At 69.3% G+C, this 52,047-nt stretch carries 53 protein-coding genes (1 of these 53 cut by a window edge); 20 read left to right on the top strand and 33 right to left on the bottom strand.

The window, feature by feature from the left end; genetic code table 11:
- Together NS3_RS29565 and NS3_RS21720 are read left to right on the top strand one after the other, a co-directional pair.
- The coding region (locus NS3_RS29565; RefSeq protein ID WP_067862658.1) for a DUF8176 domain-containing protein at positions 1 to 1,034 on the top strand (1,034 nt) is incomplete at its 5' end.
- 144 nt (positions 1,035 to 1,178) lie between these two features.
- Positions 1,179 to 1,454 (top strand): GlsB/YeaQ/YmgE family stress response membrane protein, encoded by a 276-nt coding sequence (locus tag NS3_RS21720; RefSeq protein ID WP_067862656.1) that lies wholly within the window; start codon positions 1,179 to 1,181, stop codon positions 1,452 to 1,454.
- A gap of 67 nt (positions 1,455 to 1,521) precedes the next feature.
- On the opposite strand, the gene NS3_RS21715 is transcribed toward NS3_RS21720, so the two are convergent.
- A complete protein-coding gene (locus NS3_RS21715; RefSeq protein WP_067862654.1) occupies positions 1,522 to 2,124 on the bottom strand; it encodes a TetR/AcrR family transcriptional regulator in 603 nt (200 codons plus the stop codon).
- A gap of 147 nt (positions 2,125 to 2,271) precedes the next feature.
- Between NS3_RS21715 and NS3_RS21710 the strand changes: the two genes are divergently transcribed.
- The 3 genes from NS3_RS21710 (at position 2,272) to fadD1 (ending at position 5,471) form a co-directional block, all read left to right on the top strand.
- Complete coding sequence (locus NS3_RS21710; protein ID WP_067862652.1) at positions 2,272 to 3,267, top strand: NAD-dependent epimerase/dehydratase family protein; 996 nt, start codon at positions 2,272 to 2,274, stop codon at positions 3,265 to 3,267.
- A 128-nt stretch (positions 3,268 to 3,395) separates the two neighbouring features.
- Complete coding sequence (locus NS3_RS21705) at positions 3,396 to 3,740, top strand: histone-like nucleoid-structuring protein Lsr2 (protein ID WP_067862650.1); 345 nt, start codon at positions 3,396 to 3,398, stop codon at positions 3,738 to 3,740.
- A gap of 123 nt (positions 3,741 to 3,863) precedes the next feature.
- Positions 3,864 to 5,471, top strand: coding sequence for a fatty-acid--CoA ligase FadD1 (fadD1, locus tag NS3_RS21700; protein ID WP_067862649.1), 1,608 nt, complete (start codon positions 3,864 to 3,866; stop codon positions 5,469 to 5,471).
- A gap of 59 nt (positions 5,472 to 5,530) precedes the next feature.
- Here the strand turns inward: fadD1 and NS3_RS21695 are convergent, their stop codons facing one another.
- The 5 genes from NS3_RS21695 to NS3_RS21675 form a co-directional block, all read right to left on the bottom strand.
- Entirely contained in the window at positions 5,531 to 6,376 is an 846-nt protein-coding gene (locus tag NS3_RS21695) for an SDR family NAD(P)-dependent oxidoreductase (protein WP_084495819.1), read from the bottom strand.
- 55 nt (positions 6,377 to 6,431) lie between these two features.
- The gene (locus NS3_RS21690) at positions 6,432 to 7,436 is read right to left on the bottom strand and encodes an alpha/beta hydrolase (RefSeq protein WP_067862647.1); all 1,005 of its coding nucleotides are present in this window, start codon (positions 7,434 to 7,436) and stop codon (positions 6,432 to 6,434) included.
- On the bottom strand, positions 7,433 to 8,803 hold the full coding sequence (locus NS3_RS21685) for a flavin-containing monooxygenase (RefSeq protein WP_067862645.1): 1,371 nt from the start codon (positions 8,801 to 8,803) through the stop codon (positions 7,433 to 7,435). Before NS3_RS21685 ends, NS3_RS21690 begins: the two co-directional genes overlap by 4 nt.
- A gap of 96 nt (positions 8,804 to 8,899) precedes the next feature.
- Positions 8,900 to 9,427: an SRPBCC family protein gene (locus NS3_RS21680; RefSeq protein ID WP_245649740.1), complete on the bottom strand. Its 528-nt coding sequence runs from the start codon at positions 9,425 to 9,427 to the stop codon at positions 8,900 to 8,902.
- 147 nt (positions 9,428 to 9,574) lie between these two features.
- A complete protein-coding gene (locus tag NS3_RS21675) occupies positions 9,575 to 9,850 on the bottom strand; it encodes a hypothetical protein (RefSeq protein WP_067862643.1) in 276 nt (91 codons plus the stop codon).
- Between the two features lie 304 nt (positions 9,851 to 10,154).
- Between NS3_RS21675 and NS3_RS29250 the strand changes: the two genes are divergently transcribed.
- Positions 10,155 to 10,313: a hypothetical protein gene (locus NS3_RS29250; RefSeq protein ID WP_157101459.1), complete on the top strand. Its 159-nt coding sequence runs from the start codon at positions 10,155 to 10,157 to the stop codon at positions 10,311 to 10,313.
- A 92-nt stretch (positions 10,314 to 10,405) separates the two neighbouring features.
- On the opposite strand, the gene NS3_RS21670 is transcribed toward NS3_RS29250, so the two are convergent.
- From NS3_RS21670 to NS3_RS30145, 3 genes are all read right to left on the bottom strand, one after another.
- A complete protein-coding gene (locus NS3_RS21670) occupies positions 10,406 to 11,167 on the bottom strand; it encodes a 3-hydroxyacyl-CoA dehydrogenase (RefSeq protein WP_067862641.1) in 762 nt (253 codons plus the stop codon).
- 159 nt (positions 11,168 to 11,326) lie between these two features.
- Positions 11,327 to 13,159, bottom strand: coding sequence for a serine/threonine-protein kinase (locus NS3_RS21665; RefSeq protein WP_067862639.1), 1,833 nt, complete (start codon positions 13,157 to 13,159; stop codon positions 11,327 to 11,329).
- A 31-nt stretch (positions 13,160 to 13,190) separates the two neighbouring features.
- Complete coding sequence (locus tag NS3_RS30145; RefSeq protein ID WP_245649739.1) at positions 13,191 to 15,035, bottom strand: serine/threonine-protein kinase; 1,845 nt, start codon at positions 15,033 to 15,035, stop codon at positions 13,191 to 13,193.
- 166 nt (positions 15,036 to 15,201) lie between these two features.
- On the opposite strand from NS3_RS30145, the gene NS3_RS21655 reads away from it, so the two are divergent.
- A complete protein-coding gene (locus tag NS3_RS21655; RefSeq protein WP_157101458.1) occupies positions 15,202 to 15,543 on the top strand; it encodes a hypothetical protein in 342 nt (113 codons plus the stop codon).
- A 7-nt stretch (positions 15,544 to 15,550) separates the two neighbouring features.
- On the opposite strand, the gene NS3_RS21650 is transcribed toward NS3_RS21655, so the two are convergent.
- A complete protein-coding gene (locus NS3_RS21650; RefSeq protein ID WP_067862637.1) occupies positions 15,551 to 16,288 on the bottom strand; it encodes a TetR/AcrR family transcriptional regulator in 738 nt (245 codons plus the stop codon).
- A gap of 6 nt (positions 16,289 to 16,294) precedes the next feature.
- Entirely contained in the window at positions 16,295 to 17,530 is a 1,236-nt protein-coding gene (locus NS3_RS21645) for a cytochrome P450 (RefSeq protein WP_067862635.1), read from the bottom strand.
- A 192-nt stretch (positions 17,531 to 17,722) separates the two neighbouring features.
- Here NS3_RS21645 and NS3_RS21640 point away from each other — a divergent pair, with 192 nt between their 5' ends.
- The 3 genes from NS3_RS21640 to NS3_RS21630 are packed head-to-tail and all read left to right on the top strand — an operon-like array spanning position 17,723 to position 20,288.
- Positions 17,723 to 18,667 carry a metal ABC transporter substrate-binding protein gene (locus tag NS3_RS21640; protein WP_067862633.1) on the top strand — a complete coding sequence of 315 codons (945 nt, stop codon included), beginning with the start codon at positions 17,723 to 17,725 and terminating at the stop codon, positions 18,665 to 18,667.
- Entirely contained in the window at positions 18,664 to 19,407 is a 744-nt protein-coding gene (locus NS3_RS21635; RefSeq protein WP_067862631.1) for a metal ABC transporter ATP-binding protein, read from the top strand. Before NS3_RS21640 ends, NS3_RS21635 begins: the two co-directional genes overlap by 4 nt.
- Entirely contained in the window at positions 19,404 to 20,288 is an 885-nt protein-coding gene (locus NS3_RS21630; protein WP_067862629.1) for a metal ABC transporter permease, read from the top strand. The genes NS3_RS21635 and NS3_RS21630 overlap by 4 nt, the downstream gene beginning before the upstream one ends.
- A gap of 278 nt (positions 20,289 to 20,566) precedes the next feature.
- Here NS3_RS21630 and NS3_RS21625 read toward each other — a convergent pair whose 3' ends face one another.
- The 5 genes from NS3_RS21625 to NS3_RS21610 all read right to left on the bottom strand — a co-directional run bounded on the left by NS3_RS21625 (position 20,567) and on the right by NS3_RS21610 (position 26,091).
- Entirely contained in the window at positions 20,567 to 21,307 is a 741-nt protein-coding gene (locus NS3_RS21625) for an LGFP repeat-containing protein (protein ID WP_067862627.1), read from the bottom strand.
- A gap of 151 nt (positions 21,308 to 21,458) precedes the next feature.
- Positions 21,459 to 21,875 carry a hypothetical protein gene (locus NS3_RS21620; RefSeq protein WP_067862686.1) on the bottom strand — a complete coding sequence of 139 codons (417 nt, stop codon included), beginning with the start codon at positions 21,873 to 21,875 and terminating at the stop codon, positions 21,459 to 21,461.
- A 61-nt stretch (positions 21,876 to 21,936) separates the two neighbouring features.
- Entirely contained in the window at positions 21,937 to 22,074 is a 138-nt protein-coding gene (locus tag NS3_RS29235; protein WP_157101457.1) for a hypothetical protein, read from the bottom strand.
- 203 nt (positions 22,075 to 22,277) lie between these two features.
- Complete coding sequence (locus NS3_RS21615) at positions 22,278 to 22,730, bottom strand: nitroreductase/quinone reductase family protein (RefSeq protein ID WP_245649738.1); 453 nt, start codon at positions 22,728 to 22,730, stop codon at positions 22,278 to 22,280.
- A 73-nt stretch (positions 22,731 to 22,803) separates the two neighbouring features.
- A complete protein-coding gene (locus NS3_RS21610; protein ID WP_067862624.1) occupies positions 22,804 to 26,091 on the bottom strand; it encodes an ATP-binding protein in 3,288 nt (1,095 codons plus the stop codon).
- Positions 26,092 to 26,193: 102 nt separating this feature from the next.
- Between NS3_RS21610 and NS3_RS21605 the strand changes: the two genes are divergently transcribed.
- Both NS3_RS21605 and NS3_RS21600 read left to right on the top strand, forming a co-directional pair.
- Positions 26,194 to 26,865: a hemerythrin domain-containing protein gene (locus NS3_RS21605; RefSeq protein WP_245649737.1), complete on the top strand. Its 672-nt coding sequence runs from the start codon at positions 26,194 to 26,196 to the stop codon at positions 26,863 to 26,865.
- Positions 26,866 to 26,988: 123 nt separating this feature from the next.
- Positions 26,989 to 27,603 (top strand): metallophosphoesterase, encoded by a 615-nt coding sequence (locus tag NS3_RS21600; protein WP_067862622.1) that lies wholly within the window; start codon positions 26,989 to 26,991, stop codon positions 27,601 to 27,603.
- A gap of 28 nt (positions 27,604 to 27,631) precedes the next feature.
- On the opposite strand, the gene NS3_RS21595 is transcribed toward NS3_RS21600, so the two are convergent.
- From NS3_RS21595 to NS3_RS21585, 3 genes are all read right to left on the bottom strand, one after another.
- Positions 27,632 to 28,042 carry a hypothetical protein gene (locus tag NS3_RS21595; RefSeq protein ID WP_067862621.1) on the bottom strand — a complete coding sequence of 137 codons (411 nt, stop codon included), beginning with the start codon at positions 28,040 to 28,042 and terminating at the stop codon, positions 27,632 to 27,634.
- A 289-nt stretch (positions 28,043 to 28,331) separates the two neighbouring features.
- Positions 28,332 to 28,811, bottom strand: a complete 480-nt coding sequence (locus NS3_RS21590; RefSeq protein WP_067862619.1) for a GNAT family N-acetyltransferase — start codon at positions 28,809 to 28,811, stop codon at positions 28,332 to 28,334.
- Positions 28,812 to 28,910: 99 nt separating this feature from the next.
- Complete coding sequence (locus NS3_RS21585; protein WP_067862617.1) at positions 28,911 to 30,707, bottom strand: acyl-CoA dehydrogenase; 1,797 nt, start codon at positions 30,705 to 30,707, stop codon at positions 28,911 to 28,913.
- Positions 30,708 to 30,992: 285 nt separating this feature from the next.
- Here NS3_RS21585 and NS3_RS21580 point away from each other — a divergent pair, with 285 nt between their 5' ends.
- On the top strand, positions 30,993 to 32,246 hold the full coding sequence (locus tag NS3_RS21580; RefSeq protein ID WP_067862614.1) for a TerD family protein: 1,254 nt from the start codon (positions 30,993 to 30,995) through the stop codon (positions 32,244 to 32,246).
- Positions 32,247 to 32,315: 69 nt separating this feature from the next.
- Here the strand turns inward: NS3_RS21580 and NS3_RS21575 are convergent, their stop codons facing one another.
- Positions 32,316 to 32,768: a winged helix-turn-helix transcriptional regulator gene (locus NS3_RS21575; protein WP_067862611.1), complete on the bottom strand. Its 453-nt coding sequence runs from the start codon at positions 32,766 to 32,768 to the stop codon at positions 32,316 to 32,318.
- Positions 32,769 to 32,884: 116 nt separating this feature from the next.
- Between NS3_RS21575 and NS3_RS21570 the strand changes: the two genes are divergently transcribed.
- Positions 32,885 to 33,790, top strand: coding sequence for an NADP-dependent oxidoreductase (locus NS3_RS21570; RefSeq protein WP_067862610.1), 906 nt, complete (start codon positions 32,885 to 32,887; stop codon positions 33,788 to 33,790).
- Positions 33,791 to 33,893: 103 nt separating this feature from the next.
- Here the strand turns inward: NS3_RS21570 and cysC are convergent, their stop codons facing one another.
- Genes cysC through NS3_RS21555 form a run of 3 tightly spaced genes read right to left on the bottom strand, consistent with a single transcriptional unit; the run spans position 33,894 to position 37,582 of the window.
- Complete coding sequence (gene cysC, locus NS3_RS21565) at positions 33,894 to 35,732, bottom strand: adenylyl-sulfate kinase (protein ID WP_067862608.1); 1,839 nt, start codon at positions 35,730 to 35,732, stop codon at positions 33,894 to 33,896.
- Positions 35,732 to 36,664 carry a sulfate adenylyltransferase subunit CysD gene (gene cysD / locus NS3_RS21560; RefSeq protein ID WP_067862605.1) on the bottom strand — a complete coding sequence of 311 codons (933 nt, stop codon included), beginning with the start codon at positions 36,662 to 36,664 and terminating at the stop codon, positions 35,732 to 35,734. The genes cysC and cysD overlap by 1 nt, the downstream gene beginning before the upstream one ends.
- A 9-nt stretch (positions 36,665 to 36,673) precedes the next feature.
- Positions 36,674 to 37,582: a helix-turn-helix domain-containing protein gene (locus NS3_RS21555; protein WP_067862680.1), complete on the bottom strand. Its 909-nt coding sequence runs from the start codon at positions 37,580 to 37,582 to the stop codon at positions 36,674 to 36,676.
- A 151-nt stretch (positions 37,583 to 37,733) separates the two neighbouring features.
- Between NS3_RS21555 and NS3_RS21550 the strand changes: the two genes are divergently transcribed.
- From NS3_RS21550 to NS3_RS21540, 3 genes are read left to right on the top strand one after another with little or no spacing between them, the layout of a single operon-like run.
- Positions 37,734 to 38,897: a hypothetical protein gene (locus NS3_RS21550; RefSeq protein ID WP_067862678.1), complete on the top strand. Its 1,164-nt coding sequence runs from the start codon at positions 37,734 to 37,736 to the stop codon at positions 38,895 to 38,897.
- A complete protein-coding gene (locus NS3_RS21545) occupies positions 38,897 to 39,673 on the top strand; it encodes an SDR family oxidoreductase (RefSeq protein WP_067862603.1) in 777 nt (258 codons plus the stop codon). Before NS3_RS21550 ends, NS3_RS21545 begins: the two co-directional genes overlap by 1 nt.
- A gap of 34 nt (positions 39,674 to 39,707) precedes the next feature.
- The gene (locus NS3_RS21540) at positions 39,708 to 40,871 is read left to right on the top strand and encodes a sulfotransferase family protein (RefSeq protein ID WP_067862602.1); all 1,164 of its coding nucleotides are present in this window, start codon (positions 39,708 to 39,710) and stop codon (positions 40,869 to 40,871) included.
- 57 nt (positions 40,872 to 40,928) lie between these two features.
- On the opposite strand, the gene NS3_RS21535 is transcribed toward NS3_RS21540, so the two are convergent.
- Complete coding sequence (locus tag NS3_RS21535) at positions 40,929 to 41,591, bottom strand: PaaI family thioesterase (RefSeq protein WP_067862600.1); 663 nt, start codon at positions 41,589 to 41,591, stop codon at positions 40,929 to 40,931.
- Between the two features lie 180 nt (positions 41,592 to 41,771).
- Between NS3_RS21535 and NS3_RS21530 the strand changes: the two genes are divergently transcribed.
- Positions 41,772 to 42,209: a hypothetical protein gene (locus tag NS3_RS21530; protein WP_067862598.1), complete on the top strand. Its 438-nt coding sequence runs from the start codon at positions 41,772 to 41,774 to the stop codon at positions 42,207 to 42,209.
- Positions 42,210 to 42,237: 28 nt separating this feature from the next.
- Here the strand turns inward: NS3_RS21530 and NS3_RS21525 are convergent, their stop codons facing one another.
- The 3 genes from NS3_RS21525 to NS3_RS21515 all read right to left on the bottom strand — a co-directional run bounded on the left by NS3_RS21525 (position 42,238) and on the right by NS3_RS21515 (position 44,944).
- Positions 42,238 to 43,059 carry a class II glutamine amidotransferase gene (locus NS3_RS21525; RefSeq protein WP_067862596.1) on the bottom strand — a complete coding sequence of 274 codons (822 nt, stop codon included), beginning with the start codon at positions 43,057 to 43,059 and terminating at the stop codon, positions 42,238 to 42,240.
- 124 nt (positions 43,060 to 43,183) lie between these two features.
- Positions 43,184 to 44,278, bottom strand: coding sequence for a YncE family protein (locus tag NS3_RS21520; RefSeq protein ID WP_067862594.1), 1,095 nt, complete (start codon positions 44,276 to 44,278; stop codon positions 43,184 to 43,186).
- Between the two features lie 183 nt (positions 44,279 to 44,461).
- Complete coding sequence (locus NS3_RS21515) at positions 44,462 to 44,944, bottom strand: nuclear transport factor 2 family protein (RefSeq protein ID WP_067862592.1); 483 nt, start codon at positions 44,942 to 44,944, stop codon at positions 44,462 to 44,464.
- A 119-nt stretch (positions 44,945 to 45,063) separates the two neighbouring features.
- Here NS3_RS21515 and NS3_RS21510 point away from each other — a divergent pair, with 119 nt between their 5' ends.
- Positions 45,064 to 45,900 (top strand): IclR family transcriptional regulator, encoded by an 837-nt coding sequence (locus tag NS3_RS21510; RefSeq protein WP_067862591.1) that lies wholly within the window; start codon positions 45,064 to 45,066, stop codon positions 45,898 to 45,900.
- A gap of 17 nt (positions 45,901 to 45,917) precedes the next feature.
- Here NS3_RS21510 and NS3_RS21505 read toward each other — a convergent pair whose 3' ends face one another.
- The 4 genes from NS3_RS21505 to NS3_RS21490 all read right to left on the bottom strand — a co-directional run bounded on the left by NS3_RS21505 (position 45,918) and on the right by NS3_RS21490 (position 49,283).
- Positions 45,918 to 46,583: a biliverdin-producing heme oxygenase gene (locus tag NS3_RS21505; RefSeq protein ID WP_067862589.1), complete on the bottom strand. Its 666-nt coding sequence runs from the start codon at positions 46,581 to 46,583 to the stop codon at positions 45,918 to 45,920.
- A 123-nt stretch (positions 46,584 to 46,706) separates the two neighbouring features.
- Positions 46,707 to 46,976, bottom strand: a complete 270-nt coding sequence (locus tag NS3_RS21500) for a GlsB/YeaQ/YmgE family stress response membrane protein (RefSeq protein ID WP_084495816.1) — start codon at positions 46,974 to 46,976, stop codon at positions 46,707 to 46,709.
- An 80-nt stretch (positions 46,977 to 47,056) separates the two neighbouring features.
- Positions 47,057 to 48,697, bottom strand: coding sequence for a threonine/serine exporter family protein (locus NS3_RS21495; protein WP_084495815.1), 1,641 nt, complete (start codon positions 48,695 to 48,697; stop codon positions 47,057 to 47,059).
- 37 nt (positions 48,698 to 48,734) lie between these two features.
- Positions 48,735 to 49,283 (bottom strand): TetR/AcrR family transcriptional regulator, encoded by a 549-nt coding sequence (locus tag NS3_RS21490; RefSeq protein WP_067862587.1) that lies wholly within the window; start codon positions 49,281 to 49,283, stop codon positions 48,735 to 48,737.
- 117 nt (positions 49,284 to 49,400) lie between these two features.
- On the opposite strand from NS3_RS21490, the gene NS3_RS21485 reads away from it, so the two are divergent.
- Positions 49,401 to 51,329 (top strand): acyl-CoA dehydrogenase family protein, encoded by a 1,929-nt coding sequence (locus NS3_RS21485; protein WP_067862585.1) that lies wholly within the window; start codon positions 49,401 to 49,403, stop codon positions 51,327 to 51,329.
- Here the strand turns inward: NS3_RS21485 and NS3_RS21480 are convergent.
- Together NS3_RS21480 and NS3_RS21475 are read right to left on the bottom strand one after the other, a co-directional pair.
- Complete coding sequence (locus tag NS3_RS21480; RefSeq protein WP_084495814.1) at positions 51,317 to 51,982, bottom strand: phosphatase PAP2 family protein; 666 nt, start codon at positions 51,980 to 51,982, stop codon at positions 51,317 to 51,319. The two genes, NS3_RS21485 and NS3_RS21480, sit on opposite strands and share 13 nt — an antisense overlap.
- A gap of 22 nt (positions 51,983 to 52,004) precedes the next feature.
- Positions 52,005 to 52,047 carry the 3' end of a nuclease-related domain-containing protein gene (locus NS3_RS21475; RefSeq protein ID WP_067862583.1) on the bottom strand. The gene runs 845 nt beyond the window's last position, so only the last 43 of its 888 coding nucleotides appear in the window; the start codon falls outside the window, past its right edge; its stop codon occupies positions 52,005 to 52,007.

Raw genomic sequence — 52,047 nt, 5'->3', positions numbered from 1 at the left:
GGGCGGGTGAGCGCGCGCCGACTTCGACGGGCGCGTCCGCCGCGGATGCGCCACGCGACCGTGACCGTGAGGATCAGGACTCCGTCGAGCACTACTCGGGCGAGAACTACTCCGGCGGCAGCGACCCCGGTGGCAGCGACCCAGGGGACGACTACTACGGCGGCAACTACGACGGCGGCAACTACGACGGCGAGAACTATTCCGGCGACGACGCTGTCGACGATCAGGATCTCAGCGACCGTGCCGCCGGTGATCACGCCGCCGGTGATCACGACACCGCCGAGATGAACGCGCCCGATCCCGGCCCGGGCGATCACCGATTCGACCGGAAGTACTCCACCGCGAACATTTTCGACGAGAACGTACCGGACGAGCCGAAGCCGCTGCCCTCGCTGATCGACCGCACCGGCGGCAGCCCCGGCCCGTCGTTGCGCAGGCCGCGCCCGCAAGGCGGCGACAGCGATTCCGGGAACGACCGCATGCTGGCGGTCCTGGTTGTCGTCGGCGTGCTGATCGCGGTCGGCTCGATCGTCTGGGCGGTCCTGCCGAGTGCGCCGCCCGAGCAGCGTGCCGAACTGCCGCCGGTCGAGCAGGCCACCCGCACGCCCGCGCCGACCACCCTCGCCCCGGAAGCCGCCGCGGTCGCGACTCCCGGCTGCGAACAGCGCAATTCCGCCGAAGTCGTCTCCGGCACCCAGCCCGGCGGCACCACCGACGGTCCCTCGGCGATCCTGGCGTTCGAGCACGCCTATTACGTTCTGCGCTCCGGCGCGGCCGCGCGCGCGGTGGTCACGCCCGATTCCGCCGTGCCCGCCGCCGACCAGATCCAGCGTGGCATCGACCAGGTCCCTGTGGGCACCCGGTACTGCGTACACATCACCAAGGCGCACGCCCCGTCGGCGGACGGCCTGACCCGCTGGGAGGTACGGCTGACCCAGCAGTACCCGGACGAACAGCCGAAGACCTTCCTGCAGTCCATCGCCACCCGCAGCCACACCGGCAAGACGCTGATCGAGTCGATATCGATGGCGTAGCGGTTGTTCGGATGGTGCGCCGATTGTGGCTCGCGCGCCGATTGTGGTTCACGTCCGAATGTGCCGGTTTGTTCCGCGCGGCGAGGGTATTACCTCGGCACCGTACGCCGTCGGGCGTGCATTAGCTCGAGGATAGGAGAAGTGATGCTTGGTCTCGGAATCATCGGCTGGATCATCATCGGAGGCCTCGCCGGTTGGATTGCCAGCAAGCTCATGAAAACCGACGCTCAGCAGGGCATCGTGCTCAACATCGTGGTGGGTATCCTCGGAGGCCTGATCGGTGGATTCCTGCTGAGCCTGTTCGGCGTGGACGTGGAGGGCGCCGGCCTGTGGTTCAGCTTCTTCACCTGCCTCGCCGGCGCGGTGATCCTGCTGTTCCTGGTCCGCGCGTTCACCAGCCGTCGCGGCGCCGTGCGCTGATGCACTGAGTTCTGACGAGCGAGACCACCGCTCCCCTTGTCGACCGGGGTGCGGTGGTCTCGTCGTGTCATGACGCCGGCTCACCCTCGTCGACGGTGGCGGCGAGGATCAATCGACTGATGTGGGCGTGAATCGCCCCGTTGTCGTCGTCGGCGACCAGTTCGAGGAACAGCGCCGAGCCGGCGGCCATGGCGATGAGGGCCTGGGCGTGCAGATCGGCGTCTTCGCCGGCGATGTCGGGAGGAGCGAGCAGCGCGGCCGCGGGACCGCTGAATCCGGACCAGAGCCGGTGGCGCAGGTCGGGGTCGCGGTCGAGGGCGGTGAGCAGGCCGGGGACGGCGGCCCTGACCTCGGGCCGGGCGAAGAGCTCGCGGCTGCCGCGCAGCACCCATTCGATCCAGCCGCGGCGGTCGGCGCCCGCGAAGGGGGACAGGTCGGGAACCTCGCCGAGGACGGCGTGCAGGACCAGCTCGGGTTTGCTCGCCCAGCGACGCTGGATGCTGGCCCGCCCGACGCCGGCGCGGCCTGCCACGGCCCGGACGCTGAGGTCGTCGTAGCCGGTCTCGATCAGCAGCGCGCGCACGGCGGGCAGGACCCGCTGCTCGATCGTCTGATCGCGCGGCCTGCCCGCCGCGCGTGGAGGTGGTTCCGTGTCGGCCGATGTCGTCATCCAGCTCCCCAGTCGGTATTACGATGCCAGTGGTATCGATTATGGTGTCGAAATCGTGAGGGTCGATTGTCCCGCTTTGCGGTGCGCGGGCGACGCCGAACCGGAGAGGAAGAGGTCGACGATGTGCCTGTCGAGGGAGAGCCTGCCGTGCTGATCGCGGTCACCGGGGGCACCGGCTATCTGGGATCGCACACCGTGGCCGCCCTGCTCGCCGAGGGACACGCCGTTCGGCTGCTCGTGCATCCCCGTGAGGACGTGGCCGCGGCGCTCGCGCTGTTCGGCGCGGACGTCGATCGCATCGAGACCGTCACCGGCGACATCCGTGACCCGAAGGTGGTCTCGACGCTGCTCGACGGCTGCGACGCGCTGCTGCACGCGGCGGGCATCGTCGGCACCGACGACCGGCGCGAGGCGCTCATGTGGGAGGTCAATGTCGAAGCGACGGGCCGCATCCTGGCCGAGGCCACCAAACTCGGTCTCGACCCCATCGTGCACGTCGCCAGCTACAGCGCGTTGTTCCCGTGCCCGGACCCGGTGATCACCCCCGACAGCCCGACCGCGCCCGGCCGCAGCGCCTACGGGCGCACGAAGTCGACCGCCGACCGGATCGCCCGTGCTCTGCAGGCGGCGGGCTCACCCGTGGTCATCACCTATCCGGCCTCGGTGGTCGGGCCGGCTCTCGGCCCGCAGGCGGGGATCACCGCCGACGGCTGGGCGGTCATGCTGCGCAGCGGGTTCGCCCCGAGTGTGCGCGGCGGGATGCAGATGGTGGACGTGCGCGATGTGGCGGCTGTGCACGCGGCCCTCATGAAGCCGGGGCAGGGGCCGCGCCGCTACCTGGCGGGCGGCCATCTGCTGACCTTCGATCAGATCGTCGACCTGCTCGAAGAGGCCGGCGGCCGACGCATTCGCCGAATCCCGATCTCGCCCGGTGTGTTTCGCGGGATCGGCCGGACCAGCGATCTGGTCGCGCGGCTCACCCCCCTCAGCGCCGGCCTCAGCTACGAGGCGGCCTGGCTGCTGACCGCGGCCACCCCGACCGACGATTCCCGCACTCTCGCCGATCTCGGCGTGCGCTGGCGACCGATCCGCGAATCGATTTTCGACGCGATGGGCCGTGCTTTGACCCCCGTGGAGGCCTGAGCGCGACGCGCCCGGAACGCACTCTCGGATACCCTCGCGAGTCGCTGCCCGCTTCCGAGTGGAGGTAGGCCGGTGACACTGGCTACGCTTGTGTCCTTTGCTCATTCGTGTCCAGGTAAGGGGAATTGATGGCCCGCAAGGTGACTGTGCTGCTCGTCGACGATATCGACGGCACCTCCGTCGCGGACGAGACCGTGGCGTTCGCACTCGACGGTGTGCACTACGAACTCGACCTCGCCGCGTCGAATGCCGAACAGTTGCGCGCGATGTTCGCGCAGTGGACCCCGTACGCCCGCCGGGTCGGCAAGGCGCCGGGGGCCAAGACCACGAGCAAGGCGCGCCGCGACGGCGAGCAGGACCAGACGCTGGCCATTCGCAAATGGGCGCAGAGCGAAGGGATGCAGGTGTCCAGCCGCGGCCGGGTCTCGGCCAAGGTGGTGGAGGCCTACCACCGGGCAAACCCCCAGGGCTGAGCCATCTCCCGTGGGCCGACAGGTCGTCGAGCGAGCGACAGCCGGAAATGTCCGAGTCGCTGTCGACGGCCTATTTCGGCGAATCCGCATCCGTGGGATGAGAACGCGTTCTAGATTCTCGGCATGGCCGATACAGTCACCGCACTTCTCCACGCTCGCGCGGAAGACGACAATCTCGCCGTCGCCTACGAGGATCGCCGCTGGACCTGGCGTGAATACGTCGAGGGCGGCAAGCACAGGGCCGCCGCCGTGCTGGCGATGCTCGATCGCGATCGGCCGCCGCATGTGGCCACACTGCTGGGCAACACCCCGGAGATGCTGTTCGCGCTGGCCGCGAGCGCACTCGGCGGGTATGTCACCGTCGGCCTGAACGACACCCGCCGTGGCGCGGCGCTGGCCGACGACATCGCCCGCGCCGACGTCCAGATCGTCCTGACCGACGCCGCCCATCGCGCGCTGCTCGCCGACCTCGAACTCCCGGGCGTGCTGGTGGTGGACACTTCGGCGCCGGAATGGGCGGACCTGGTCGCCGGCGCCGGCGACCTCGACCCGCTCGCCACACCGAGTGCGATGGACACCTTCATGCTCATCTTCACCTCGGGCACCAGCGGCAATCCGAAAGCCGTGCGACTCGCGCACATGATGGTGCCGTTCGCCGGTCCGCCGCTCGTCGGCCGCTTCGGCATCGGGCCCGAGGACGTCTGCTATCTGTCGATGCCGCTGTTCCATTCCGCGGCCATCCTCGGCGGCCTCTGCGTCGCCCTGACCAGTGGCGCGGCCATGGTGCCCGCCCGGTTCTCGGCCTCGACGTTCCTGTCCGACATCCGCCGCTACGGCGTCACCTACATGAACTACGTCGGCAAGCCGCTGGCCTACATCCTGGCCACCGAGGCGCGCCCGGACGACGCCGACAACCCGCTGCGGGTGGCGTTCGGCAACGAGGCCACCGACCGCGACATCGCGGAGTTCTCCAGCCGATTCGGCTGCGAGGTGTGGGACGGATTCGGCTCGACCGAGCTGGCGATCATCATCACCAGGGAAGGCGAGACCCCCGCGGGGTCCATCGGCAAGGGCTTCCCGGGCGTGGCGGTATACGACCCGGAGACCGTGACCGAATGTCCGCCCGCGGAATTCGACGCCAACGGCGCCCTGATCAATTCCGACGCTGCCATCGGCGAGCTGGTGAACACCCAGGGGGCCGGCCTGTTCGTCGGCTACTACAACGACGAGGAGTCGACCTCCGATCGCCTGCGCGACGGCATGTACTGGTCCGGCGACCTGGCCTACAAGGACGCCGAGGGCTTCATCTACCTGGCCGGGCGCACCGCGGACTGGATGCGGGTGGACGGGGAGAATCTGGCGGCGGGCACCATCGAGCGCGTGCTGCAACGACTGCCCGTCGTGAACCGCGTCGCCGTCTACGGCGTCCCCGACGAACAGGTCGGCGACGCGGTGATGGCCGCGATCGTGTTGGGCGACAACGAAACCCTCACCCCGCCGGAGTTCGCCGATTTCCTGCGCGCGCAGGTCGACCTGTCCCCGAAGGCGTGGCCGAGATACGTTCGGGTGAACACCGATCTGCCCTCGACCGCGACCAACAAGATCCTCAAACGCGAACTCAAGTCCGAAGGGGTGACGGCGGGCGGTGGCACCCTGTGGGTGCGCCCGGCTCGTTCCTTCGAATACCGGGTCGCCGAGGCGGAGAAGCTGGAAGATTCTGCGGCACGATAAACCCTGCTCGACCGTCGTCGGGGATCCGGCAGACCGGCCGCCCCTGTGAACGAGCGTTCTCAGGTGCCGTCGGCCATCGCCCGCACCCGGCCGAGTACGTCCGGGTAGCGGCGCAGGTGGGCGCCGCCGTTGAGGTCGATGGCCGATCCGGTCATCCAGCGCGCCTTGTCGGAGGCGAGGAACACCGCCATGTCGGCGATCTCCTCGGGGGAGCCGCTGCGGCCGAGCGGGGTGTTCTCGAGGTACTCCTCGCGCAGCCCGGGAACCAGTGCGACCCCGGCGACGAGGGGCGTGTCGACCAGGCCCGGGTTGATCGCATTGACCCGGATGCCGCGCTGGGCCAGTTCCAGCGCCGCCACTTCGACGAGCATGACCACGCCCGCCTTGGCGGAACAGTAGCTCGCCATGCCGGTGCCGGGCTGGTGGGCGTTCAGCGAGGCGATGCAGGTGACGCTGCCGCCGTCGACCACATGCCTGCCCGCGTATTTGACGACGAGGAAGCTACCGGTGAGGCATACGTCGATGGTGGTCCGCCAGGCCGAGAGTTCGAGGTCGGTGACCGGGCCCGGCATCGAGAGCCCGGCGCAGTTCACCACGGCGCGCAGGTCCGCCACGGCCGCGAACCCGGCGGCCACGGAGTCCTCGTCCGTGACGTCCATTCTGAGGACGGTGACACCGAGTTCGGCCGCGAGGCGTTCGGCTGCTTCGGTGTTCACGTCCGCGAGGACTACGCGGTAGCCCTCGGCGGCGAAGGCTCGCACGGTTGCCAGGCCGATGCCGGACGCGCCGCCGACGACAAGCGCGGTCGGAGAACCGGTCGCGTCGCCGTGTGCCGGCGCGTCCTGATCGCGGTCGGCTGGAGCCGACGGCTGTCGGGCGTGATTTCCGTTGTTCTGGTCACTCATTCTTCGACCCGGCAGTTGGGTGCGTTCCGCCGCTCGCTGTCGTTGTGGGCACTTCTCACACACCTCCGGTCGCCGTGCGCTCGGTAGGAGTGCCCGCTGTGGACAGGTGCGCCGCCTGCTGTGTGCTCGGCGCGACATCCGCGTGCGTCGTGCCGAGCAGTTTCCTTGTCAGGAACCGGATCTGATCGTCGACGGTGGGCTCGAACCAGTCGTTGCCCGCGAAGACGTCGAAGTGGTCGCAGGGGTAGTGCCTGACTTCGGCACGGGCGGCGAACGCCGCCTTCGCCGCGGCCTGCGGGGGTGCGGCCCGGTCGACATCGGCGATCTGCACCAGCACCGGCGCGGTGATGCGGTCGGCGTGCCGGTCCGCGCGATAGCCGCCGATCTCCAGCCCCACCGAGGCGTCCACCTCGTTACGCCAGGTCGGCCCGGCCAGCGCCAGATAGCTCTCGTAGTACCCCTCGGCGGTCAGGGCGGCGCGCTCGCCGGGCTTGCCCACCAGCGGCAGCATCGTCGGCGCCGCGCCGAGCCGGGTGGCCAGCGCGTTGCGGACCCCCGCGACGGTGGAGGAGGCCATCGCGACCGGCCCGTGCTGGGCCAGCGCGTGCCGACCGGCGGAGAGCCCGCTCACCATCGGCGCCACCGAGATCGCCGCGCAGACGTCGGCGCGTTCGGCGGCCAGGACGAGCACGTGCCCGCCGGACTGCGAGATGCCCCAGAGCACCACCCGCGACCGGTCCACGCCGGCCTGCTTGCCCGCCGCGGCGATCGCCGATCGATAGTCCTCGAGCTGTCCGGCGAGGTGGATCCGCTGCCGGGGCGTGCCATCCGAAGCGCCGAAACCGCGGTAGTCGAAGGCGAAGACGGCCAGACCGGCGGCGGCGAGCCGCCGGGCGAACGGCTCCAGGCCGGAATCCTTGGTGCCGCCGAACCCGTGCGCCATCACGACCACGGGCCTGCCGGCCTGCCTGTCGAACGGACTCGCCGCGTCGGAGGTGAAGAACCAGGCGTCGCACTCGGTGCCGTACGAGTCGAACCGGATCGTGCTGCGCGCGCTCATCGGACCCCGCCCGCCTCGACCTCGGCGACCCGCGCCCACGACGGTGGGCCGTGCACCTGTGCCCTGGTCGCGCCCGCCGGGATCTCCTTGGCGCGCATATCGTGCTCGTAGAGGAAGTAGTCGACCTGCTGGGTGTGGCGGGGCGTGTCGAGCATGTGCCCGGTGTAGCGCCGCTGGTCCTCGGCGATCACCTGCCGCATCCGCTCCGGCGACGGCAGCCGGTAGCGGCCGACGGCGTAGGCGCCGATCAGCCGAGCCTGTGCCTCCACGAACGGGAACAGTGTGGGTGTGGCCTGGGCGAAGCCGGCGAACACCAGGTCGTCGATGCCCGGGGCGAACATCCGTTTGTACAGATCGATCCGGTTGTCCGGAGCGCTGAGGAATTCCGGATCGAAGAACGGGAACGTGATGTTGTAGCCGGTGGCGTAGATGATGATGTCGAAATCGTCGTGACTGCCGTCGGTGAAATGCACGGTGTGCCCGTCGAATCGGGCGATATCGGGTTTGGCGATCACATCGCCGGAGCCCAGCCGCAGCGGCAGTTCCACCGATTGCGTCGGATGCGCTTCGAAGAACTTGTGATTGGGCGTCGGCAGCCCGTAGGACTCCGGGCGCCCGCTCAGCAACGGCTGACCCCACTGCGCGATTCTGCGCTGCCACGAGACGGGCAGATACGGGGACGTGCGGTAGTACTTGTCGGCCGGTTTGCCCGCGATGTACTTCGGCACGATCCACGCCCCCGACCGGGTCGACAGCGTCAGCGCATTGCCCAGCGCCTTCGACGACAGTTCCACCGCGATGTCGGCGGCGCTGTTGCCCAGCCCGACGACGAGAATCCGCGCACCCGTGAAATCGTGCGGCGTCCACGGATCGATGTAGTGGTGGGCGTGCAGGGTCGTGCCGCTGAACTCGCCGGGGAAGTGCGGATACCGCGGATCCCAGTGATGGCCGTTGGCGACCACGAGCAGGTCGAAGACACGGCGTTCACCGCGCCCGGTGGTCAGTTCCCAGCCGCCGCCTGCCAGCCTGCGCGCGTGCTCGACGGTGGTGCCGAACTCGATGGACTCGGTCAGCCCGAACGCCTCGGCGTAATCGTCGAGGTACTGCTTGATCTGGCTGTGATGCGGGAAATCCGGGTAGTGCTCGGGCATCGGGAAGTCGCGGAAGGACAACTGATGCTTGGAGGTGTCGATGTGCAGGGAGCGATAGGCGCTGCTGTGGCCGTTGGGGTTGCCGAATGCCCAGTTGCCGCCCACCCGGTCCGAGGACTCGAAGCAGACGTAGGGCACGCGGTAGTCGGTGAGCATCTTGCCCGCGGTCAGGCCGCTGATGCCCGCCCCGATGACAGCTGTGCGCGGCAGGTACATCCCGATCCTTCCAGCAGACAGAATTCGCTCGGTGTCTGCACGTAGTCACATTCGCAGATCCGGGCACTGCTGTCGGGGTTTTCGCCAAACGGAAGTTCAGGCGGATGTCGCCTCCGCTTCCAGTTCGGATTTGAGCCGATCCAGGGTGCGCCGGATATTGCCGCGCTGGAATTCGGCGAAGCCGCGCTTGCCCGTCACCAGTCGGTCGTAGATACTCACCACCGCGTCCGGCCACTTCGCGCGGTCGTCGTGCCAGATCTCGGTGACCTTGGTACCGCCGTCCACGGGCTCGAACCGGTACTCCCAGGTCGCGATCGCCACGGGAAGCAGTGGCTTGCCGATGCCGAACTTGCGCACCGCGAACGCGAACCGGCTGCCGGGCTCGGCGGCAGTCACCACGCACTCGGTCTGCCAGCGGAAACCGCGTCGCACATTCGATCCGACGAATCGCGCCCCGGCGCTCACCGGGGCGCCGGGGTCGGCGAGAACCGCCCCGGTGTTCTCCGGGCTCCACCGTCCCATCTGGGTGACATCGCCGACCCGCTCGTAGGCGGTCTGTGGATCCACGGCGACGACGACGCTGTCGGAGACCTCGGTGGTGCGGGATTGTCTTGTATTCAGCACGAGGCCGACCCTATCGGCCGCCGCCACGCCACGACAGGTGTCGGCAGCCATTCGTGCGTCGCCGGCCGCAGCCCTCACCCCGGATCCGCGACCTGGGCCGCGAAGCGACCCCGTAATCCGGGGCTGGTGGGCCAGAGTTGTCACCGGTCATGACAGGACCCGCCGGCAGAGCGCCCGCAATTGCTCGGGCGTCACACCAGGAAGCATATTGCCCGAACCGAGCACCAGCAGATACAGGATCTGCGCGATCTGTTCGGTGTCGGCCTCGTCATATCCGCACTCCGCGAGCAGTTTTCGCAAAAAGGCGAGCCGGGAACGGTCGACGCGCTCCTTGGCCGCGGCCGCGATCGGATCGTCGAGTGCCCAGGCCCTGATCGCGACCTCGACGTTCGCGGGTTCGTCATCGGCGAGCACCAGTTCCATCAGCAGATCGAGCCGTCCCCGCGCATCGATATCGGCAGCCTCGACCTCACGGATGTAGCGGGTGGTGTGCAGTTCCTCGAGCCGGTGGTGGTGTTGTCCGGCATCGCCACGCTGTGTTTCGTCGCGGTGCTGGTGGCCGGACCGGACGCAACCGGGCCACGGTGAAGCGTTCCGCGATCCGCGAACTGTCCCCTGCACCGAGCCGACCGTGAGGTTTGATGTGGGGAAACGGTGGTATCCAGATCGAGCATCGCCTCGTCGGCGCGGCCGAGGCGAGGATCTTCACCGAAGGATTGGGCAGACGATGATGGACAACACCACCGCGCGTAGCCGGGAACCGAAGGACAACGACCGGGTGATCTGGCCCGACCCCAGCCCGCTGGCGGACTGGTGGGCCGACGTCATGGGCACCACGCACTCCGCGCGGGATCCGAAGACCTCGAACTCCGCTTCGCAACGCTGACCGGCCGTCCGGCGTTCGGCCGGACAGAACGACGGCCCCACACCCGCCGGGGAGACGGTTGTGGGGCCGGACGTGCGTATGCGGCGGTCGGATTACCGGGGCGCCATGCGGATCGCGCCGTCGAGGCGGATCGTCTCACCGTTGAGCATCGGGTTCTCCACGATGTGGCGAGCCAGGGCGCCGTACTCGGCCGGGTCGCCCAGGCGCGAGGGGTGCGGGACCTGCGCGCCGAGCGAGGCGATGGCCTCGTCGGGCAGGGTGGCGAACAGCGGGGTGTGGAACAGGCCCGGCGCGATGGTCAGCACGCGGATCTTCTGGTCGGCCAGGTCGCGGGCGATCGGCAGCGTCATGCCGACGATGCCGCCCTTGGACGCGGAGTAGGCGGCCTGACCCACCTGACCGTCGAACGCGGCGACCGAGGCGGTGTTGATGATGACGCCGCGCTCCTCGCCCACCGGATCGATGGCGACCATGCGCTCGGCCGCCAGCCGGATCACGTTGAACGTGCCGATGAGGTTGACGTTGATGATCTTGGTGAAGTCGGGCAGCGGGAACGCGCCCTTCTTGGAGACGGTCTTGATCGCGTTGCCGATGCCGGCGCAGTTCACGGCGATTCGCAGGTCGCCCAGCTCCTGTGCGGCGTCGAGCGCCTCGCCGACCTGCTCTTCGTTCGTCACGTCGGCCGCGACGAACACGACGCCGTCGCCCAGTTCCTTGGCAACGGCCTCACCGTTGGAGGAGGGCAGGTCGATGATGACCGCCTTGCCGCCGTGGGCGTGCAGCTCCTTCACCGTGGCCAGGCCGAGGCCGGAGGCGCCGCCGGTGACCACCGCGACGGTGTTTTCGATCCGCATCTCGAATTCCCTTCTGCGTGACCGGTCGTGGCGACCGGATCCGTGCGCTGCCGCGCGCGCACCTCGCGGTGCGTGCGGCGTCCGTAATATAGCGAGAGCGTCACCTAGAAGTAAACCGTCGTTCTCACAATTTCCGCGGTTTTCAGTGCTGCGCAATGGTCACAGCGGCGCCGAACTCCACCACTGATCGTAGAGGTCCTGGCCGGTGTGGCCGTCCCAGCTCACATCGATCACGATCCATCGCCGGTCCGGATCATCGAAGACGACGGTGAGCAAACCGGTGCCGACCTCGGTGTAATGGGTCCAGCGCACCCGGCCGGTGCCGGACGCGCGCTGCCAGCTTTCCTCACGGGTGGTCGCGTTGTCGATGTTCGTCTCGAAGGTCGAGTCCCGGCGCGGGTCTCCCGGCCGGAACGACCATGCGTACCAGTGGATTCCGTTGCTCTGCTCGCACTCCAGCGCAGGCGCGCCGCCGTTGTTGAGCACGTCGATGTCGGCGCAGCGGGCGCCCTGGTACCCCGAGGCGGAGGGGGTGTCGGGCACCAGGCCCGGCAGGAGTCCGGCCAGCGCGCCGTCGCGTCCCCAGGCGATGTTCACCGGGGCCTGGCCGGTCGCGGGCGTGGCCGTCGCCGGGCCTGTGGTCGTCGACGGCGGGGCTGTGCTCGTCGGTGGGATCGGCGGTGCCGCGGTGGCGGTGACGACGCCGGTGCCGGTCGAGTTCGCGCCGGAGCGGGCGATCACGACCACTACCGCGATCACCACGACCAGGCAGACAGCGATGGCCGCGACTGCCGTCACGCGCCCGGCCGACCGCCCATTCGCGGTGGGCGTGGGGCCGGTGGGTGGTCGGGAAGGGGCCGCGTAGCCGGGCGGCGGAATCGCCCGGCCGGGCGACGCGGGGCCCGGCGGTCCCCACGGTGTGCTGTGCGGGCCCGACACCGTGGCGCGCGATCCCGGCACTACCGCCTGGGCTGCCGAGGCGGCGGCCGGTGGGCTCGACGTGGTGCCGGGCCCACCCGGAACTACGGCGTGGGGGCCTGAGCCCGACTGTGGCGCGGGGCCGTTCGTCGCCGGGGCCGTGCTCTTCGTCGTGGGCGCGGTGCGGCTCGCGGTGCGGTGTGGTGGGGGTGGCGGGTGGCCGGCCGGACCCCGATGCGGAGTGGACGGGCGCAGGGCGGCCTCGGCGGCAGCCGCCATGGCGCGGCAGTCGGGGTAGCGGTCGTCGGGGTTCTTGGCGAGTGCGGTGAGGACGACGAGGTCGAGGCCCGGTGGCAGGCCGGGGACTTTCTCCGAGGGGCGGGGCGGCGGGGTGAGCAGGTGGGCCTGCAGGACCGCCGCCGGGGTGAGGCCGGGGAACGGCAGTGTGCCGGTGAGCATCTGGTAGAACGTGACGCCCAGAGCGTAGATGTCGCAGCGGTGGTCGGGCTCGCGGCCCTCGATCTGTTCGGGCGCCACGTAGGCCAGGGTGGCGGTCAGCTCGCCCGCGGCGGTGAGGTGAGTGTCGTCGCGGCTGCGCGCGATGCCGAAATCGGCGACGAACACGTGGTCGCCGCCGTCGTCGTCCTCGGTGACCAGCAGATTGGCCGGTTTGACGTCGCGGTGCAGCAGCCCCCGCCGGTGGGCGGCGTCCAGACCGGCGGCCGCCTGGGCGAGGATGCCGACGGCGCGTCGCGGTGGCATCCCGCCCTGGATCAGGTGCGCCACATCCGCTCCCGCGACGAAGCGCATGGCGATCCACAGCAGTTCGTCCTCGGCGCCACGGTCGTAGATCTCCACGACGTTCGGGTGGTCGAGGCGCACGGTGATCTCGGCTTCGCGCTCGAAGCGCGCGCGATACTCCGGATCCTCGCCCGCCTCGGCGTCGAGAACCTTCAGCGCGACCGAGCGCGGCAGCCGAGGGTGGCGGGCGAGATAGACCGTGCCCATGCCGCCCGCGCCGAGCGCGCGCTCGATGCGGTACCCGGCGAACACCGTGCCCGGCGCCAACCCCATGTCGTGCTCCTCGTTCTCGGATCGAGCGTGCTCAGATCGGCGCCGAACGCCACCAACGGTCGTAGACGTCCTGCCCGCCCGACCCGCCGCTGGCCGAGACGACGCAGAACGAGCGGTCCGGGTCGTCGAAGGAGACGTCCAACAGCCCGAAGCCGGCCAGGCTGTCGCTCGCCCAGCGCACCTTGCCGCTGCCCGACGGCCTGGTCCAGGTCTCCTCCCGCAGCCCGGCCAGTCCGGTGGTGTCCGAGCGGTAGATCAGGGGTCCGCGGTCGGCATCGCATCGGATGTTGACGTTGATGCCGTCGTCGGTACCCGCTGGGCAGTGCAACCATTCGCCTGCATCGTCGTTGAGTGCGCACCGCATGCCCTGGTACCCGGCGCCGGTCGGCTCGGGGGGTAGCAGGCCGGGGAACGCTTCGACGATGTAGGCGGCCGGACCCCAGGCCGGGGAGACCGGCGCGGAGCCGGACGAGGGCCCGGTGGTACTCACCTTCGTCGGGGCCGGGCCGGTGCTCTCGGCGCTCGAGGCGGACGGGCTCGAGGTGGACGGCGATCCGATGCCGGTGACCGGACCCGCGACGCTCGTCTCGCCCGCGCCGCGGACCAGCACGGTCGCGACCACCGCCGACACGATCAGGATCAATACGCAGCCGCCGAGCATCAGCGCCCGGGTCGTCCGGCGGGTGGATGCGGTCGGTGACGGGCCGCCGGGCATTGCGCTCCGGGGAAGCGCGGGTCCGGGAGCCGGGACGAACTGTGGGCCCGCTCGGTGCCACGGGACCGCGTTCCCGGGCTCCGCGTAGTGGGACAGGGGGGCGGGTGCCGGCCCGAACATCGGTGCCTCGTGGGACCCGGCCCACGCCGGTTCGGACGAGGCGTCATACGGTGGCCGATACCGGCCTCCTGTCGGCGCATCGACCGTTCCTGGCGGGACGGGCCGGGAACCTGTCGGCGGCGCGGCGACCGGAGCGCCCGGGAAGTCCGATGCCGCAGTGTGATTCGGCGACCACTCGACCGGACGGGCCGCCTCGCCGTGCCGCGACCGCGCGAGCGCCGCGAACGCGGCCTGCGCGAGCTCTGTACAGGAGCCGTAGCGTTGCCCGGGAACCTTGGCCAGGGCGCGGGCGATCACCGGATCGAAAGCGGCCAACTCCGGGTCGGTACGGGAAGGCGGCGCGGGTCGCTCGTAGAGGTGCGCCTGCATGGCGGCGGCGGGGGAGGGTTTGACGAAAGGCACCGAGCCGGTGAGCATTTCGTAGAGGGTGCAGCCCAGTGCGTAGATGTCGGCGTGGTGGTCGAGCGGAGCGCCGGTGAACTGTTCGGGGGCCGCGTAGGCGAAGCTGGCCAGCACCGAGTTCGAGGTGGTGGTCGAGGCGCCGATCGGGCGGGCGATGCCGAAGTCGGCGATGCGCACCGAGTCCGAGCCGTCGTCGGCGCGCGAGACCATGATGTTGGCCGGCTTGACGTCGCGGTGCAACAGCCCGCGCCGATGCGCGGCGTCGAGTCCGCGCGCGGCGGCGGCGACGATCCGCACCGCACGTTCGGGCGGGAGTTCGGCGCGGCCGCGCCGGACCAGCTCGCCGGCGTCGACGCCGTCGACGAAGCGCATGGCGATCCAGAGCAGATCGGCTTCCTCGCCGCGGTCGTAGACGGCCACCACGTTCGGGTGTTCCAGGCGCGCGGCGAGTTCGGCTTCGCGTTCGAACCGGGCGCGGAACTCGGGGTCGCCGCCGAGTCCGGGATCGAGCACCTTGATCGCGTCCCGGCGCGGCAGCCGCGGGTGTTCGGCCAGGTAGACCGCGCTCATCCCGCCTGCCCCCAGCTTGCGGACGATGCGATATCCGGCGAAGACGTCGCCTGGTTGCAGCGATGGCACGACCGACCTCCTCCTCCCGGTCGCAGGATACGCATATGCCCGCCAACGGTACGCGCGGCCGCCGACGGAGGTCACCCCGAGCGCGTCCGAAAGGTCCGGATCGAAGGCCCGCCGATTCATCCCGAACCGAATATCGCGCCCGCCCAATCCCTTCTAGACTGAGCGGGTGCTTCTGCGTCGGCTCATCGCCATGTCCCTGTTCGCCCTGCTCGCTCCGCTGGGTGTCACCGCCTGCACCGTCGATGGGCCGGGCTCGACGGCCGAGTGCCATGTCGACGGTTGCACCATCACCTTCACTCGCGGTGTGGACGCCAAGGCGAGCGTCCTCGGCGTCGACGTGGAACTGGTCTCCGTCGACGGGAACATGGTGACCCTGGGGGTCGCGGGAAAGAACGTCTTGGTGCCGATCGGTGAGACGCAGTCCGCGGAGGGCTTCGACATCGCCGTCACCGAGGTGACCGATCAGCAGGTGGTCGTGCGCATCGGCACCGGCATCACCGTGCAGTAAGTGCCGCTCATCCGGCACCCTGGGTTATCCCGAAGTCGCGGGCCAGGTCGGCGAGCACCGTGTCGAACAGCGCCTCGGGATCGCTGACCGGCAGCGGGTAATTGCCGAACACCTCCAGCGTGACGTGCCCGTACAGCCGCGCCCACAGGGTGATCATGAGGTAGGTGAGCCCGAGGTCGAGTTTGTCGGCGGGGAAGCTCGCACCGGTTCCGGACAGCATTGCCAGCAGTTCGCCGCGATAGCGGACCAGGTCCTCGCGCACGCCTTCCGGGATGGTCTCGACCGGCGGGAGCACCGGATCGTAGGCGGTGAGCAGACGTCCGGCCGCCGCGAGGAAGACCCGGCCGAACGGTTCCTCGTAGCGGCGCGGCCCGTCGGTGCGCGCACGATGCGGTGAGGCGAACACCAGCGTGAACTCGTGGGCGTGTGTGAGCGCCCAGCGCCGGAAACCCCGGCAGATGGCGAACAATTGCAGCAGTCCGTCGTCGGGTTCCGCGGCGGCCTCGGCGGCCAGGTCCTCGGCCAGGTCCAGGCAGATCTCGGCGCGCAGCGCGTCGGCGAGATCCTCGTGGGAACCGTAGTGCCGGTAGAGCGCGGGCGCGGTGACCCCGAGATCGCGGGCGATGGCCCGCAGCGTCATCGCCTCGGGCCCGGCCTCGGTCAGCAGCCTCCTGGCCGCGCGCCGGATGTCGGCGGAAGCGACCGAGGGCAGCCGGCCGCGCCGGACCGGCTGCCCGCTCAGCATCGCGACTCAGGCATACGCGACCTGCCAGCTCTTGATCCCGTTCAGCCAGCCCGAACGCAGCCGCACCGGCTCGGACACCTGCCGCAGGTTCGGCATCACGTCGGCGATCGCGTTGAAGATCAGATCCAGTTGCAGCCGGGCCAGATTGGCGCCGACGCAGTAGTGCGTGCCGGTGCCGCCGAAACCGACGTGCGGGTTCGGATTGCGAGTGATGTCGAAGGTGTGCGGGTCGGTGAAGTGGTCTTCGTCGAAGTTGGCCGAGGAGTAGAACAGGCCGACGCGCTGACCTTCGCGAATCGCCTGTCCGCCGATTTCGGTGTCGCACAGAGCCGTTCGCTGGAAGGCGACCACCGGGGTCGCCCAGCGCACGATCTCGTCCGGTGCCGTACGAGGACGCTCGGCCTTGTAGAGCTCCCACTGCTCGGGGAAGTCGACGAACGCCTTCATGCCGTGGGTGGTGGCATTGCGGGTGGTCTCGTTGCCCGCGACCGAGAGCATGATGACGAACCAGGCGAACTCCTCCGAGCCCAGCGCCTCGCCGTCGATGTCGGCCGAGAGCAGTGTGCTGACGATGTCGTCGGCCGGGCAGGCGCGCCGTTGTTCGGCGAGATTCCAGGAATAGCCCATGATCTCGGCGGTGGCCATCTTGTGGTCGCCGCCGAATTCCGGGTCGTCGTAGCCCATCATCTGGTTCGACCAGTCGAAGATCTTGCCCCGATCCTCCTGCGGCACGCCGAGCAGTTCGGCGATCGCCTGCAGCGGCAGCTCGGCGGCCACCTGCTGCACGAAGTCCCCGCTGCCGCTCTCGGCGGCCTCGTGCACGATGCGTTCGGCGCGCTCGTGCAGCGCGTCACGCAGCGACTGCACCGCGCGCGGGGTGAAGCCGCGGGAGATGATGCGGCGCAGTTTGTCGTGCGCGGGCGGGTCGGTGTTGAGCAGCATGGCGCGCTGGATGTCGATCTCGTCGCGGGAGATGTCGCCGTTGAATCGGATGACCGCGGTATTGGCATTGTTGGACCAGATCTCCGGGGTCTTGGAGATCTCCTTGATGTGCTCGAGCTTGCTCACCACCCAGTAGCCGCCGTCGTCGAAGCCGCTGACGCCGTCGGGCTGATCGACCCACCAGACGGGGGCGGCGCGGCGCAGCTCGGCCCATTCCTCGACCGGAAGCCGGGTGGCGAGCAGATCGGGATCGGTGAAATCGAAGTCGTGCGACAGGGATGGCACGGACGGCACGGACACGGCTACCTCCTCGGGGCTGTGGGCTCACCTCGGAGTGAACCACACCACACCTCCGTTTGTGAACAGTATTTAGTAAAACGTGTTAATTCACTTTTACCGCCCTGGTGCTGCGGGTTTGCCAGTCGCCCGGTGTCGTATGGACGTATACTCGAAGTTGAAAGTTAGGGTCACCGAAACTTAGAATCCGGTTGCATGAAGCTCGCTGTGTTCCGCCGTTGTCTCGCGTCGGTGCGCTCGCCGATCGCGGCGCTTTGCGCCTGTCTGCTCGCCGTCGCGCTCGTCGCGTGCTCCGCCGCCGAAGGCGACGACGATCCGCGTCCTACCGTCCTGACCACTTTCACCGTGCTGGCGAACATCGCGAGCAATGTCGCGGGCGAGCATCTGCGGGTCGAGTCCATCACCAAGGTCGGCGCGGAGATCCACGGCTACGAGCCGACCCCCGGCGACATCAAGAAAGCCGCGCGCGCCGATCTGGTGCTCGACAACGGCCTGAATCTGGAGGCCTGGTTCGAACAGTTCCTGGCCCAGATCGAGGTCGACCGGGCGGTGGTCAGCGACGGTGTCGAGCCGATCGACATCACCGGCGACGCCTATGCGGGTAAACCCAACCCGCACGCCTGGATGTCACCGCTGAACGTCCGCGTCTACGTGGACAACATGGTGCGCGCGTTCACCGAGCTCGATCCCGCGCACGCCGAGGACTTCCGCGCCAACGGCGAGCGCTACAAGACAGAACTCGACGCCGTGCACCGGGATCTGGTGAGCGCGCTGGCCGGTCTGCCCGAGCATCAGCGCGCCCTGGTGACCTGTGAGGGCGCGTTCTCCTACCTGGCCAGGGATGCCGGTCTGACCGAGAAGTACATCTGGCCGGTCAATGCCGAACAGCAGGCCACCCCGCAGCAGATCACCTCGGCCATCGACTTCGTCCGCGCGCGCTCGGTGCCCGCGGTGTTCTGCGAGTCGACGGTCTCCGACGCCCCGATGCGGCGCGTCGTGGACGCGACCGGCGCGGCGTTCGGCGGCGTACTGTACGTGGATTCACTGTCCGAACCGGACGGTCCCGTGCCCACCTACCTGGACCTGATCCGGCACGACGCACGCACCATCGCCACCGCGCTGACCGGGAGGCCCGCATGAGTGAACTCGCCGTCGAGGTCGACGACGTCACCGTCCGCTACGGCGAGGTGCTCGCCCTCGACGGTGTGTCGCTCACCCTGGCCCCTGGCCGGATCTGCGGTCTGGTCGGCATGAACGGCTCGGGCAAGTCGACGCTGTTCAAGACGATCGTCGGCCTGGTGAAACCGACCACCGGCGCGGTGCGGCTCTACGGCGACTCGCCGCGCGTGGCTCGCCGGGCCGGCCTGCTCGGCTACGTCCCGCAGAGCGAGGACGTCGACTGGACCTTCCCGCTGACCGTGCGCGATGTGGTGCTCACCGGGCGTCACGGTCGCATGGGATTCCCGCGCAGGCCGCGCCGCGCCGACAAGGACGCGGTCGCGCGGGCGCTGGAACGGGTGCAGCTCACCGATCTGGCCGACCGGCAGATCGGCGCGCTGTCGGGCGGGCAGCGCAAGCGGGCCTTCGTGGCGCGTGCGCTCGCCCAGGAAGCGACGCTGCTGCTGCTCGACGAACCGTTCGCCGGGGTGGACAAGCGCTCCGAAGCCGCTATCACCGCACTGTTGCGCGAACTCGCCGCCGAGGGTGCCGCCGTCCTGGTGTCCACCCACGACCTGCACGCCCTGCCCGGCCTGGCCGACGAAGCCGCCCTGCTGATGCGCAAGGTGCTCGCCCGGGGTCTACCCGAGGACGTCCTGCGACCGGAGAACCTCGCCGCCGCGTTCGGCCTGGACGTTCTGAACCGGGAGGTCACCTCGTGAACCCGATCGATATCTTCCTCGAGCCGCTGGGCTACGAGTTCATGGTCCGCGCGCTGATCACCACGGTCGCCGCGGCGACCGTCTGCGCGGTGCTGTCGTGCTGGCTGGTGCTCATCGGCTGGTCGCTGATGGGCGACGCGGTCTCGCACGCCGTGCTTCCCGGTGTGGTGCTCGCCTACATCGCCGGACTGCCGTTCGCGGTCGGCGCGGTGGTGTTCGGCTTCGCCGCGGTGGGGGCGATCGGGCTGGTCCGTGAGACCAGCCGGGTCAAGGAGGACGCCGCGATCGGCATCGTGTTCACCACCTTCTTCGCCGCCGGCTTGGTCCTGGTATCGGTCACGCCGAGCCAGACCGACCTCAACCACATCGTCTTCGGCAACCTGCTCGGCGTCGATCGCGGCGAACTGATCCAGGTGGTCGTGCTGGCCGCGATCACCCTGCTAGCCCTGGTACTGCTGCGCCGCGACTTCACCTTGTTCGCCTTCGATCCCACCCACGCCCATGCCATCGGTCTGAACCCGCGTGTGCTCGGCAGCGCGCTGCTCGGGCTGCTGGCCCTGACCGCCGTGGTCGCCCTGCAAGCGGTCGGCGTCGTGTTGGTGGTGGCCATGCTGATCATCCCCGGCGCCACCGCCTACCTGCTGACCGACCGCTTCCAGCGCATGCTGCTCATCGCCCCCGCGATCTCCGTCGCCGCCGCGGTGACCGGGCTGTACCTCAGCTACCACCTCGACACCGCTTCGGGCGCGATGATCGTCGTCATCCAGGGCGCGGTGTTCGTGCTGGTGTACCTGTTCGCTCCGCAGCACGGTGTGCTTGGCCGCCGGATCACCGCCGGACGCAGACGCCATGTCGAGCCGGTCGGCCTGGACGCGCAGTAATCGCCCGGAGTCGATCGCGGATCGCCCCGCCGTCGACTCGCACCGACCGTGCAGTCGGGGCCGACGGCCATGTCTCGGATACGACCGCACGGAACCGCTGTCGAGGAACTGTCGAGAGCCGGTCGTCGCCGGACACGGCCGGTCAGCGCGGTGGTCCGGCGTGGTCGGATGCCGGGCAATACGGCGAAGACCACCGCAGACGCTGCCGATCGCCGCCGCCCGCGAAACCGCCCGGCGCCGGACAAGTCGCGATCGCCGGGCGGATCGATGGGAGCTGCTTACGGGGTCCAGGTGATGCGACCACCCTGGAAATCCTGGGCCTTGCCGTCCTCGTAGTCGTATTCGTCGCTGGTGGGATAGCCGTAGCGGCCTTCCTCCGCGCCCGCGGCGATCCACTTGTCGCGGATCACGCCCCAGACGGGATGCGCGCCGGTGCGCTGGGTGTAGTAGATCGCGCCGCCGTTGAACAGGTTGTAGCGACCGTTGTTCGGGCCGGTGGCCTCGTCGGTGATCGGGAAGCCGAGCGGGCTCGACTCCCAGCCCAGTTCGCCCCACTTGTCGCGGATCTTGCCGCTCACGCTGTGGGCGGCGGTGCCCACCGACCAGTAGACGCTGCCGTTCTGGAAGTGCGTGAACTCGCCGGTGTTGCCGGGGGTGTCCAGCGTGCGGGTGACCGGGTAGCCGAGGCTGCCGCCCTCCGCGCCGAGACTGTTCCACTTGTCCCGGACCGGTCCGCCCACCTGGTGCGCGCCCACGTCGCCGCGCCAGTAGATGGCGGCATTGTTGGCGAAGGCCTGGTAGCGGCCGCCGGCCGCGGCGTCGAGCTCGGGACCGGTCGGGTCACCGAGCACGCCTTGACCGCCCGCCTGGTCGAACTCCACTTCGATCGCGCCGCCGACGTCGAACGCGCCGACCGGCCGGGCGGCGGCGACACCGAGGGCCGAGGTGAACAGCACCGCGAAGGTGGCGGTCGCCGCGGCGGTGCGACGGACCGCACGGGACTGCGGAAGCCGTGTCATGGGGTAACTCCTGATCAGATCGATGCCGCGACGCCCGTGCCGAGAAGATCGGCGCGGGCCTGCGCAGCGTGGCGGACAGGGACCGACGACATCGACTCCATCGCTTCCGGCTCGACCGGCGTTATCCGATGGCGTCCGGAGGTGGCGCGTCTCACCCGCCGGAGGTGATGACGCTGCCGCCGATGGACAGGTAGGCGAGCAGCAGAAAGAAGAAGAACCACCCGGCGCCCTGCCAGATCGGCCAGACGCGCCCCTCGCGCCACCGCCGGAACGTGATGACGAACGCGCCGATCCACCCCGCCGCGAGCACCAGCGCGGGCCCGGCGACCATGGCCCCCTGCGAGGCCCCGTCGCACAGCAACGCGTCGGCGGTCTCGCAGGCATCACGGGTCGCCGCCCAGATCGCGATGATCACGCCCGTGAGCAACGCGGTCGCCAGGATCGCCACGCCGAACCGCATCACCTGCCGCGAGCCCTCCGGATCGGACCAGTGTTTGTCGACGTCTTCGTGCCTGTCGACTTCGCTGTGCCTGTCGAGTCCGTCGTGCCTGTCGGCTCCGCCGTCCATGCGCCGCACCTCCCTACGTCACCGTAGTTACCTGCGGCATCGGACCCAAACCGGCCGCGGGTCAGCGGGCGGTGAATGCCTCCGGCGGATCGGAGTGACCGTGGCGCATCTCGAACCAATAGGTGAGCACGACCGTCGCGTACGCGGCGACGACGACCAGTGCGGTGACGGCGAAGAGGATGAACAGGAGTGTGATCAACAGAGCCATGTTTGCCCCCGGGAATCGGGTCGAAACGGCGCCCGCTCCAGCGAAGGATGCGACGCCGCGTCCCTCGCAACGACGGACTCTTCCGAAAGCGTAGAACCCCGGAACTCGCCTCGCATGTTCGCGCGCTGTGAGACCCGTCATGCCGACCCGAACGAGCACGGCCGGATCGATCAGGACGCGCTGGCCCAGCTGGATCAGATGCCGAGCGGGGTCAACACAATGAGGGGTATCCGTCGAGTCGTTCGCTTCTGGTAGGTCTCGTAGCCGGGGTACGCCGCGATGACCTCCGGCCACCGCCGTTCGCGCTCGGCCGGGCTGAGGACATGAGCCGTCATCGGCTGGATCGGCCCGTGCTGGAACGACACCGCGACCTCGGGATGGGCGCACAGGTTGTGGAACCAGTCGGGGGAGAGGTCGTCCCCGCCCCTGGACGCCACGATCAGGTAGCTGTCGCCCTGCACGACCGGGACGGTCAGGACGACGGTGCGCGGCAGCCCGCTGCGCCTGCCGGTGGTGGTGAGGGTCAGGGTGGGCATGCGCTTGAAGCGAGTGCCCACCCGGCCGCCGGTGACCTCGAGCAGCCTGCGATGCAGGGTTGTCACGGTCTTCAGGTACAGGTCGGTGGCGGTCCGGCGGATGTCGGGCACGGCTGCTCCTCGGTCGGGTCGAGTCGGTCCAGGACAACGGTCCGGATTCGGCTTGGGAGGGACTAGTGACCGATCAGCGGTCGAGCCGTTCACGAGCGGCGGCGAGCCAGACCGGGTTGCCGCAGCGGTGCGCGAGGCGCAGTGCCGCCTGGTAGTGCTCGGCGGCCAGGTCCGGCTTCCCGCGCAGTGCCGCGAGGTCACCCAGTACGGTGTCGACCGGACCTACGGCGTAGGAGCCGGTGTCGGCCCCGCCGAGCCGGTCGCGGTAGGGCAGCAGATCTCGGTAGATCGCGTCGACCTCCTCCGGCGTGCCCAATGCCGTGACCACCATGCCGCGCACGGTGAGGAACAGCGAGCGGAACAGATCGTCGCGGACGGGTCGCGCGGATCGCCGGACCCGCTCGGCCGCCGCGTGGTCGCCGGTGGCGAGGAGTGCGAGCACCTGGAAATCCGCGACGGCATCCACGGTCGCCTGGGTGGCGCTCTCGGCGAGACCGCCGATCATCTCGACCAACTCCCCGGCCCGGCCCTGGTACAACCTGACCGTGAACATCGCGATGGCCAGGATGCCGTCCGAGTTGAAAATCCCTGCCCGTCTCAGTGATTCGTGAGCACGGAGATATTGCTGCTCGGCAGCGTCCGGATCCCCGGCCGCCAGCGCCAGCAGCCCGCGCGCCATGGTGTTGGCCACCTGCGCTTGCCGCCACTGGTAGCGGTCGGCCAGCACGGTGGCCGCCTCGAGATGCTCGCGGGCCGCGGTGAGGTCGGCCGCGAAGGCGGCGGCCTGGAACGAGACGGTATGGCCCAGAAGCAAATAGGCGCTCTGGTCGTTGCGTTGCCCGAGTTCGATCAGCTCTGCTCCGAGCGGGCCCCGCTCGGGTGTGTCGTAGAGCGAGGCCCGGGCCTGCAACGCCGGAGCGAGCAGGGTGTCGTCCCCGAGTTCGCGGGCGATCGCCTCGGCTTCGGCGGCGGCGCGGGCGGCCCGCTCGCCGGTCTCGCCGCCGACCTCGTCGATCAGGGTGACCAGCAACCGGCATCGGTCCGCGGCGGTGAGGGCGGGGAATCGCAGCGCCTCCTCCAGCCGGGTGACCGCTTGGTGCTCCACCACACCGTAGGAGCGGTTCAGCCACGGTGTCGGAGTGTCCCAGGCGGTGAACGCTCGCACCAGTAAGTCGGGCCGACCGGCTTCCTCGGCCAGTGCTGCGGCGCGATCGCGGGCGGCGCGCGCGGCGCGGCCGGCACCGCCGGCGAGGTGACTGCGACCGGCCCGGCACAGCGTCGCCACTCGCTCCGCGACGGTGTCCTCGCCGAGAACTCGTTCCAAGGCGGTGGCCGCGCGTTCGTATCCGATGGCGGCGACGTCATGGGCGTAGCGTCGCTCGGCCCGTTCGGCGGCAGCCACCGCGTACTCGGCGGCACGCCGCGCGGTCGAGGGAGTCACCGATTCGACGTAGTGGTATGCGAGGGCGGCGAGATCCCCAGGATCGATCTCCTCGATCGCGGCGGCCACGCGCCGATGCCATCGATCGCGGCGGATCCGCGACAGGTCCCCGAGCAGCGTGTCGCGCACCAGGATGTGGGTGAAACGGCCACGACCGGTGTCGGGTTCGTCCAGCAGCCCGGCCAAGGCACCCGCCTCCACCGCGTCCAGCACCTCGTCCTCACCCACCTCGGCGGCCCGCACCAGGACCCCGAGATCGAACTCCCGGCCGATCACCGCGGCCAGGCGAAGCAGCGACACCGCCGTTTCCGGCAACCGGGACAATCTGCGGCGAAGCACATCCCGCACACCCTCCGGGACTTCGGAGGCGGCGACCACCTCGCCCTCGCTCCGCAGCAGGCGCGCGATCTCGATGAGGTAGAAGGGATTGCCACCGGTGCGCTCATGCAACGTCTCGATCACGGAGGTCGCCGGTGCGCTCCCGGTCAGCGCGGTGATGAGCCGCCGGCTGTCCTCGATGCCGAGCCCTTGCAGCCGAACCCGTACGCGGATGGTGGTCGCCAAGGTCGTGAGGGCATCGGCGAGCGCGGGCGGCACCTCGTCCGGGCGGTAGCCGATCACGATGAGCGCGGGCACGCTGGTGGCGACCGCGGCGAGCAGCGCCGCGGTCTCGGCGTCGCCGCGGTGCGCGTCGTCGAGCAGGATCGCAAGCGGTCGGTCGGCGGCGACCGCGGTCAGATAGCCGCACACCGCTCGGTGCAGCAGGAAACGGCCGTGCGCGCGGTCGGCCTGCGGGAGGTCCGCGCCGTCGGTGAGCAGCGGGGCGAGCGCCGTCGCGAAGCCACCGGGTTCGTACTCACCGGCCAGGGCCCGCAACATCTCGACCCAGGGCCACGCGGAGGGCGCGGTGTCGTCTTCAGGGCAGCGGCCGAGCACCACGCGGTACCCGGACCTCGTCAAGGCGTCGCGAACAGACTGCAGCACCGTCGATTTCCCGCTGCCGGCCTCGCCGACCAGGGTCGCGGCCCGGGGTCCGCTGCCCTGGGCCGCATCGAGCAGCGCGGTGAGTTCCGCGGCCCGGCCGAACAACCCGGTGCCCGACTCGACGCCGGGCGCCTTCGGAGACGGGGCGTCCACCGGCAGCGGGGCGAGGACGACCTTCTCGGGCAGCGGAATCCGCTGTGCGAGGATGTCGGCTTCCAATCGGGCCAGCGCCGGCCCGGGATCGATGCCGAGTTCCTCGGCCAGTGCCTCGCGCGCCTGCCGGAGCGCGGCGAGTGCGTCCGCCTGCCGCCCGGACCGGTAACGCGCCAGCGCCAGCAGCCGCCACGCTTCCTCCCGCAGCGGATGCTCTCGGCTCAGCACCTCGGCCTGGGCTGCGGCCTGCGCCGGCTCGTCCAGCTCGAGCAGGCCGGCCGCGAGCTGTTCCCGCGCGCTCACACGCAGCTCCTCGAGCCGCGCCGCCTCGGCGCTCGCCCACGACTCCACCGCGTAGGCGGCGTAGGCCGGTCCCTGCCAGCGGCTCAGCCCCCGCTCCAGGGCTCGCCGTCGCTCGCGCGGATCGAGCTGCCCGGCCGCGGCATGCATGTCCGCGCCGAACGCCCACGCGTCCACCGCCTCGGTGCTCAGACGCACCGCGTACCCGGGAGCGCGGCTGATCAGCACCGTCGCGGGAGCGCGTGGCGGCCGCTGCGGCTCCAGCAGTCGCCGCAGATTGGAGACGTAGGCCTGCAGCGCGCCCAGTGCCCGCGGCGGCGGCTCACCCCGCCACAGGTCGTCGATGAGCCGATCGACCGGGACCACCTCGCCTCGCGCGACCAGCAGTCGTGCCAGCACGCCGCGTTGCCGTGGACCGCCCAGATCGAGTTCACCGCGCTCGTCCGCCGCGGTCAGCGCACCGAGTACCTGGATCCGAATCATGACCGGCCAAGTGTAGGGACGGTTGCTCGCAAGTGCGTCTGGAGTGGGCTACAAGCGCCCGGCCGCATGCTCACCGCATTCCCGAACACCGACAGGAGCAGCATGAACGGCACCATCGCACCCGCCCGCCCCGACACCTACGACATGGTCGTCGTGCACAACTCCTTCCGCAGGCACTTCCGGGCGCTGCCCGAGCTCGTCACCGGCGTCGCGGCCGGTGACGTGGAGCGAGCCCGGCGCCTCGTCGCATTCCTGGACGAGCTGGGCACCGGCCTGCACGAGCATCACACCGGCGAGGACGAGCTCCTGTGGCCGCTGTTGCTCGAGCGCGCCTCCACCAACGCGGCCGTGGTGCTGCGCATGGAGGAACAGCACGAGCGGATCGCCGAACTCACCGAGCGCGCCCGCCGCGAATCAGCCGAATTCGCCTCGGCCGCTGACCCTTCGGTCCGCGACCGGCTCGCTGTCACGCTGCGCGCGCTCGCCACCGCTGTCGACGAGCACATGACCGAAGAGGAACGGCATGTTCTGCCCGTGGTCGAGAACGTCCTGACCGTCCCGGAATGGCAGGCGCTCGGCGAACGCGGCCGCGAGCACATGCCCAAGGACCGCCAACTGGTCTTTGTCGGCTTCCTTCTGCAGGGCGTGTCCGACGCCGACCGCCGCAAGTTCCTGGCCGAGATGCCGCTTCCGGCGCGCCTGGCCTGGCGTCTGCTCGGCCGCCGCGCCTTCGCCGAGGAGTACCGGGAGATCTACGGCACGGACCCCGAATGACGTCCTCGACCCGAGGTCGATACCGGCCGGAGAGTCCCGATAAAACGAGTAGCGGAGATCCATGCGGGCATGGTCAGGTTGGCATCCGCGATCCTTGTCGACCGTACCGAAGGGGGAGATCTCATGGATCGGATCTGGTTCACGTCCGACCCGCACGTGGGCCACCGGCTCTGCGCGCGCCTGCGCGGATTCGGTGAGGACACCGAAGCCCACGACCAGGCACTGGCCGAGCGCTGGGACGCCGTCGTCCGCCCCGACGACCAGGTATGGGTGCTCGGCGACATTTCCATAGGTTCCGGCGCCGCCGAACGCCGCGCCCTCGCCTGGGTCGCCCACCGCCCCGGCGTCAAACACCTCATCGCGGGCAACCACGACCCCTGTCACCCCCTGCACTCCCGCTCCCACCTGGCCCAAGGCCGCTTCCTGGGGGTTTTCGCATCGGTGCAGTCCGCCGCCACCCGCAAGATCACCGGCCACCGGGTCACGCTCTCGCACTTCCCCTACCGCGACGACCCCGACGGTGACCACTCCGGCGAACTACGCCACAACGAATGGCGGCCCGTCGACACCGGTGGGTGGCTGCTCCACGGGCACACGCATTCCGACATCCAGCAGCGCGGGCGGCAGTTGCACGTCGGTGTGGACGCCCACGATCTCGCGCCCGTGCCGTTGGGCTGGATCGAGGAGAAGATCGCGGAGGCAGTGGGGCCGTCCGATTCCGCAGCGACACGAAACTGACCGCCGCGCACCCTGGGCCTTCCCGCAGTCAGCTGTTCCTGTGCAGTCCGGTTGACTCGTGTGCGCCGAAGGGTGCGCAGCGGGCGCTGACGCGAAATCGCTCCAGCGATTCGACGGCGGCGGGTGGAGTGCTGGTGGCAGCCACTGCGCGGGTCTTGAAGGCATGAGCGGCATCGGAAAGCGGATAGCTGACGTGGCTGAAGCGGTCCTCGAGTTCGGCGGGCAGCGGCTGGTCCCAGGTGATGACGGTGAGGCGGTCACCTTGCAGACAGTCCTGCACGCCCCGGCGCACGCGTGAGTCGTGCGCGTAGAGGCCCGGAGCGACGACGAGCAGATCGGGCCAGGTGTGATGCACCGGAACCGACAGCGGGCCCTCCAACTCCAGCACGGTGGCTCCCAGGATCCGCAGCGGCGCGCTGCCGGCGACGTCGGAGAGCACGACGACCGTCTCCCACCCGGCCTGCGCCCGATCGAACAACCAACCTCCCGCGCAAGCCGCTACCTCCGCGGCGTCACAGGCCAGCACTGCCAGCCGTCGCCGCGTACGCAAGCGCTGCGCGTATGCCCACCAATCCGTTACCGGCCCGGCTCGGCCCGTCACATCCACCGACCTGTCACGACTTCCAAAATACGTTGTTGTCCACGATGAATCCTTGTCGTGGCTTCCGCGGTGGTGGGCCGGGCCCGCGAAAAGCCACTGAGAAGATGTCTCCGATTCGTTCTCGTGTTCATTCGATGAGGTCGCGGTAGTAGAAGTACATCGGTTCGGGTTCGCCGGGTTCGGTGTGACGGAATCCGTGGGCTTCGTAGAAGCGGCGGGCGTCGGTGTCGACGCCGTCGACGTTGATCTGCATTTCCTCGGCTCCCCGCGCACGGGCCAGGTGGCAGGCCGCGTCCAGCAGGGCGTGACCGAGGCGTCGGCGGCGCATCTCCGGCCGTACGTACAGTTCCTCCAGCAGGGCCACCGGCCCGTCGGCCCACACAGCGGGGCGGAAGGAAACGACCGCGACTCCGACGGCCGGTCGGCCGCCCAGCAGTGCCACCAGGCCGCCGTCGGCCAAGGTGCGGCCCAAACGTGTGGCGAGCACCTCGATACCAGGTGTGGGAGTGTCGAATTCGCGATTGAATGTGTCCAGCAACTCGGCGACGGTGGCCGCGTCGGACGCGGTGGCGGTGTAGATCTGCCGATCCAGCTGTTGTCCGGTCATCGAGGTAGCCTCCACGGTCGATCGGCGCTGTCGCAAGGTTTTTTCGACGCCACGCCGGATAGGCGGGCCGCCCGGATCAGCCGGCCCGCCGCTGCATCATCAGAACCAGGCGTCGTTCATCTCCAGGGTGGTGCGGTCGAGGGAGCCGAGCAGGTCGAGTTGCGGTCCGGTCTTGGGCAATTCGTACCGGAAGAAGTAGCGGGCGGCGGCCAGCTTGCCCGCGTAGAAGTCGTCGTCGCGGCCGTGCGCGGCGACGGCCTGCTCGAGCCAGATCCACGCGACGACTATATGGCCGAAGGCTTCCAGATAGGCGGTGGAGTTGGCCATGGTGACGGCGGGGTCGCCCGCGGTGAGGATTGTCATGGTGACGGTCAGGAGGCGCTGCCGGGAAGCATCGAGTGCGGTGGCGAATTCGGCGGGCGCGCCGCCGAGTTCGCGGGCCGTGGCGATCGTGGCGGCCAGGCGCCGGTCGAGCAGTTTCAGGGACGCGCCGTCGTGCTGGATCACTTTGCGGCCCAGCAGGTCCATGCCCTGGATGCCGTGGGTGCCTTCGTGGATGGGGTTGAGGCGGTTGTCGCGGTAGTGCTGTTCGACGTCGTATTCGCGGGTGTAGCCGTAGCCGCCGTGGACCTGGATGGCCAGGTCGTTGGCCTCGCGGCACCACTGGGAGGGCCAGCTCTTGGCGACACCGGTCAGGATCTCCAGCAGCAGCGTGTGCTCGCGGGCCGCTTCGGGGGTCTCGGCGGTGCGGGCGAGGTCGACGAGACGGTGGCAGTAGAGCAGCAGCGCGAGCGCGCCCTCGACGTAGGACTTCTGGGCCAGCAGCATGCGCTTGACGTCGGCGTGCTCGATGATCGGGATCTGCGGTGCGGCGGGGTCCTTCGCGGTGACCGGGCGGCCCTGGGCGCGTTCGCGGGCGTAGCGCAGCGACTTGAGGTAGCCGGTGTAGCCGAGCGCTGTCGCGCCGAGACCGACGCCGAGACGGGCCTCGTTCATCATGTGGAACATGTACGACAGGCCACGGTGCGGTTCGCCGATCAGGTAGCCGATCGCTCCCGCCTCGCCATCGGGGGTGTGCCTGCCCTCGCCGAAGTTCAGCGCGGTGTTGACGGTGCCGCGGTAACCCATCTTGTGATTGAGGCTCGCCAGGCTCACGTCGTTGCGCTCGCCGAGTGAACCGTCCGCTCCGACGAGGTACTTGGGCACCACGAACAGCGAGATGCCTTTGGAGCCCGCGGGCCCGCCGGGGATCTTGGCCAGCACCAGGTGCACGATGTTCTCGGTGAGGTCGTGCTCACCGCCGGAGATCCACATCTTCGACCCGAACAGCCGGTACGTGCCGTCCTCGCGCGGCTCGGCGCGGGTCACGATATCGGCCAGCGAGGAGCCCGCCTGCGGCTCCGACAGGCACATCGTGCCGGTGAATCGGCCCTCGACCATCGGTTTCACGAACCGCTCCACCTGATCGGCGGTGCCGTGCGTGGCGAGCAGATTGGCATTGCCGATGGTGAGGAAGGGGTACGCCGTGGTGCCCACGTTCGCGGCCTGGAACCAGCTGAAACCGGCCGCCTCCACCAGCGAAGGCAACTGCATGCCGCCGACGGCCTCGTCCATCCCCGCGCCGACGAGATTGGCCTTGCCGAACGCCTCGATCGCCTCCTTCACCTCGGGGATGATCGTGACCTTCTCCCCGTCGAAGGTCGGTTCTTCGGAGTCGTTGCGCTTGTTGTGCGGGGCGAAGTAGCGGGTGGCGAGGTCTTCACACAGATCGAGGAAGCCGCCGAAGGTCTCCCGTGAGTGGTCCGCGAACCGCTCGCGCTCGGTCAACTCCTCGGCTCGCAGCCATTCATAGAGCAGGAACTCCAGGTCACGGCGGGAGATCAGGTCGGAGCGCACGGCTGGTCCTCTCGTGGGGGCGATTCTCGCGGCCGGTGGGCGGCGATGGCGATTGATACATTACCCGCTCCGTGTCGCCTAAGGGTCGGCTCCTGTGAGGAAGGGGACGCCTCATCTCGACGTGCGACCGCTGCACCGGTCTCGCGATCCGCGCAGAGTGTGTCACAGTTCCGGGATAGCATCGGGCCGATTCGGTCCGGAGGGGGAACTGTGCGACGGAGCCGGACGGGGGCGATGGGGCCGAACGGTCCACGGGTGGGCATTCCGGAGGGAAGGACAGCGGGGATGGAATTGGTCAAGGGTGCGAACGCGCCGATCGGGGTGGGGGAGGTCCGGATCGCGGTGGCCGCCGCGACGCCGGTCGACCTCGCGGCGCTGCTGCTGACGGAGGACGGGAAGGTCCGCTCCGACAGCGATTTCGTCTTCTACAACCAGCCGTCCGCACCAGGTGTGGACGTGCTGCCGCCGGATGCGGTCCGGATAGCGCCGGGTGCGGTCCCCGCCGAGATCGACAAGATCGTCGTCACCGCCAGCCTCGACGGGTCCGGCCCGGCGAACTGGGGGCAGGCAGGTCCGCTGCGGATCTCGGTGGCGGACAACGTGACCGGCGACGTGCTGGCCACCTTCGCGCCGACCGGTCTCGGCTCGGAGACCGCCCTGATCGCCGTCGAACTCTACCGGCGGCAGGGCGCGTGGAAGGTGCGGGCGGTCGGTCAGGGATACGCCGAGGGGCTGGCAGGTATCGCCGGTGACTTCGGCATCACCGTCGATGACGAACCCTCGAGTACGCCGCCGACCCCCATCACTGCGTCGGCGTCGCCCGTCCCCGCAAGCGCACCGGCCACGGGCACACCGCCGCTCCGGTCACCGGCGGCCCCGCCCGGAACCGCAGCGGCGACGACTGTGCCGCCGGTTCCGCAACCGCCCGCCCCCGCGCCGGTGTTCGGACAGCCGACGGTGAGCCTGGACAAGGGGCGGGTCACGTTGCGCAAGAACGAAACCGTGTCCCTGTCCAAGAGTGGCGCGGCGCCGCTGACCCGTGTCCGCATGGGGTTGGGCTGGGACCCGGCCACCGCCGGACGCCGCGTCGACCTGGACGCGTCGGTGATCGCCTACGACAGCCGGGCGAAGAAGCTGATCAACGTCTGGTTCATGAAGCAAGAGGCGTACGGCGGGGCCGTTCGCCACTCCGGTGACAACCTGACCGGCCACGGCGAGGGTGACGACGAGGCGATCACCATCGACCTCGGCGCGCTCCCGCCGGAGGTTCACGCCCTCGTCTTCACCGTCAACTCGTTCGCGGGTCACAAGTTCGACCAGGTCGGCCGGGCGCACTGCCGTCTGGTCGACGACCACACGAATCAGGAACTCGTGCGCTTCGAGCTGTCGAAGGGTGAGCCGACGACCGGGGTGTTCATGGCCATGCTCGTGCGCGGTCCGCAGAGCTGGAACATGACCGCGCTCGGCGTCTACTCGAAGGGGTCGACCGTGCGGAAGATGGTCGATCCCGGTAAGCGTTTCGTGCTGGACGCCCGGTGAGCTCTCGGACGTCATCCGGGTGCGCGCGCCGCCGCGTCACAGGGCATGGCGCAGGCCGGGGAGTGCCTGTCAGGAGTGCTCGCCGCCGGTAGCCAGGTCGTAGCGCTCGCGGTTGGCCAGCACTTCCGCCATGTGGCCTTCGGCCCAGAGCTTGATGCTGCGGATCGTTTCGTGCAGGGACAGGCCGAGGTCGGTCAGTTCGTAGGTGACGGTGACCGGCACGGTCGGGGTGACCGTGCGGGTGAGCAGGCCGTCCCGTTCCAGGGAGCGCAGGGTCTGGGTGAGCATCTTCTGGCTGACGCCGACCAGACGGTGGGACAGTTCGGAGTACCGCATCGCGCGCGGTTCGCCGCGTGCGGTGCCGTCGGCGTGCGGGCCGTCGCTGCCGAGGGCGGCCAGGACGAGGGTGACCCATTTGCCGGAGATCCGGTCCAGGAGTTGGCGGCTGGGGCAGTTCGCGAGGAACGCGTCGTACTCGGCAGCCGCCTGGGCCCGCTGCTGGGCCGCCGTCATGGTCGGCATGGGCCGGTCCTTCCTTTCCTGGCGGTGGCATAGGCACTTCGAAGTGCGTACTTCCCGGGGGAGAGTTGCCCCTCCATTGTGGAGTAGCAGTCCGGAAAGCTCTACAGGAGGAAAGAATGTCCACGTTTCGCACCGCTGTCGTCCGCACGCCCGGCGGGCCCGAGGCCATCGAGATCATCGAGGTGCCGGTCGTCGAGCCAGGACCGGGGCAGGTTCGGGTCGAGATCGCCGCGGCGCCGGTCGATCCCGTCGACCTGGCCACCGCGGGCGGAATGTTCCACGAACTCGGGCTGATCCACCAGAGTGAGCACACCGGCTTGGGCTGGGAATTCGCCGGCACGGTCGCGGCGGCCGGGCCCGGCGTCGATCTCCCGCTCGGGAGCCGGGTGGCGGGTTTCGTGGGCGGATACGACCGCGACTACGGTGCGTACGCCGAGCAGTTGGTCCTCCCGGCCTCCGATGTCGCGCTCGTGCCCGAAGACCTCGATCTGGTGACGGCGTCGACCGTGCCGCTCAACGGCCTGACCGCCGCGCAGCTGGTCGATCTGCTCGGCGACGGCGAGGGCCGTCGCCTGCTGGTGACCGGAGCCGCGGGCATGGTCGGCGGGTATGTCCTCGTGCTCGCCCAGGAACGCGGCTGGCGGGTCACCGGTTCGGCCAGGGCCGAGGACGAGGCGTTCGTGCGCGGGCTCGGCGCGGAGTTCACCACCGCGGCGACACCCGGTTGGGACGCGGTGGCCGACTGCGCCGCCCGGCAGGAACACGCCGTAGCGCTCGTCCGTGACGGCGGCCTGTTCGTCGGCGTGTGGCCGGGTATCCGGCCCGCCTCGGAGCGCGGGATCACCGTCGACGCCGTCGACGCGCAACCGGATGGCGCCCGGCTCGCCGGCCTGCTCGACGCCGCCGCGCGCGGGCATCTGCCCGCCCGAGTACATGCCGTGGTCCCGCTCGACGACGTCGCCACCGCGCACCGGGAGTTCGCGAAGGGCGGCGTGCGCGGCAGGTACGTCATCCAGCCCTGACCGGGCGCAGGCGCCGCGGCCGCTCGGCGGACGCCCTCGAAGGGCGGTGCGGCTCGACCGAGCAGGGCGCGGTCGAGTGGGGCGAGCAGGTGATCCTGGAATGTCAGGCGAGATCCTCGAGTAGTGCCAGGATCGCCCGCGCCATCGTCCCCGGATCACCGTCGTCCGGTCGCAGCACCAGAGCGGGGTTCTCGGGCGCCTCGTAGGGATCGTCCACGCCGGTGAACCCGCGGATCTCACCGGCGCGAGCCTTGGCGTACATCCCTTTCGGGTCGCGGGCCTCGCAGATCTCGAGGGGCGTATCGACGAAGACCTCGACGAAAGGCAGGCCCGCGGCTTCGTGGACGGCTCGGGCGCGGTCGCGGTCGGCGCGGTAGGGGCTGATGAGGGAGACGACGGCGATGACGCCCGCGTCGGCGAACAGGCGCGCGACTTCGCCGACGCGGCGGACGTTCTCGGCGCGGTCGTCGGCAGAGAAGCCGAGGTCGGAATTGAGACCGTGGCGGAGGTTGTCGCCGTCGAGAAGGAAAGCGGGGCGGCCCTCGGCGACCAGGCGGCGCTCCAATTCGACAGCGACGGTCGACTTTCCTGAACCGGACAGGCCGGTGAGCCACACCGTCGCACCGCGGGTGGCGCGCTCCTGGCGACCGACCGCGGTCGAGTGCCACACCACCTGGGCGGCGGGCAGGGTGGGACCGTTGATCATGCCGCCCGCGACGGTCGCGCCCGTGGTGTCGTCGATGAGCAGGAAACTGCCGGTGGTGCGCAGACGGCGGTAGGGATCGAAGAGCAGGGGGCGTCGGGTGTGGATCTGGACGCGGCCGATCTCGTTGAGCGACAACGACTCCGCCGACTCGTCGCGGTGCAGGGTGTTGACGTCGAGGCGGTAGTCGAGGGCGCGGATCTCGGCGGGGACGGTGCGGGTGGTGTGCTGGAGGGTGTAGTGCGCGCCGGGGGTGAGTCGGGCGTCGTCGGCGAACCAGCAGACCATCGCGTCGATGTCGCGGCCGGCCTGCGGGCGGTTGGCGGGGCGGCAGATCAGGTCGCCTCGGGAGATGTCGAGGTGGTCGGTCAGTTGCAGGGTGACCGCCTGAGGTGGGAAGGCCTGGGCGATCGGTTTGCCGCCCGGTCCCCAGGTGGCGGCGACCGTGGTGGACAGCCCCGAGGGCAGCACCATCACCTCGTCGCCGGGCTTGAAGACACCGCCGGCGACGGTGCCCGCGTAGCCGCGGAAGTCCTTGGCGTGGCTGCGGGTCACGTATTGGACGGGGAACCGCGCGTCGATGAGGTTGCGGTCGGAGGCGATGTGGACCTGTTCGAGGTGGTGCAGCAGGGGAGTGCCCTCGTACCAGGGCATGTTCGCGCCGCGATGCACGACATTGTCACCCTGCAGTGCCGAGACCGGAATGAAACTCAGGTCGGAGACATCGAGCTTGGTGGCGAATGCGGAGAACTCGTCGCGGATCTCGGCGAAGCGCTCGCCCGACCAGTCGACCAGGTCCATCTTGTTCACGCACAGCACCAGATGTGCGACGCCGAGCAGGCTGGCGAGGAAGGCGTGGCGGCGGGTCTGCTCGATCACCCCTTTGCGGGCGTCGACCAGAATCAGCGCCACGTCGGCGGTGGAGGCACCGGTGACCATGTTGCGGGTGTACTGGATGTGGCCGGGGGTATCGGCGATGATGAAAGTGCGTGCCGGGGTGGCGAAGTAGCGGTGCGCGACGTCGATGGTGATGCCCTGTTCGCGTTCGGCGCGCAGGCCGTCGGTGAGCAGGGCGAGGTCGGTGTGCTCGTCGCCGCGTTCGCGGCTGGTGCGTTCCACGGCGTCGAGTTGATCGAGGAAGATCGCCTTGGAGTCGTAGAGCAGCCTGCCGATGAGCGTGGACTTGCCGTCGTCGACGCTGCCCGCGGTGGCCAGGCGCAACAAGGTGGTGGTGGACATCAGAAGTACCCTTCCCGCTTGCGATCTTCCATGCCCGCCTCGGAGATGCGGTCGTCGGCGCGGGTCGCGCCGCGTTCGGTGACCCGAGTCGCGGCGACCTCGGTCACCACCTGCTCGGGGGTGGCCGCCGTGGACTCCACGCAGCCGGTGCAGGTGGCGTCGCCGACGGTGCGGAACCGCACGGTCGCCTCGGCCGGCTTCTCACCCTCTTCCAGATGCAGGAATCGGGTGTGCGCCAGCAGCATTCCGTCGCGGCGGACCACCGGCCTGCGGTGCGCGTAGTACAGCGAGGGCAGGTCGATGCCCTCGGCGGCGATATAGGTCCAGATGTCGAGTTCGGTCCAGTTCGACAGCGGGAAGACGCGAATGTGCTCCCCGCGCCGGTGTCTGCCGTTGTAGAGGTTCCACAGCTCGGGGCGCTGGGCGCGTGGATCCCATTGGCCCTCGGCGTCGCGGAAGCTGAACACCCGTTCCTTGGCGCGCGCCTTCTCCTCGTCGCGGCGCGCGCCGCCGAACACCGCGTCGAAACCGCCCTCGCGAATGGCGCGCAGCAGGGTGGTGGTCTGCAGGCGATTGCGGGAGGCGCGTGGCCCGGTTTCCTCGACGACGCGGCCGGCGTCGATGTCGTCCTGTACCCGGGCGACGATCAGGCGCAGCCCGAGGCGTTCGACGGTCCGGTCACGGAATTCGATCACCTCGTCGAAATTGTGCCCGGTGTCGATGTGCAGCACCGGGAACGGCAGCGCCGCGGGCCAGAAGGCCTTGGCCGCCAGGTGCAGCATCACCACCGAATCCTTGCCGCCGGAGAACAGCAGCACCGGCCGCTCGAAGGTCGCGGCGACTTCCCGGAAGATATGTGCCGACTCGGCCTCGAGCATGTCCGGATGGGACAGCTCGTAGGTGTTTGCCGTCGACTTCTCGTACTGGCTCACCCCTGAAAACTAGAACACGTTTCTGTCATTGGTCAATGGTGTGAGCGGCTTGCGTCCGCCGGAAGCGGCGGTGACCGCGTCGGCGGCGGCCACCAGCGCGGTGCCGCGTCGGGAGATCTCCGCGCCGGTGATGGACGCGCCGACGTACATGGTGAGCACCATGTTCTGTCTGCCCTCGCCGTCGTAGGTCGGCGCGGCCAGCAGGCTGACCGGGTGGTGCGCGCGGGGGCGCAGGTCCGTGCCGAGGTGGACGCGTTCGCCGAGGCTGCCGACCAGTTCGCCGACGATGTCGCGTAGCTCGTCGGGCAGATCGCGGTCGGCGACGCCCGCCAGCAGGGCGTAGAGACGTCGGCCCGCCGCGGTCAGGCTTTCGACCAGGTAGCCGCGTTCGCGGCATTCGGCGACCACCCGGCGCAGGCGGGTCTCGTCCTGCTCGAGCGGGACCGCCGGTGGGATGGCCAGCCATGCCTCGAGCGCCTCGTCGCTGTCCCACAGCACGTACATCAGGCCGACCGGCGGGGCGAAATGGTAGGAGGCGCCGACCTTCACCATGCCGGGCCCGGTGCTCTCCAGTACCGCGATCCGGTCGCCGAGAACGGCGGAGGCGGTGCAGGTGGTGCGGTAGGCGGAACTGAGTTTCTCCAGTTCGACGCGGGCGATCGCGGAGATGGCGAAGCTCGCCTGGGCGACCCGGCCCGCGGCGATGAGGGCGGGACCGAGGCCGTAGGTGTGCTGGCGCGGGTCGCGCACCAGGTAGCCGGCGGCGGTCAGCTCGTTGAGGATGCCCAGCACCGTGGGTTTGGCCAGATCGAGTTCGCGGGCCAGTTCGGACAGGCCGAAGCGCTTGCCGCGCTGCTCGACAAGGAAGTCCAGTACCCGTACCACCCGGACGGCGGGGGCGGACCGGCGCGCGGTCACGGACGACTCCGGATCATGGATCACTCCGAATCATGGGCAGCTGTCGCTCGAACGGGCCGCTGACGATGGACAATTATTGGAACAGGTTCTAATCTGACGTCTATCGAAATGTACCAGAGCGGTACATATATGAACCAATCGGAGATTGCTCTTGCTGACCGAGCCGTTCGCCGAGGCCATGGCCACCGCCGAGAAGATCGTCACCGAAGCGCCGCACATCCGGACCGAACAGGATCTGGTGGAGGGCCTGGACTACCTCGCGGGCAGTGTGCGCGCCTGTATGCAGCTGGCGTGGGCCTACGACCGCGACTTCCCCTTCTTCGCCCGCAGCACGCACCAGTACACGAAGATGGGCCTGGACAATCCGGACACCCTCTACTTCCACGCCTTCCTGCGCCCTGACGCCGAGTACCTCGTCACCGGCCGCCGCGGCACCACCCGCGACCTGAGCTTCCAGGTGCTCAACGGCAACTATTCGCCGGTCGACGTGCCCGACAGCGAAACCGCCTTCGACGACCGCGAGCTCGATATCGACCCCGACGGCCGGTTCGAGCTGCGCTTGGGACCGGGGCGGGCCGCACCCGGCTACGTGCACCTGGCCGAGGACTCCGCCATGCTCGTGGTGCGTGAGGTCTACAGCGACTGGTCGAACGAGACGCCGGGCAGCCTGCGTATCGAGCGGGTCGACACCGTCGGGAGCGCACCGCCCGCGCCGACCCGTGATCTGATCGCCAAGCGCTACGAGATCGCGGGCAAGATGCTGGTCTCCCGGCTGAAGACGTTCCTGGCCTTCCCCGAGTGGTTCTATCTGAAGCTGCCGGTCAACACGATGACCGAGCCCCGCTCGACGCCGGGCGGGCTGACCACCCAGTTCTCCTCGGTCGGCCACTACGAACTCGACGACGACCAGGTCATGATCATCACCGTGCCCAAATCGGACGCCCCCTACCAGGGCTTCCAGCTAGGCAGCATGTGGTACGTCTCGCTGGACTACATCAACCACCAGACCAGCCTCACCGCCGATCAGGCCAAGGTGGACCCCGACGGAATGATCCGGCTGGTCGTCGGCGAGCGCGACCCCGGCCTGGCCAACTGGATCGAGCGGACCGGGCACGGACGTGGCTACCTGCAGTTCCGCTGGCAGCGGCTGTCGAGGGAACTCACCGCCGAGGACGGGCCGACGGTCGAGATCGTGACCGTCGACGAACTGCCCGCGCGATTGCCCTATTACGACGACGCGCGCGTCACCCCGGAGCAATGGCGTGCGCGGATCGCGGCGCGTCAGGCCGCGGTCGCGGAGAGGATGTTGGGCTGATGTTGTTGCAGCACAAGGTCGTCGTGGTTTCCGGAGTCGGGCCGGGGCTCGGCAAGGCCATCGCCGTTCGCAGTGCCGAGGCAGGCGCGGACGTGGTGCTCGCCTCGCGGACCCGTTCGCGACTGGAAGCGGTGGCCGAGGAGATCACCGCGCTGGGCAGGCGAGCGCTGGTGGTACCCACCGACATCACCGACGAGGCGGCGGTACGGGCGCTGGTCGAGACCACGCGCTCGGAGTTCGGCCGGGTGGACACCGTGGTCAACAACGCGTTCGCGATCCCGCCGCTGGCCGATCTGGCCACGGTCGACATCGACCAGGTGCGCGCCGGTTTCGAGACGAATGTGCTGGCCGCACTGCGCCTGACCAGGCAGTTCATCCCGGATCTCGCGCAGTCGAAAGGCTCGGTGGTGATGATCAATTCGGCGGTGCTGCGACATTCCCGGCGCACCTTCGGGCCCTACAAGATGGCCAAGGCGAGCCTGCTCGCACTGGCACAGAGCCTGGCGACCGAGATCGGTCCGCAGGGCATCCGCGTCAACACCGTTGCCCCCGGCTACATCTGGGCCGACAACTTGAAGTGGTACTTCAACTATCTGGCCGAGCAGCGCGGCATCACCCCCGAGGAGGTCTACGCCGAGACCGCCTCGACCATCGATCTTCGCAAGCTGCCCGAGCCCGACGAGATCGCCGACGCGGTCGTCTTCTTCGCCTCGTCGCTGGCGCGCGCGATCACCGGCGCGTGCCTGGATGTCAATGCGGGCGAGTACCACCACTGATGAGGAGAACACAGGACATGATCGGCAGGGACGCATGATCGGCAGGGATGATGTCGGGACGGTCGAGGATCTGCACGCCTCGGCGACCAAGGTGGTCGGACTCGACGACTTCGGCGCGGACGACTACCGCGAGGGGCTGGGCGTACTGCTCGACTCCTATCACCACGAGGCGCAGCTGACCCCGTTCGGCAACAAGATCAATCGCGCCTTCCTGCGCGGGGCCTTGATCGCGCGGCTGCTGAGTGAGAACGCCTGGCAGCGGCATCCCGAGCACGCCGATGTCGCGATCGAACGGCCCATCTTCGTCACCGGTCTGCCGCGCTCGGGCACCACGGCGGTGCACCGCCTGCTGGAGGCCGACCCCGCGCATCAGGGGCTGGAGATGTGGTTGACGGAGATGCCCCAGCCACGCCCGCCGCGCGAGACCTGGGCGCAGAACCCGGTGTATCAGCGCATCGAGGCGGGTTTCGCCCGGCACCACGTCGAGCATCCGGAATTCATGGGTGTGCACCATATCTCGGCCGATCAGGTGGAGGAGTGCTGGCAACTGCTGCGTCAGTCGGCCATGTCGGTGTCCTACGAGTGCCTGGCCTACCTACCCGGCTACTCGCGGTGGCTGAGCGGTCGCGACTGGACGCCCGCGTATGCCAGGCACAAGCGGAATCTGCAGCTGATCGGGCTGCCGGACGCCGAGAAGCGCTGGGTGCTGAAGAATCCCAGCCACCTGTTCGCCCTGGACGCCATCATGGCGGTCTACCCGGACGCGCTGATCGTGCAGATGCATCGCGATCCGAGCACCATCATCGCCTCGGTGTGCAGCTTGAACGAGAAGGCGAGCGAGGGCTGGTCGGAGAAGTTCCGCGGCGCGGTCGTCGGTGAGACGCAGCTCGATCTTTGGGCGCGTGGCGCCGAGCGTTTCCTGGCCGACCGCACCCGCTACGACCAGGCGCATTTCGCCGACGTCTACTACGACGATTTCGTCGCCGATCCACTGGCGGTCATCGGTGAGGTCTATCATCGGTTCGGGTTGACGCTGACCGCCGAAGCGGAGGCGGCCATGCGGGCGCTGCACGGCGAGAGCACCACCGGGGCCGCGCGTCCCGCGCACAAGTACACCCTCGCCGATTACGGGCTCACCGGGAGACAGGTCGACGAGCGTTTCGGGGAGTACCGAGCGGTGCACTTCCCGGGCCGGTAGTCGGCGGGGCGTCCGCCCGGCGCTGATCCGGCCGGCCCGGGCCTGCCCGGGTAGTACTCAGGCCTGCCCGGGCCGTAGGACGATGAACAGCCCGTGCGCTTCGGCGCACAGGCGTTCCCCCTCGTGCAGGGTGGCGCGCACGTAGACCTTGCGGCCCTCCTGGTTCTCCACCCAGGACCGCAGCGTCAGTTCGGTGTTCAGCGGGGTGATGGACCGATAGTCGATGGTCAGCGATGCCGTCCGGGTCACCGAGCCGGCGTGGATGGCCGCGGCCATACCGCACAGCTCGTCGAAGCCCACCGCCATCTGCCCGCCGTGCGCGGCCGCGTTGCCACCCAGGTGGGCGGTGCGGAACGTGATCGCGGTCTCCACACCTTTGCGGCTGGCACGCTTGACCCGATAGGGCGGCAGGGTGATGTTGCCGCGCGCGGGCAGTTCGTGCCGGGTCCACGAGGGCGCGGACCATTCGTCGACCACGGTCTCGGCCAGCGCCGCGTTGACTTCTTTGAGCCGGGAGATCAGATCGAGCGCCTGCGCGTCAGTCGGATTCGCCAGCCTGGCGTGGTCCATCAGCGTGCGCACCTGTTCGATGAACTCGCCGAGATGCGGGCCGCCCCGGCTCACGTCGGCGTCCTTCATCATCTGTTCCCACATCGGCCGGAATCCGCCTTCGTGGTGCTCAGCGGTAGGTAGTGCGTCGGCCACGTGGTCTTCGGTCATGAGGTCCACGGTATCCAATGGCTGGTGCGATCCCCGTCGCCGGGTGCGGCACTCGGGACCGCTGTCACCGGGGCGAACGGCCTGTGCGCTGGGCGGATCGGTCGCCGGTGCGCGCCCTTCCCCTCGGTACTCGATCGCGGCAGGGGTGGATTCGGTGCGGGAATCGGGCAGACTGGCCCGATGCCTGCGGATTCCAGCGGACCGGACCTCACCGGTGACGGTGTGCCCGCCCACCTGCCCGGCGATCCCGAACACACTGTACTGGAACTGGCTCGGGGCGAACATCACTGGCTGCGAGCGCGAATGCTGCCGGAAGGGCTCTACGAACTCCGGTACCGCGACGGGCCGGGCGACGATCGGTTCGAGCTGTTCAGCTCCGATCACGTGCTGGTGCGCGACATCCTGTTCGCCTGGCTCGACGAGAGTTCGTGGTGGCGAGAGGGGGTCGCCTGGTCGCCCATCGATCCGGCGATCTCGGAGATCGAGTCCGTCCGCGACGAACTGTCGGAGCTGCTGGGCGGTTTCAGTCTGCTCGGCGCGCTCGAGGATCTGGACGCCGGACTCGACGACGCGCTGCGCCGGGCCGACGAGCTGCTGGGGGAGCCGGACGAGGATTGACTCCGGAGCACCCGCTGGGACGGAATGTTCAGGCAGGTGACACCGGCGCGAACGCGCGCAGTTCTTCGGAGCCCGCCCGGATGATCCCGGCGCTGGACTCCGGTACCTCGTTCCACGCTCCCGGCAGGTCGCGCAGGGGTTCGGAGACCACGAACCGTGTCAGGCCGCCGAGTCGGCGCAGCGCCTCCACCTCGGGATGAAGAGCCTGCAGCTTGGCCATGTCCGTCGAGAAGAACAGCGATCGGGACTGCCGTTCGGTCGAATACCGGAAGATCCAGATCGTCTCGCCGTCGGTCGTGGCGACGGTCATCTGGACCGGATGGTCCACCCCGTGCGCTCGGCCGACGTCCTCGACGAAGCCGACCGCTCTGGCGACACCGCCGATCGGATCGTCGGTGAGGCCGAAGGTCAGGGCGAGGTAGAACAGGACTTCGGAATCGGTCGTCCCCTCGAGATCGGGGAACAGGTCCGGGTCCAGCGCGGTCACCAGGTCACGGCGGATCTGCCGGTGACCCTGGAGTTCCCCGTTGTGCATCCACAGCCAGCGTCCGTGACGGAACGGGTGACAGTTGCTGCGCTGCACGGGAGAGCCGGTCGAGGCGCGCACGTGCGCGAAGAACAGCGGCGTGCGGATCTGACCGGCGATCTCACGCAGGTTGCGGTCGTTCCACGCGGGCTGGACGCTTTTGAACACCGCCGGTTCGACGCCCTCCCCGTACCAGCCGATGCCGAAGCCGTCGCCATTGGTGGTGGTCGCCCCGAGGTGCGATTGCAGGCTCTGGTCGATCAGGGAATGCTCGGGCCGGAACAGCAGGGTCTCGGCGAGGATCGGCTCGCCCGCGTACGCCATCCACCGGCACATCACCCCATTGAAACAGAACCCACGGCCGTTCCGGGACTGCGACCCGCCGCCTGTAAACACCGGTGCACGGCGCGAGCCGCGGATCACCGGTGAGGGGAGCGAGCCGCGTGTCTCAGTCGGGGAAGGCGGCGGAGGTCGCCCCCGAGCCGAGTGGAATCGGCGCGCCGGCCGGGCTCAGCTGCGCGGCGTCGAACGGCAGCAGCGCGCCGGAGCGGGTGTTCGAGCGCAGATAGGTCTGCAGCATGGCGGCCGCGTCGAAACCGGCGACGGTGCGGTCGAACAGCGGAGGCGGGGTCGCGCCCGCGGTGCCGACATACATCTTGGCCCCGTCGGCGGTGAACCCGACCGACATCGGTGAATCCACCGCGATCGAGCCGGTGATCTCACCGGAGGCCAGGTCGATCACCTGTACGGCATCCGCACCCGCGGTCGCCACCATCAGGCGGGTACCGTCGGGGCTGATGGCGCCCGCCACGGGCGCGCTGCCCGGGGCGAAGGCGATCGCGCCGGTCCGGGACCAGGACTCGATGTCGATCACCGAGACGTTGTCGCCCAGGGCGTTCACCGAGTACAGCGTGCTGCCGTCGGGGGAGACGGCGGCGGCGAACGGCGCCGAGCCGTCGATCTGGATCCGCTCGCCCAGCTGGAAGCCGGTCTCCGGGTCGAACACGGCGGCGGTCGAATCGGCGAAGACGGTGTAGAGCTGGCTGCCGTCGGGAGCGATGGCGGCCGCGAACGGGATGCCGGGCAACGGCATCGAGGTCACCAGGGTCTGCGATGCGGTGTCGATGACGTCGATGGACGGGCGCGTGGTGAACACATACACCCGGTCGCGCACCGGGTCGGCGATCGGCTCGGTCATCCCGTCGGTGCCCGAGATCGGGATCCGCGCGGTGACCGTGTCGCTCGCGCGGTCGATGACCGCGATGTCGTCGGGGCCGGTGAGGGGCGGGTTGAACGCCTGTACATAGAGGTGACGGCCGTCGCGGCCGGCCGCTACCGCCGAAGCGTGCGCGCCCACGCCCTCGATGCGGGTGTGGACCTGGTCGGTGGCGGTGTCCACGACCAGCACCGCACCCTCGCCCGCGATCGGGATGTAGGCGTCGGCGCCGCCGTCCCGCGCTCCCGCGACCGGAGCGAGCAGGGACAACAGGACCACGCTCAGCGTGAACGCGCGCGCGGGCCGACGCCGGAACCGGATTGCCATCCTCGGACCTTTCGTGTGGGTATCCGAACGGACTATTCCCCGGAAACGCCGCTGCCGCAAGCGTTGCCGTGCTCGCTCACAGTACCCATGCGGGTGGCCGGACTTCCCCACGGGGAAAGGACTACCGACCGGTATGGTTGTTCGGCTCGGCATTCTCCCGCCCGGCCTCGCTCTGAAATGTGTTTACTTCGAACCTGTTCGGTCCCACATATTCGACAGCAGGGTGAAACTAGGGGTGTCGGCCAGTGACTGGCTGGACTCGTAGATGCGCTGGTACCCGGTCTCGGCGATCCGCCACACACCGTCGGAGTCGCGCCGGTAACGGTCGCGGTAATAGCCTGCGCCGCGGATGAGCGCGCCGAATTCGGTGGCGATCACGGTGTCCTCGAAGGCCCATGAACCGGTGGCGGTGTCGCCGTCGACGGTGATCTCGGGATGATGCGCGATGTGTACCGTGACGATCGACGGCCCCGCGGTGTCGCGCAGGAAATCGGTGATGGCCTGGCGCCCCGTGAAGGACAGCGGCTCGCCGAGTGCGTGCGTACCGTACTCGGCGCGCGCGTCCTCGGTGAGGGTGTCGGCGAATTCGTCCCAGAGTTTGAGGTCGAGTGTGCGGAAGTAGCGATATTTGAGCCTGCGCACGGATTCCACGGCTTCCAGATCCATTCGCACAGCCTTGCACGGCGAATGGGTCCCCACAAGAACGTGTTCTACTATTCGCAGTTGTCGTACATGCGCCGGTATTTCTTCTAAGCTGAGCGCGCAGTACGAGGAGAGGTTGTGGCATGACGGTCGAGATGGTGGGCCATCGCGAATTCGGCCGGGCGGTGTCCGGCCGGGTGAGCGGCCCGGCCGCCGCGCCGCCTGCCTCGATGATCGAGCGAATGACAGTGATCCTGGACGCCTTCGACGCCGGCACGCCGACCGTCACCTTGCTCGGTCTCACCGAACGCACCGGTCTGCCACGCTCCACGGTGTACCGCATCCTCGACCAGATGGTCCGTCTGCGCTGGCTCGCACACGCGCCCGGCGGTTACCGGCTGGGCCTGCGCGCCTTCGAGATCGGCGCGCTGGCCGCCGATCACAACGAGATCCGCGACGTGGTCAGCCCGCTGTTGCAGGACCTGTGCCAGCGCATCTGCATGGCGGGGCATCTGGCCGTGCTCGACGGCCGTGAGGTCTTCTTTCTCGACAAGGCCGGTGGCAGACAGGCGACGGCGATCCCCACGCGGCTCGGCGGCAGGCTGCCCGCCCACAGCACCGCGCTCGGCAAAGCGCTGCTGGCCACCCTCGAACCGGGCATCGTCGACGCCTCCCTACGGGAACGGTTGCCGCAGTTGACCGCCCGCACCATCGCCGATCGCGGTGAGCTACATCGGGAACTGCACCGGGTGCGGCGCCAGGGTGGTGTGGCGGTGGATACCGAGGAGTCCGTCGACGGCCTGTCCTGTGTGGCGGTGCCGTTGCGTGGCCGGGGCGCGGCTGTCGCGGCGCTGTCGCTGTCGGGGCACGTCGGCGGCGATCGTCCCCCGCTCGACACGGCCAAGCTGGCCAGGATGCTCGCCGAGACGGCGCAGGAAGCCGGACGCACGCTGTTTCCCCGGCACGCCCGGTTGCGTTAGCCCCCCCGGATCGGAGCTCAGCTGGGTCTGCGGACCGGGAATTCGGCGGCGAGTTCGGCGAAGACCGCGGTGTTGAGGTCGAAGGCGCGCTGTCCCTCGTCGAGCACCCGTCGCCGCTCGAGTTCGTCGACGGAAAGCGCGTCGAGCAGCGCGCGGTACTCGCGCTTGAAGGCCGCGGGATTGGCGATGTCGTCGAAGACGTAGAAACGCACGCCGTCGCCCCGGCGCGGCAGATCCCACAGCTTCTCGGCGGTGCCGCGGATGACCTGTCCGCCGGACAGGTCGCCGAGGTAGCGGGTGTAGTGGTGCGCGACGTAGCCCGCGGGCCAGTCCCGCGCGCATTCGTCGATCCGCGCGGCGTAGGCGGTGGTGGCGGGCAGCGGTTCGATCTCGCTGCGCCAGTCCGGGCCGAGCAGCGCGGTCAGATCGCGTTCGAGCGCGGCGGTCCTGGCCAGCTCCCGGCGGATGAACGGACCGGCGACGGGATCGTCGGCCAGCGCGTCGATCCGGGACTCCAGCGCCCGATAGATGAACCAGAGTTGGCCGGTGTAGCGATGATAGGAGTCGATGCCGAGACGTCCGCCGAGCATGTCGGAGATGAAGCTCGAGTTCTCCGCCTCGGCGTGCTGGCGTTCTGTCGCGGTGCGGATGCGGGTCGAGAACGGAACGGCTTCCGACGACATGTTTCGAAGTACCTCGCAATCAGCTGAAGGGCTGCCGGGATCTTCCCGGCAGCCCTGGCCCGACCGGACCGACGATACCGGTTCGGTCGGATTGTCGCACCGATCTGCGGGGTCGGTGCGGGGTCAGCGCTTGCTCTGCAGGACGGGAGCGAGGAACAGCAGCGCGATCGCCGCGATGACGGCGAAGATGAAGCCCCAGAAGTTGAGCTCGGTGATCGACCCCTTCCCGATGAGGCTGGCCAGCACGCCGCCGATGAGAGCTCCCGCCATGCCGAGCAGTGCGGTGAGCCCGAAGCTCATCTTGTCGTCACCGGGCTTCAGTGCGCGGGCGAGGAATCCGATGATCACGCCGATGATCAGGAAGCCGACGATCTGTACGATTGCGTTCCACATACCGGACAACTCTCCAACCGGTGACGCGGCTTGTCCAGCGACATGCCGAGAAGCGCTGCTGTACAGAGCGTGAATTCCTGCTACCGATTCCGTTGCATCCCGACCGATCTCGTGCGCAGGTCGCGCACGTCGGATACAGACTGTCCGGGCGCAGCCGGCGGTTTCGGTCCGGTCGCGTGCGGGCGTCGCTTGCGCAGTGCCACCGGTTTGCGCAGGATCACCGGTTTGCGCAGCACCACCACCGGTTTGCGCAGCGACCCGAACCGGCTGAGGATGCGCGGCCTGCGCAGCGTGCGGTCGAACCATTCGCCGAGGGTGACCCCCGCCGCCAGCGCGCAACCGACGCCGAACGCGGCGAACAAGTGGTCGAAGCCCAGCGCCAGTTCGTCGTTGAGCAGTGCCGACAGTCCGCGATAGACCTTCAGGCCGGGCAGTAGCGGGGTGATGCCCGCGACCGCGACGACCAGCGGCGGGGTCATCGCGCGGCGTGCCATCAGACCGCCGGCCAGACCGACCAGCGTCGCGGCGACGCCGGAGGAGATGATCGGGCCGAAGCCCAGATACTGCACGAAGAGAAAGCAGATGGTGCCCGCCGCGCCACCGAGGGCGGCGGCGGTCAACGCCCGCCGCTCCGCGTAACAGGCCAGTGCGAACGCTGCCGAGGCCGCCGCGCCCGCGATGATCTTCACCGGCAGGTCGGTGATGTCGCGTCCGGAGACCAGATCGATCGCGGGCACCGTCGCGCCGACGGTGACGCCGAGCCGAAGCGCCAGCGCGATACCGGCGATGATGCCGCCGGTCATCATCACCAGCTCGAGCATCCGGGCGGCCGCCGTGATCGGGGCCCCGGTGATGGCGTCCTGCACCGAGCCGACCAGGGCGAGCCCGCTGAGCAGCACGGTGATGCCCGCGGCGACGATGAGTGTCGCGTCGACACCGAGGCCGAGCGGCTCGGCGAAGGTGGCCAGCACGACGGCCGGGGTGGCGGCGATGAACCCGCCCACCACGTGCTGGAAGAAGAACGGCAGACCGTATTGATTGAGTGTGCGGTTGGTGCGGTCGATCGCGCCGGTGGTGATGAAGCTGATCGCCGTCACCAGCAGGTCCGCGCCGAGCAGGGCGGCGATCGCCGCGGCCATCAGCGACCAGCCCAGGGTCGCGACCCAGCGTGGGTACGGATGCGGGGCGGCGACGATGGCGTCGAGTTCGGCGCGCGCGTCGGCGGGGGACAGGACGTGGTCGCGGATGCGGCGGGTCAGCCGGTCGGCGGCGGCCAGCCGGGTGAAATCGTGTGATCGGAATCGCACCACGCGCATGGTGCCCGCCGGTGGCAGCCGCGGGCCGCGATGGACCCAGACACGGATGGAGTCGTAGGTGACGTCGACATCGCAGCGGGCCAGGCCGTAGGTGGCGGCGACGAACCGGACCTGGGTCGCGGTGTCGATCACGCCGGTGCCGGAAGCCAGCACCACCTCGCCGACGCGGACCGCCAGATCGAGTACCTCGGCCACCGCGGCTTCGTCGGTGAGATCGATCGGCTGCAGCGGTGCGGGGGGAGCCAGAATGGCGTCGGCGGTCGCCGGGCGGTCGGCGACCAGCACGCCGACCGCCTGTTCCAGCAGTTTCGGCGCCCTGCGCAATCTGCGGTGACCACCCCATGCGGTACGCGGTTCGTGGCGGACGAGATGGTCGACTCCTCTCGAATATTCGTCGGGACCCATGTCCGCGAAGGTAGTCGCCGTATGCGTCGTGGTCTCGTTACGAGGGCCGGGCGGCATATCTGTTCTCGAACTCGCGCAGCAGCTTGCGCAGCGCCCCTTCCAACCGCGCGGTGTCGGGATCGGCGTCCAGATCCTGGTATCCGGCCAGCAGGTACATGGCCCAGCGGGCGTGGTCGAGTGCCTCGTTCTCGTCGTCGAAGACAGCCCGCGCGGCGCGCAGCACCACCTCGGTGCGCCGGTTGTCGACCTGATCCTGGACGGCGCGGACTTCGGGGTCGACCTTGCTCCACACCCGGATCGCCGCCTCCGCGCGATGCGGTAGCGCCAGCGAGAACTGCAGCAGCGTCTCCAGTTGCTCGAGCGGATCATCGAGATCCCGGGTCAGCCCGACCAGCCGGGTGGTGCGCTCGGCCAGCCAGTGGTCGAGCAACTGGCTGGTGAAGTCGTGCCAGTTCTCGAAGTAGTGATAGAACGACCCGGTGGTCACATTCAGCCGCTTGCACAACGGCGCCTGCTTCAGCGCGCTGTAACCCTGCGCGGACAGCATGTCGAACGCGGCGTCGAAGTAGTCCTGCTTGGTGGCCATCGGTCTCCGTCGGTGGATCGGGGGTGGTCGGCTGTCCATTGTCCTCCGGTGGCGCGGCACACACCGTGTCCGCTCCGCGTCACGTTTGATCACCGGCTCCGCGGTTATGGTCCAGATATGGCAACCGGTAGCTCGACGGCAGGACATCTTCGCGCGGCGCTCGACGGATCGTGGCGAGACATACGGGAGCAGGCGCGCAAAGAGCTCGCCGACGAGCGCTTCCACGGCGATCCGACGCTGGACTACAAGGCCGCCCGCGCTCGCGTGCTCGAACAGATGCGTGAGCTGGCGGCGATGGACTATGCCAAGCGCGGGTTCGGTCTGGAGGCAGGCGGGCTGGCCGACCCGGGTGGCGCGGTCACCGCGCTGGAGATGGTCGCCTACGCCGACCTGTCGTTGTGGGTCAAATGCGGTGTGCAGTGGGGGCTGTTCGGCGGAGCTGTGGAGAACCTCGGTACCGAACGGCACCACGAGTACCTGAAGAAGCTGATCTCGCTCGAGTTGCTGGGCTGTTTCGCGATGACCGAATCGGGCCACGGCAGCGATGTCGCCAACCTGGAGACCACCGCCACCTACGATCCGGCCACCGAGGAGTTCGTGATCCACTCGCCGACGCCGTCGGCGCGCAAGGACTACATCGGCGGCGCGGCCGAGCACGCCCGGATGGCGGCGGTGTTCGCGCAGCTGATCACCGGGGGCGAGAGCAAGGGCGTGCACTGTTTCCTGGTGCCGATCCGCGACGAGCAGGGTGCGGACCTGCCCGGCGTCACCACCAGCGACGACGGTCTCAAAGGCGGTCTGTTCGGCGTCGACAACGGTCGCATCGTCTTCGATCATGTGCGGGTCCCGCGCGAGGCCCTGCTCAACCGCTACGCCGATGTCGCCCCCGACGGCACCTACGCATCGCCCATCGCGAACCCGAGCAGGCGCTTCTTCACCACGCTCGGCACGCTGGTGCGCGGTCGCATCAGCGTCGGCGGCGCGGCCGCGGCGGGCGCGCGGGTGGCGTTGAGCATCGCGGTGCGCTACGCCTTGCAGCGCCGTCAGTTCTCCGACCCCGACACCGGGGAGGAGATCGTGCTCATGGACTACCGGATGCATCAGCGCAGGCTGTTGCCGCTGGTCGCCAAGTCCTACGCCTACGCCTTCGCCCAGAACGATCTGGTGCGGCGCATGCACCTGGTGCAGAGCGGCCAGGATCTCGACTCCGGTGCCCAGCGCGCGCTGGAGAAGCGGGCCGCGGGCTTCAAGGTCGCCCAGACCAGGCACGCCACCCGCGCCATCCAGGAATGCCGCGAAGCCTGCGGCGGCGCCGGATACCTGACCGAGAACCGGCTGGTGACCCTCAAGGCCGACACCGATGTGTTCACCACCTTCGAAGGCGACAATGTCGTCCTGACCCAATTGGTCGCCAAGGAACTGCTCACCGCCTATTCCGACGAGGTGCGTGACCTCGACGCGATGGGCTGGGTGCGTTTCGCGGCCACCATGGCCGGTGACGTGGTGCGCAAGCGTTCCGGCGTGCGTCAGCTGATCCAGACCCTGCGCGATCGCGGCGGCGAAACAGTGGACGAGGCCGATCTGTCCCGCCGCGACGTGCAACTGGCGTTGTTCGCCGACCGCGAGGACTACCTGGTGCGAACCGCCGGGCACCGGCTGCGCGCCCGCGCCGCGGACACCGGTCCGTTCGAGGCGTTCAACAATGCCCAGGACCACATCCTGGCGGCCGGGACCGCGCACATCGACAGGCTGGTGCTCGAGGCGTTCATCGAGGGCATCGCCGACATCGAGGACCCCGAGGCCAGGAAACTGGCCGAGGACATGTGCGATCTGTTCGTCTACACGCTGCTCGAGGAGAACTCCGCCTGGTTCGTCATGCACCGCTTCATGTCGGTGGAGCGGGCCAAGGCCGTGCGGCGCGGAGTGAACGAACTCGTCGATCGGCTGCGTCCGCACGCGCTGACCCTCGTCGAGGGCATGGGCGTGCCCGAGGAGATGCTCGGCGCCGCGCTGCTGCACGACGCCGGGGTGTATCAGCGCGCCTGAGGTTCGTCGCCGGGACGCGGTGTGCGAGCGTCCCGGCGGGTGCCCGGGTCGCCGGTCTCGTGCCGGCCGGTGACGAGTTCCACCGCCGTGCAGCAGGTGACCGCGATGGCAAGCCCCGCGGCCGCACCGCCGATGACATCGGTCAGATGGTGGTGACCCATGCCGACCTGTCCGGCCGCGGCCGCGATCAACGCGAGCCCGGCGACGGCGGTGACCACTCGCCGAGCCCGTCGTGAATCGCTGAGCAGCACGAAGGTGCAGGCGACGGCCACCATGTGCACGGTGTGCCCGCTCGGATAGGCGAGATAGTCGTACAGCTCTCGGTCGAACAGCGGCTTGAGCACCACGGTGTTCACGACGAGCGCCAGCTCGGGCACCACGAGCATCGTGACCGCCGCGAGCCAACGACGCCGCCACGCGAACCAGCCGACAGCGAGCAGCAGCGCGGCGAGTACCACGGGGGCATCGCTGGGCGCGACGAGCCAGCGGTCCGGCGCCGAGGGCGGTCCGGCGGCCACCGCGCCCGCGGCCGCGCTGTCCAGGGAGGTCGGGCCGCCGCCGGGTGGGAACGTCAGTGGCAGCGCGAACATGGTGAGTGCGCCCGCCGTGGCCGTGACCGCGCGGATGCGCACCCCCGCGTGTTGTTCGAGCATCCGACGACGATACGAGCCGGGGTCAGTCCAGGATGTAGGTGCCGAGCAGGGACAGCACGAACCAC

The sequence above is a fragment of the Nocardia shimofusensis NBRC 100134 genome, assembly GCF_001613125.1.
In the GTDB taxonomy this organism is placed as follows: domain Bacteria; phylum Actinomycetota; class Actinomycetes; order Mycobacteriales; family Mycobacteriaceae; genus Nocardia; species Nocardia shimofusensis.
Note: the sequence above shows the minus strand (reverse complement) of the source record. Positions and strands in the feature narration are given on the sequence as shown.

Bases quoted from the DNA above. Each gene is read 5' to 3' on its own strand.
- NS3_RS21515 (WP_067862592.1), bottom strand. From the start codon at position 44,944: ATGGATCTGGAAGCCGTGGAATCCGTGCGCAGGCTCAAATATCGCTAC.
- NS3_RS21635 (WP_067862631.1), top strand. From the start codon at position 18,664: ATGAGTGAACTCGCCGTCGAGGTCGACGACGTCACCGTCCGCTACGGC.
- NS3_RS21500 (WP_084495816.1), bottom strand. From the start codon at position 46,976: ATGTGGAACGCAATCGTACAGATCGTCGGCTTCCTGATCATCGGCGTG.
- NS3_RS21510 (WP_067862591.1), top strand. From the start codon at position 45,064: ATGACGGTCGAGATGGTGGGCCATCGCGAATTCGGCCGGGCGGTGTCC.
- NS3_RS21610 (WP_067862624.1), bottom strand. From the start codon at position 26,091: ATGATTCGGATCCAGGTACTCGGTGCGCTGACCGCGGCGGACGAGCGC.
- NS3_RS21670 (WP_067862641.1), bottom strand. From the start codon at position 11,167: ATGCGGATCGAAAACACCGTCGCGGTGGTCACCGGCGGCGCCTCCGGC.
- NS3_RS21485 (WP_067862585.1), top strand. From the start codon at position 49,401: ATGGCAACCGGTAGCTCGACGGCAGGACATCTTCGCGCGGCGCTCGAC.
- NS3_RS21495 (WP_084495815.1), bottom strand. From the start codon at position 48,697: ATGGGTCCCGACGAATATTCGAGAGGAGTCGACCATCTCGTCCGCCAC.
- NS3_RS21590 (WP_067862619.1), bottom strand. From the start codon at position 28,811: ATGACCGGACAACAGCTGGATCGGCAGATCTACACCGCCACCGCGTCC.
- NS3_RS21480 (WP_084495814.1), bottom strand. From the start codon at position 51,982: ATGCTCGAACAACACGCGGGGGTGCGCATCCGCGCGGTCACGGCCACG.
- NS3_RS21535 (WP_067862600.1), bottom strand. From the start codon at position 41,591: ATGACCGAAGACCACGTGGCCGACGCACTACCTACCGCTGAGCACCAC.
- NS3_RS21620 (WP_067862686.1), bottom strand. From the start codon at position 21,875: ATGGACGGCGGAGCCGACAGGCACGACGGACTCGACAGGCACAGCGAA.
- NS3_RS21545 (WP_067862603.1), top strand. From the start codon at position 38,897: ATGTTGTTGCAGCACAAGGTCGTCGTGGTTTCCGGAGTCGGGCCGGGG.
- NS3_RS21580 (WP_067862614.1), top strand. From the start codon at position 30,993: ATGGAATTGGTCAAGGGTGCGAACGCGCCGATCGGGGTGGGGGAGGTC.
- NS3_RS21640 (WP_067862633.1), top strand. From the start codon at position 17,723: ATGAAGCTCGCTGTGTTCCGCCGTTGTCTCGCGTCGGTGCGCTCGCCG.
- cysC (WP_067862608.1), bottom strand. From the start codon at position 35,732: ATGTCCACCACCACCTTGTTGCGCCTGGCCACCGCGGGCAGCGTCGAC.
- NS3_RS21490 (WP_067862587.1), bottom strand. From the start codon at position 49,283: ATGGCCACCAAGCAGGACTACTTCGACGCCGCGTTCGACATGCTGTCC.
- fadD1 (WP_067862649.1), top strand. From the start codon at position 3,864: ATGGCCGATACAGTCACCGCACTTCTCCACGCTCGCGCGGAAGACGAC.
- NS3_RS21540 (WP_067862602.1), top strand. From the start codon at position 39,708: ATGATCGGCAGGGATGATGTCGGGACGGTCGAGGATCTGCACGCCTCG.
- NS3_RS21695 (WP_084495819.1), bottom strand. From the start codon at position 6,376: ATGAGTGACCAGAACAACGGAAATCACGCCCGACAGCCGTCGGCTCCA.
- NS3_RS21625 (WP_067862627.1), bottom strand. From the start codon at position 21,307: ATGACACGGCTTCCGCAGTCCCGTGCGGTCCGTCGCACCGCCGCGGCG.
- NS3_RS21505 (WP_067862589.1), bottom strand. From the start codon at position 46,583: ATGTCGTCGGAAGCCGTTCCGTTCTCGACCCGCATCCGCACCGCGACA.
- NS3_RS21570 (WP_067862610.1), top strand. From the start codon at position 32,885: ATGTCCACGTTTCGCACCGCTGTCGTCCGCACGCCCGGCGGGCCCGAG.
- NS3_RS21600 (WP_067862622.1), top strand. From the start codon at position 26,989: ATGGATCGGATCTGGTTCACGTCCGACCCGCACGTGGGCCACCGGCTC.
- NS3_RS21605 (WP_245649737.1), top strand. From the start codon at position 26,194: ATGAACGGCACCATCGCACCCGCCCGCCCCGACACCTACGACATGGTC.
- NS3_RS21520 (WP_067862594.1), bottom strand. From the start codon at position 44,278: ATGGCAATCCGGTTCCGGCGTCGGCCCGCGCGCGCGTTCACGCTGAGC.
- NS3_RS21720 (WP_067862656.1), top strand. From the start codon at position 1,179: ATGCTTGGTCTCGGAATCATCGGCTGGATCATCATCGGAGGCCTCGCC.
- NS3_RS21530 (WP_067862598.1), top strand. From the start codon at position 41,772: ATGCCTGCGGATTCCAGCGGACCGGACCTCACCGGTGACGGTGTGCCC.
- NS3_RS29250 (WP_157101459.1), top strand. From the start codon at position 10,155: ATGATGGACAACACCACCGCGCGTAGCCGGGAACCGAAGGACAACGAC.
- NS3_RS21715 (WP_067862654.1), bottom strand. From the start codon at position 2,124: ATGACGACATCGGCCGACACGGAACCACCTCCACGCGCGGCGGGCAGG.
- NS3_RS21690 (WP_067862647.1), bottom strand. From the start codon at position 7,436: ATGAGCGCGCGCAGCACGATCCGGTTCGACTCGTACGGCACCGAGTGC.
- NS3_RS21575 (WP_067862611.1), bottom strand. From the start codon at position 32,768: ATGCCGACCATGACGGCGGCCCAGCAGCGGGCCCAGGCGGCTGCCGAG.
- NS3_RS21650 (WP_067862637.1), bottom strand. From the start codon at position 16,288: ATGCTGAGCGGGCAGCCGGTCCGGCGCGGCCGGCTGCCCTCGGTCGCT.
- NS3_RS21525 (WP_067862596.1), bottom strand. From the start codon at position 43,059: ATGGCGTACGCGGGCGAGCCGATCCTCGCCGAGACCCTGCTGTTCCGG.
- NS3_RS21685 (WP_067862645.1), bottom strand. From the start codon at position 8,803: ATGTACCTGCCGCGCACAGCTGTCATCGGGGCGGGCATCAGCGGCCTG.
- NS3_RS21665 (WP_067862639.1), bottom strand. From the start codon at position 13,159: ATGGGGTTGGCGCCGGGCACGGTGTTCGCCGGGTACCGCATCGAGCGC.
- NS3_RS21675 (WP_067862643.1), bottom strand. From the start codon at position 9,850: ATGGAACTGGTGCTCGCCGATGACGAACCCGCGAACGTCGAGGTCGCG.
- NS3_RS21705 (WP_067862650.1), top strand. From the start codon at position 3,396: ATGGCCCGCAAGGTGACTGTGCTGCTCGTCGACGATATCGACGGCACC.